General features: G+C 59.5%; 49 protein-coding genes, 1 tRNA gene, 1 other RNA gene and 1 riboswitch (1 of these 52 cut by a window edge). Of the genes, 26 read left to right on the forward strand and 25 right to left on the reverse strand.

Annotation, left to right across the window (positions count from 1 at the left end):
* The first annotated feature begins 118 nt into the window (after positions 1 to 118).
* Together PIB16_RS00005 and recQ are read left to right on the forward strand one after the other, a co-directional pair.
* Positions 119 to 195: transfer RNA gene (locus PIB16_RS00005), tRNA-Met, on the forward strand.
* 203 nt (positions 196 to 398) lie between these two features.
* Complete coding sequence (gene recQ / locus PIB16_RS00010; protein ID WP_078053952.1) at positions 399 to 2207, forward strand: DNA helicase RecQ; 1809 nt, start codon at positions 399 to 401, stop codon at positions 2205 to 2207.
* Between the two features lie 54 nt (positions 2208 to 2261).
* On the opposite strand, the gene PIB16_RS00015 is transcribed toward recQ, so the two are convergent.
* Positions 2262 to 3494 carry an ROK family transcriptional regulator gene (locus PIB16_RS00015; RefSeq protein ID WP_065656364.1) on the reverse strand — a complete coding sequence of 411 codons (1233 nt, stop codon included), beginning with the start codon at positions 3492 to 3494 and terminating at the stop codon, positions 2262 to 2264.
* A 264-nt stretch (positions 3495 to 3758) separates the two neighbouring features.
* On the opposite strand from PIB16_RS00015, the gene PIB16_RS00020 reads away from it, so the two are divergent.
* The 8 genes from PIB16_RS00020 to nrdF all read left to right on the forward strand — a co-directional run bounded on the left by PIB16_RS00020 (position 3759) and on the right by nrdF (position 11904).
* On the forward strand, positions 3759 to 4781 hold the full coding sequence (locus PIB16_RS00020; RefSeq protein ID WP_003524279.1) for a sugar ABC transporter substrate-binding protein: 1023 nt from the start codon (positions 3759 to 3761) through the stop codon (positions 4779 to 4781).
* Between the two features lie 223 nt (positions 4782 to 5004).
* Entirely contained in the window at positions 5005 to 6087 is a 1083-nt protein-coding gene (locus PIB16_RS00025) for an ABC transporter permease (RefSeq protein ID WP_065656365.1), read from the forward strand.
* Positions 6087 to 6869, forward strand: a complete 783-nt coding sequence (locus tag PIB16_RS00030) for an ATP-binding cassette domain-containing protein (protein WP_003524281.1) — start codon at positions 6087 to 6089, stop codon at positions 6867 to 6869. Before PIB16_RS00025 ends, PIB16_RS00030 begins: the two co-directional genes overlap by 1 nt.
* Entirely contained in the window at positions 6866 to 7495 is a 630-nt protein-coding gene (locus PIB16_RS00035) for a nucleoside triphosphate hydrolase (RefSeq protein ID WP_271044753.1), read from the forward strand. Before PIB16_RS00030 ends, PIB16_RS00035 begins: the two co-directional genes overlap by 4 nt.
* Positions 7496 to 7627: 132 nt before the next feature.
* Positions 7628 to 7851: riboswitch (cobalamin riboswitch) on the forward strand.
* Between the two features lie 255 nt (positions 7852 to 8106).
* Entirely contained in the window at positions 8107 to 8328 is a 222-nt protein-coding gene (gene nrdH / locus PIB16_RS00040; RefSeq protein WP_003524283.1) for a glutaredoxin-like protein NrdH, read from the forward strand.
* Between the two features lie 12 nt (positions 8329 to 8340).
* Positions 8341 to 8739, forward strand: coding sequence for a class Ib ribonucleoside-diphosphate reductase assembly flavoprotein NrdI (nrdI, locus tag PIB16_RS00045; RefSeq protein WP_003507140.1), 399 nt, complete (start codon positions 8341 to 8343; stop codon positions 8737 to 8739).
* Positions 8727 to 10913, forward strand: a complete 2187-nt coding sequence (gene nrdE, locus PIB16_RS00050; RefSeq protein ID WP_271044754.1) for a class 1b ribonucleoside-diphosphate reductase subunit alpha — start codon at positions 8727 to 8729, stop codon at positions 10911 to 10913. The genes nrdI and nrdE overlap by 13 nt, the downstream gene beginning before the upstream one ends.
* Positions 10914 to 10929: 16 nt before the next feature.
* Positions 10930 to 11904: a class 1b ribonucleoside-diphosphate reductase subunit beta gene (nrdF, locus tag PIB16_RS00055; RefSeq protein WP_271044755.1), complete on the forward strand. Its 975-nt coding sequence runs from the start codon at positions 10930 to 10932 to the stop codon at positions 11902 to 11904.
* 27 nt (positions 11905 to 11931) lie between these two features.
* Here nrdF and PIB16_RS00060 read toward each other — a convergent pair whose 3' ends face one another.
* Complete coding sequence (locus tag PIB16_RS00060; RefSeq protein ID WP_271044756.1) at positions 11932 to 13035, reverse strand: alpha/beta hydrolase; 1104 nt, start codon at positions 13033 to 13035, stop codon at positions 11932 to 11934.
* 152 nt (positions 13036 to 13187) lie between these two features.
* Between PIB16_RS00060 and recF the strand changes: the two genes are divergently transcribed.
* The 3 genes from recF to PIB16_RS00075 are packed head-to-tail and all read left to right on the forward strand — an operon-like array spanning position 13188 to position 15578.
* Positions 13188 to 14315, forward strand: coding sequence for a DNA replication/repair protein RecF (gene recF, locus PIB16_RS00065; protein ID WP_271044757.1), 1128 nt, complete (start codon positions 13188 to 13190; stop codon positions 14313 to 14315).
* 22 nt (positions 14316 to 14337) lie between these two features.
* The gene (locus PIB16_RS00070; RefSeq protein ID WP_104679199.1) at positions 14338 to 15105 is read left to right on the forward strand and encodes a molybdopterin-synthase adenylyltransferase MoeB; all 768 of its coding nucleotides are present in this window, start codon (positions 14338 to 14340) and stop codon (positions 15103 to 15105) included.
* Positions 15102 to 15578: a GNAT family N-acetyltransferase gene (locus PIB16_RS00075; RefSeq protein WP_271044758.1), complete on the forward strand. Its 477-nt coding sequence runs from the start codon at positions 15102 to 15104 to the stop codon at positions 15576 to 15578. The genes PIB16_RS00070 and PIB16_RS00075 overlap by 4 nt, the downstream gene beginning before the upstream one ends.
* 6 nt (positions 15579 to 15584) lie before the next feature.
* Here PIB16_RS00075 and PIB16_RS00080 read toward each other — a convergent pair whose 3' ends face one another.
* Complete coding sequence (locus PIB16_RS00080; RefSeq protein WP_065656371.1) at positions 15585 to 16589, reverse strand: 2-hydroxyacid dehydrogenase; 1005 nt, start codon at positions 16587 to 16589, stop codon at positions 15585 to 15587.
* Positions 16590 to 16769: 180 nt separating this feature from the next.
* Here PIB16_RS00080 and PIB16_RS00085 point away from each other — a divergent pair, with 180 nt between their 5' ends.
* The gene (locus PIB16_RS00085; protein WP_026363850.1) at positions 16770 to 17303 is read left to right on the forward strand and encodes an SH3 domain-containing protein; all 534 of its coding nucleotides are present in this window, start codon (positions 16770 to 16772) and stop codon (positions 17301 to 17303) included.
* Here the strand turns inward: PIB16_RS00085 and PIB16_RS00090 are convergent.
* A complete protein-coding gene (locus PIB16_RS00090) occupies positions 17296 to 18288 on the reverse strand; it encodes an adenosine kinase (protein WP_065656372.1) in 993 nt (330 codons plus the stop codon). The two genes, PIB16_RS00085 and PIB16_RS00090, sit on opposite strands and share 8 nt — an antisense overlap.
* 477 nt (positions 18289 to 18765) lie before the next feature.
* Here PIB16_RS00090 and PIB16_RS00095 point away from each other — a divergent pair, with 477 nt between their 5' ends.
* On the forward strand, positions 18766 to 19710 hold the full coding sequence (locus tag PIB16_RS00095; protein WP_065656373.1) for an AEC family transporter: 945 nt from the start codon (positions 18766 to 18768) through the stop codon (positions 19708 to 19710).
* Between the two features lie 15 nt (positions 19711 to 19725).
* Here PIB16_RS00095 and PIB16_RS00100 read toward each other — a convergent pair whose 3' ends face one another.
* The 9 genes from PIB16_RS00100 to rimP form a co-directional block, all read right to left on the reverse strand.
* Positions 19726 to 20742 (reverse strand): class I SAM-dependent methyltransferase, encoded by a 1017-nt coding sequence (locus PIB16_RS00100; RefSeq protein WP_271044759.1) that lies wholly within the window; start codon positions 20740 to 20742, stop codon positions 19726 to 19728.
* Between the two features lie 75 nt (positions 20743 to 20817).
* Positions 20818 to 22965, reverse strand: a complete 2148-nt coding sequence (gene pnp / locus PIB16_RS00105) for a polyribonucleotide nucleotidyltransferase (protein ID WP_271044760.1) — start codon at positions 22963 to 22965, stop codon at positions 20818 to 20820.
* Positions 22966 to 23243: 278 nt separating this feature from the next.
* The gene (gene rpsO / locus PIB16_RS00110) at positions 23244 to 23513 is read right to left on the reverse strand and encodes a 30S ribosomal protein S15 (protein WP_004439050.1); all 270 of its coding nucleotides are present in this window, start codon (positions 23511 to 23513) and stop codon (positions 23244 to 23246) included.
* 163 nt (positions 23514 to 23676) lie between these two features.
* Entirely contained in the window at positions 23677 to 24624 is a 948-nt protein-coding gene (gene truB, locus PIB16_RS00115; RefSeq protein WP_271044761.1) for a tRNA pseudouridine(55) synthase TruB, read from the reverse strand.
* A 3-nt stretch (positions 24625 to 24627) separates the two neighbouring features.
* Entirely contained in the window at positions 24628 to 25044 is a 417-nt protein-coding gene (gene rbfA, locus PIB16_RS00120) for a 30S ribosome-binding factor RbfA (protein ID WP_271044762.1), read from the reverse strand.
* 134 nt (positions 25045 to 25178) lie between these two features.
* Positions 25179 to 27917: a translation initiation factor IF-2 gene (gene infB / locus PIB16_RS00125; RefSeq protein ID WP_271044763.1), complete on the reverse strand. Its 2739-nt coding sequence runs from the start codon at positions 27915 to 27917 to the stop codon at positions 25179 to 25181.
* A gap of 102 nt (positions 27918 to 28019) precedes the next feature.
* Entirely contained in the window at positions 28020 to 28721 is a 702-nt protein-coding gene (locus tag PIB16_RS00130) for an RNA-binding protein (RefSeq protein WP_065656379.1), read from the reverse strand.
* Positions 28718 to 30334 carry a transcription termination factor NusA gene (gene nusA, locus PIB16_RS00135; protein WP_003524306.1) on the reverse strand — a complete coding sequence of 539 codons (1617 nt, stop codon included), beginning with the start codon at positions 30332 to 30334 and terminating at the stop codon, positions 28718 to 28720. The genes PIB16_RS00130 and nusA overlap by 4 nt, the downstream gene beginning before the upstream one ends.
* 64 nt (positions 30335 to 30398) lie before the next feature.
* A complete protein-coding gene (gene rimP / locus PIB16_RS00140) occupies positions 30399 to 30995 on the reverse strand; it encodes a ribosome maturation factor RimP (RefSeq protein WP_271044764.1) in 597 nt (198 codons plus the stop codon).
* A 287-nt stretch (positions 30996 to 31282) separates the two neighbouring features.
* Here rimP and PIB16_RS00145 point away from each other — a divergent pair, with 287 nt between their 5' ends.
* Positions 31283 to 32911, forward strand: coding sequence for an MFS transporter (locus tag PIB16_RS00145; protein WP_271044765.1), 1629 nt, complete (start codon positions 31283 to 31285; stop codon positions 32909 to 32911).
* Between the two features lie 163 nt (positions 32912 to 33074).
* On the opposite strand, the gene PIB16_RS00150 is transcribed toward PIB16_RS00145, so the two are convergent.
* Entirely contained in the window at positions 33075 to 34340 is a 1266-nt protein-coding gene (locus tag PIB16_RS00150; RefSeq protein WP_271044766.1) for a lytic murein transglycosylase, read from the reverse strand.
* A 38-nt stretch (positions 34341 to 34378) separates the two neighbouring features.
* Positions 34379 to 34984, reverse strand: a complete 606-nt coding sequence (gene recR, locus PIB16_RS00155; protein WP_003524309.1) for a recombination mediator RecR — start codon at positions 34982 to 34984, stop codon at positions 34379 to 34381.
* A 37-nt stretch (positions 34985 to 35021) separates the two neighbouring features.
* Between recR and PIB16_RS00160 the strand changes: the two genes are divergently transcribed.
* Positions 35022 to 35657 (forward strand): MOSC domain-containing protein, encoded by a 636-nt coding sequence (locus PIB16_RS00160; RefSeq protein ID WP_271044767.1) that lies wholly within the window; start codon positions 35022 to 35024, stop codon positions 35655 to 35657.
* A 57-nt stretch (positions 35658 to 35714) separates the two neighbouring features.
* Here PIB16_RS00160 and PIB16_RS00165 read toward each other — a convergent pair whose 3' ends face one another.
* The 3 genes from PIB16_RS00165 to ffs all read right to left on the reverse strand — a co-directional run bounded on the left by PIB16_RS00165 (position 35715) and on the right by ffs (position 38113).
* Positions 35715 to 36038, reverse strand: coding sequence for a YbaB/EbfC family nucleoid-associated protein (locus PIB16_RS00165; protein WP_003507179.1), 324 nt, complete (start codon positions 36036 to 36038; stop codon positions 35715 to 35717).
* A 24-nt stretch (positions 36039 to 36062) separates the two neighbouring features.
* Positions 36063 to 37937, reverse strand: coding sequence for a DNA polymerase III subunit gamma/tau (locus PIB16_RS00170; RefSeq protein ID WP_065654788.1), 1875 nt, complete (start codon positions 37935 to 37937; stop codon positions 36063 to 36065).
* 79 nt (positions 37938 to 38016) lie between these two features.
* Positions 38017 to 38113, reverse strand: an RNA gene (gene ffs, locus PIB16_RS00175) — signal recognition particle sRNA small type.
* A gap of 65 nt (positions 38114 to 38178) precedes the next feature.
* Here ffs and PIB16_RS00180 point away from each other — a divergent pair.
* Together PIB16_RS00180 and nudC are read left to right on the forward strand one after the other, a co-directional pair.
* Positions 38179 to 38607 (forward strand): HIT domain-containing protein, encoded by a 429-nt coding sequence (locus tag PIB16_RS00180; RefSeq protein WP_065654787.1) that lies wholly within the window; start codon positions 38179 to 38181, stop codon positions 38605 to 38607.
* A complete protein-coding gene (gene nudC / locus PIB16_RS00185) occupies positions 38607 to 39569 on the forward strand; it encodes an NAD(+) diphosphatase (protein ID WP_149742729.1) in 963 nt (320 codons plus the stop codon). The genes PIB16_RS00180 and nudC overlap by 1 nt, the downstream gene beginning before the upstream one ends.
* Before the next feature lie 15 nt (positions 39570 to 39584).
* Here the strand turns inward: nudC and PIB16_RS00190 are convergent, their stop codons facing one another.
* Both PIB16_RS00190 and PIB16_RS00195 read right to left on the reverse strand, forming a co-directional pair.
* A complete protein-coding gene (locus tag PIB16_RS00190; protein ID WP_003524315.1) occupies positions 39585 to 40448 on the reverse strand; it encodes a prephenate dehydratase in 864 nt (287 codons plus the stop codon).
* An 11-nt stretch (positions 40449 to 40459) separates the two neighbouring features.
* Entirely contained in the window at positions 40460 to 41215 is a 756-nt protein-coding gene (locus PIB16_RS00195; protein WP_271044768.1) for a 3-deoxy-manno-octulosonate cytidylyltransferase, read from the reverse strand.
* Between the two features lie 149 nt (positions 41216 to 41364).
* Between PIB16_RS00195 and PIB16_RS00200 the strand changes: the two genes are divergently transcribed.
* The gene (locus PIB16_RS00200) at positions 41365 to 41940 is read left to right on the forward strand and encodes a c-type cytochrome (protein WP_065654785.1); all 576 of its coding nucleotides are present in this window, start codon (positions 41365 to 41367) and stop codon (positions 41938 to 41940) included.
* A gap of 96 nt (positions 41941 to 42036) precedes the next feature.
* On the opposite strand, the gene PIB16_RS00205 is transcribed toward PIB16_RS00200, so the two are convergent.
* From PIB16_RS00205 to PIB16_RS00215, 3 genes are all read right to left on the reverse strand, one after another.
* Positions 42037 to 42765, reverse strand: a complete 729-nt coding sequence (locus PIB16_RS00205; RefSeq protein WP_149742730.1) for a sugar transferase — start codon at positions 42763 to 42765, stop codon at positions 42037 to 42039.
* A gap of 289 nt (positions 42766 to 43054) precedes the next feature.
* Positions 43055 to 45349 carry a transglycosylase domain-containing protein gene (locus tag PIB16_RS00210; protein WP_271044769.1) on the reverse strand — a complete coding sequence of 765 codons (2295 nt, stop codon included), beginning with the start codon at positions 45347 to 45349 and terminating at the stop codon, positions 43055 to 43057.
* A 147-nt stretch (positions 45350 to 45496) separates the two neighbouring features.
* Positions 45497 to 45955, reverse strand: coding sequence for a YbaK/EbsC family protein (locus PIB16_RS00215; protein ID WP_125145093.1), 459 nt, complete (start codon positions 45953 to 45955; stop codon positions 45497 to 45499).
* 470 nt (positions 45956 to 46425) lie between these two features.
* Between PIB16_RS00215 and PIB16_RS00220 the strand changes: the two genes are divergently transcribed.
* Complete coding sequence (locus PIB16_RS00220; RefSeq protein WP_003492998.1) at positions 46426 to 46635, forward strand: cold-shock protein; 210 nt, start codon at positions 46426 to 46428, stop codon at positions 46633 to 46635.
* 402 nt (positions 46636 to 47037) lie between these two features.
* On the opposite strand, the gene PIB16_RS00225 is transcribed toward PIB16_RS00220, so the two are convergent.
* Positions 47038 to 48429 carry a dipeptidase gene (locus tag PIB16_RS00225; RefSeq protein WP_078051457.1) on the reverse strand — a complete coding sequence of 464 codons (1392 nt, stop codon included), beginning with the start codon at positions 48427 to 48429 and terminating at the stop codon, positions 47038 to 47040.
* 166 nt (positions 48430 to 48595) lie between these two features.
* Positions 48596 to 49030, reverse strand: coding sequence for a MarR family winged helix-turn-helix transcriptional regulator (locus PIB16_RS00230; protein WP_065654780.1), 435 nt, complete (start codon positions 49028 to 49030; stop codon positions 48596 to 48598).
* A gap of 414 nt (positions 49031 to 49444) precedes the next feature.
* On the opposite strand from PIB16_RS00230, the gene polA reads away from it, so the two are divergent.
* The 5 genes from polA to PIB16_RS00255 all read left to right on the forward strand — a co-directional run.
* Positions 49445 to 52444, forward strand: a complete 3000-nt coding sequence (gene polA, locus PIB16_RS00235) for a DNA polymerase I (RefSeq protein WP_271044963.1) — start codon at positions 49445 to 49447, stop codon at positions 52442 to 52444.
* Between the two features lie 75 nt (positions 52445 to 52519).
* Complete coding sequence (locus PIB16_RS00240) at positions 52520 to 53239, forward strand: DUF1868 domain-containing protein (protein ID WP_174043763.1); 720 nt, start codon at positions 52520 to 52522, stop codon at positions 53237 to 53239.
* 192 nt (positions 53240 to 53431) lie between these two features.
* A complete protein-coding gene (rpmF, locus tag PIB16_RS00245) occupies positions 53432 to 53617 on the forward strand; it encodes a 50S ribosomal protein L32 (RefSeq protein WP_003507205.1) in 186 nt (61 codons plus the stop codon).
* A gap of 187 nt (positions 53618 to 53804) precedes the next feature.
* On the forward strand, positions 53805 to 55607 hold the full coding sequence (locus tag PIB16_RS00250; RefSeq protein WP_271044770.1) for a sensor histidine kinase: 1803 nt from the start codon (positions 53805 to 53807) through the stop codon (positions 55605 to 55607).
* Positions 55604 to 56866 carry the 5' portion of a sigma-54-dependent transcriptional regulator gene (locus tag PIB16_RS00255; protein ID WP_065654777.1) on the forward strand. Its footprint extends 84 nt past the window's final position, so 1263 of the gene's 1347 nt are visible here — the first part of the coding sequence; the start codon lies at positions 55604 to 55606; the stop codon falls past the right edge of the window. The genes PIB16_RS00250 and PIB16_RS00255 overlap by 4 nt, the downstream gene beginning before the upstream one ends.

Here is a 56866-nt window from a genome sequence, read left to right on the forward strand (position 1 = left end):
GTAGGTCGCTGCCAGGTCTGCAAAACGCAACTCAAAATCTTCTCAATCACTAAAGGGCAAAAAAGCCCAAATCAAAAGGCCGCAAATGCGGCCTTTATGCTATAATAAAACCAGTCAACGCGGGGTGGAGCAGCCCGGTAGCTCGTCAGGCTCATAACCTGAAGGCCGCAGGTTCAAATCCTGCCCCCGCAACCAATATCAAAACAAAACCCCGTGCGCCCGCGACGGGGTTTTTTGTGTTTCGGGACTTATGAAATTGTGCCGTCAGGGAGAAACTAGGCCGCTGATCACAAAGCCAATCCCACAATCTCCTTCCATGAACAAAGCCATCTTCGCCATTGCCATCGATCAGAAAACGGTGATGATGCGCCATCATTCCATTTCGGATAAAAAATGCCGTGACCGCTGATCCCTTGCATATCCTCAAGACCGTCTATGGATACGATGCGTTTCGTGGAAGGCAGGCCGATATCATTCGGCATGTGGTGGCGGGAAACAATGCCTTCGTTTTGATGCCGACGGGCGGTGGGAAGTCGCTTTGTTACCAGATCCCGGCGCTTGCTCGTAATGGCATGGGGTTGATCGTTTCGCCGCTCATCGCATTGATGGTCGATCAGGTTGCAGCCCTGCGTCAGGCCGGCGTGCGGGCCGAAGCTCTCAATTCCGATCTTTCTCCGGAAGAGCGGCGCGCGCTTTGGCGGGACATGCGGGCCGGCAAGGTCGATATTCTTTACGCCGCGCCGGAAACCCTGCTCAAGCCTGATGTCCTCGATGCGCTGCAATCCATCGACCTGTCGCTGATCGCGGTCGATGAGGCCCATTGTCTCTCTCAATGGGGACATGATTTCCGGCCGCCCTACCGCCAGCTAGACACGCTGATCGAGCGTTTTCCCGATACGCCGCGCATGGCGCTGACGGCGACGGCCGACGAGCCCACGCGCGCCGAAATTCTCGGCCACCTGGGGATTGAAGAGCACGATGCCTTCATCGCCGGGTTCGACCGGCCCAATATCCGCTATGCGATCATGGAAAAGGATAATCCGCGCGCGCAGCTGAAGCGCTTTTTGAAGGATCGCGACAGTGAGAGCGGTATCGTCTATTGCCTTTCCAAACGCAAGGTGGACGAAACGGCCGCATGGCTGCGGGAGGAGGGTCGCGATGCGCTACCCTATCACGCTGGCATGGACAAGGCTGCCCGCGAGGAGAACCAGACCCGTTTCCAGCACGGCGAGGCGGTCATCATTGTCGCGACCGTCGCTTTCGGCATGGGCATAGACAAGCCGGATGTGCGCTTCGTGGTTCATATCGACCTGCCTGGCAGCATCGAGGCCTATTATCAGGAAACGGGCCGAGCCGGTCGCGATGGTCTGCCGTCGGACGTGCTCATGCTGTACGGCTACGAAGATATTGCCCTGCGCAATCGTTTCATCGAAGAATCTGATGCCGCGGATCAGCGCAAATATATGGAGCGCCAGAAGCTCGATGCGCTGCTTGGCCTCGCAGAAACGGCGAGTTGCCGCCGGCAGGTTCTGCTCTCCTATTTCGGCGACCGGTGTGAGCCCTGCGGCAATTGCGATACCTGCGCCGAGCCGCCGGACCTGTTTGATGGGGCCATCGCCGCTCAGAAACTTCTGTCCTGTATTTATCGCACGGGTGAACGTTTTGGCCAGGCCTATGTCATCCGCGTATTGCTGGGTGTCGAGGACGAGCGGATTTGCCGCTTCGGACATGATCAAATCACCACCTACGGGATAGGCAAGGAGCATGACAACCGCACATGGCGCGCCATTTTGCGTCAGCTGGTTGCGTTACGCATGATTGAAGTGGATCTGTCCGGACATGGCGGCCTTTCCATCTCCGAGGATGGACGGCGATTCCTGCGCGAAAAACCGGCATTGATGCTGAGGATCCCATCCGCTCCCCGTTCCGCACGGCAGCAGACGCCCCGCAACACGGCATCGACGGTCTTGCCGGAATCCGATCGCAGTCTTTTTGAGGCGCTGCGTGCGAAGCGTATGGAAATTGCCCGGGCACAGAACGTTCCGCCCTATGTGATTTTCCACGACAAGACCCTCATAGAACTTGCGGCGGCAAAACCGGCCTCGGCGCAGGAAATGGCTGGGATTCCCGGCGTCGGAGATACCAAGCTCGAGCGATACGGACCTGCCTTTCTGGCGGCGATCATGCAGCACGCCGCTGGCGAATGACCGGCAGATCCAAATTAATAGCCGAGTAATAAAACCGCAGAGCGTTGCGAAGGCTCAGCCGGTCGTGTCCTTGAACAGAACGTTCTGATCGATGAGATAGCGCGAAAACAGGGGCAGGCTCGCGCCGCCGATTGCCCGCGCCTGGCTACCAACCGCGCCTTCGATGATGTCAGGCACCGTGACACCCTGCAGATCGTGGTGTTTAAGGGCAAGGCGGGTGGCGGCGACGATTCTGGTTCTGACCCAGTCGGGAAAACCGCCATCGATGATGACGCTCGAAAAATCGATGATGGAGGCGGCGGCAATGACGGCCTGCGCCAGCGCCGCGGCGGTTTTCCTGATCCAGCTTTCCAGCGGCTCGCCGAAATCGATCCACTCGTCCGGAGAAAACCACAGGGGGCGCGGATCGATGCCCTTTTCGCGCAGCATGTTTTCCAGAACGAAGATCGACGCGATTTTCAGGAGCTGGACGGTATTGCCGTCCTGCCCCTGCACCGGCAGGGGGCCGATGGCGCCGGCCGTTCCCGTCTTTCCGGAAAATAGCGCCGAATTCAAAACAACGCCGCCGCCTATGAAGGAGCCGATGAAGACGTAAAGAAAATCCGGATAGTGCTGGCCTGCGCCAAAAACCAGTTCGGCGCCGCAGGCGCTGGTCGCGTCGTTCTGCAGAAAAACCGGATAGCTGACGTTTTCGGCAATTTCCGACCGGATATCGACGCCCCGCCATCTCTCCATTTCGATCTGTGGAGCGCCCACTTCCTGCGCCCAGTTCCACAATTCGAATGGAGCGGCGATGCCGACACCGGCAATTTTCTCCCGCTCGGCAGGGGAAAGCTTCGATTCAAGTTCCGTTATGCCGTCGATTACGAAAGGTAGTATCCATTCCGGAAGAGGGTAGGGGTAGGTTCTGCGCAGCTTGAGCCTGATCCGGCCGACAAAATCCATCAGCACGAGATCGACGCTGCGTCGGCCGATCTTCACACCGAAAGAAAAGACGGCGTCGGGATTAAGCCGCATCGGCGTCGATGGCTGGCCGACTTTGCCACGCAGTCTTTCACCGCGAATGAGAAGCCCGTCCTTTTCAAGCGAGCGCATGATGACCGAGACGGTCTGCGCTGAAAGGCCGCAAAGTCTTGATATCTCCGCTTTTGACAGTCCGCCGTGACGGCGAACGAGAGACAGCACGAGCCGCTCATTATAAGCGCGCACTCCGATCTGGTTGGCGCCGCCGCTTATATCCATGGTGGTGGGCGACGCCGGCGGCGCCGTCTCGACAGATTGTCTCATAGTGTCATCCTCCCGCCCGCCCTATCCGCCGTGACCGATACAGCAGGCTTTATGGCAATCTTGCTATCGCAACGTTAAACGACGTGGCGATATTCCTCCCTGCCGCATATCAGAATGCCATAGGGAATTAATAATTCAACCGGATTTATTTATTGACAGGCGTTTCCTTTGGTGGTTCCATCTGAGCCAACGGTCATCGATCTCGGAGGAGACGGGATCGTCGGGTAACCGTCACGGTGCTCAAATATCCATTGGGAGGATCTCATGAAGACCACTGTTTCCGCTCTTCTGGGCGCGCTTGCGCTTGGCGTTTCTTTCGCTTCCGTTGCGTCAGCGGCCGATACTTCGGTTTGCCTCATCACCAAAACCGATACCAATCCCTTTTTCGTCAAGATGAAAGAAGGCGCGACCGCCAAGGCTAAAGAACTTGGCGTGACGCTGAAATCCTATGCCGGCAAGATCGACGGCGATTCCGAAAGCCAGGTAGCGGCCATCGAGACCTGCATTGCCGATGGCGCCAAGGGTATCCTGATCACCGCATCGGACACCAAGGGTATCGTTCCGGCCGTTCAGAAGGCGCGTGATGCCGGTCTTCTGGTCATTGCGCTCGATACGCCGCTGGAACCCGTCGATGCCGCCGATTCCACCTTCGCCACGGACAATCTTCTGGCTGGTGAGCTGATCGGCAAATGGGCTGCCGGCAGCCTCGGCGACAAGGCAAAAGATGCGAAAATCGCCTTCCTTAACCTTACCCCCTCCCAGCCGACGGTGGATGTGCTGCGCAACCAGGGCTTCATGAAGGGCTTTGGCATTGACGTGAAGGACATCAACAAGATCGGCGATGAAAACGATCCGCGTATCGTCGGCCATGATGTCACCAATGGTAACGAAGAAGGCGGCCGCGCGGCGATGGAAAATCTGCTGCAGAAGGACCCGACCATCAACGTCGTCCATACCATCAATGAACCTGCGGCTGCCGGCGCTTATGAGGCGTTGAAGGCGGTCGGCCGTGAAAAGGATGTTCTGATCGTTTCCGTCGATGGCGGTTGCCCGGGCGTCAAGAACGTCGCGGAAGGCGTGATCGGCGCGACCTCGCAGCAATATCCGCTGCTGATGGCGGCGCTTGGCGTGGAAGCCGTCAAGAAGTTTGCCGACACCGGTGAAAAGCCGAAGCCGACTGAAGGCAAGAACTTCGTCGATACCGGCGTGACGCTGGTAACCGACAAGCCGGTCAAGGGCCTCGACTCCATCGATACGAAGGAAGGTCTCAACAAGTGCTGGGGCTGATGCCTCGCCGTTGAAACCCGCGGGGGCATTCGTGCCCCCGCCCTTGGACGAGAATGATTCAGGCACGATCCGGGGGATCGGACAAAGGAACAAACGAGCGCGTCAGGCGTCCTGCGGGGATAGCATAGGCCGCTTCACAACACTTTGAAATCTATGCATCATTCTCTTTGGAGATAGGCCCGGTGTCAGGGCTGGTGCGATAGAGCGATCGGGAGGAAAATCCATGAGCGATCAGCCGGTGCGGGCTCAGCCGCATAATGAATTTGAAAAAGTGCTTTCGGGAAGTTCGACGCAGGTCGCTGCTTTCGATACGCACGACAAGAGTGTGCTGGAAAAACTGCAGCACTTTCTCCACTCCAGCCCGGCGGCCGTTCCGCTTATCGTTCTGGTGCTGTCGCTGATTGTTTTCGGCCTGCTTCTCGGCGGCAAGTTTTTCTCGGCCTTCACGCTGACCCTTATTCTGCAGCAGGTCGCCATCGTCGGTATTGTCGGCGCGGCGCAGTCGCTGGTCATCCTGACGGCGGGCATCGATCTGTCGGTCGGTGCGATTATGGTCCTGTCTTCCGTTGTCATGGGACAGTTCACCTTCCGTTACGGCTTGCCGGCGGAACTTTCCATTCTCTGTGGCCTTGCCGTCGGCGCATTTTGCGGCTTCATCAACGGCATTCTGGTCTCGCGCATGCGCCTGCCGCCCTTCATCGTCACGCTAGGCATGTGGCAGATCGTATTGGCGACCAACTTCCTCTATTCCGCAAACGAAACTATCCGCGCCCAGGATATCGCCCAGCAGGCGCCGATCCTGCAATTCTTCGGCGCCAATATCCGGGTCGGCGGCGCGGTCTTCACCTATGGCGTCATCGCAATGGTCCTGCTCGTCGCCCTGCTCTGGTATGTGCTGAACCGCACCGCCTGGGGTCGCCATCTTTATGCTGTCGGTGACGATCCGGATGCCGCCGAACTTGCCGGTGTCAACGTCAAGCGCATGCTGACCACCGTTTACACGCTGTCGGGTCTCATCTGCGCCTTCGCCGGCTGGGCCTTGATCGGCCGCATCGGCTCGGTTTCGCCGACAGCCGGTCAATTCGCCAATATCGAATCCATCACTGCGGTGGTTATCGGCGGCCTTTCGCTGTTCGGTGGACGTGGCTCCATCATGGGCATGATCTTCGGCGCCCTGATCGTCGGCGTCTTTTCGCTCGGCCTCAGGCTTATCGGAACAGACCCGCAATGGACCTATCTGTTGATCGGCGTCCTCATCATCATGGCTGTCGCAATCGACCAGTGGATCAGAAAGGTAGCAGGCTGATGGCAAAAGAACCCATTCTCACAGCACGCAATCTCGTCAAGCGCTATGGTCGTGTGACCGCCCTCGACCATGCCGATTTCGATCTCTATCCGGGCGAAATCCTGGCGGTGATCGGCGATAACGGCGCTGGCAAATCTTCTCTCATCAAGGCGATTTCCGGTGCGGTGACACCCGATGAAGGGGAAATCCGGCTGGAAGGCCAGCCCGTGCAGTTCCGCTCGCCGATAGAGGCGCGCAAGGCTGGCATAGAGACGGTCTATCAGAACCTCGCGTTGTCGCCGGCGCTTTCCATAGCCGACAATATGTTTCTCGGCCGCGAAATCCGTAAACCCGGCATTCAGGGCAGCCTCTTCCGCGCCCTTGACCGCCCGGCCATGGAAAAATTCGCCCGGGAGAAACTGTCGGAACTCGGCCTGATGACGATCCAGAACATCAATCAGGCGGTGGAAACCCTCTCCGGGGGTCAGCGTCAGGGTGTGGCGGTGGCGCGTGCAGCCGCCTTCGGCTCCAAGGTCGTTATCCTCGACGAGCCGACGGCAGCACTCGGCGTGAAGGAAAGCCGGCGTGTTCTGGAGCTTATTCTGGACGTGCGTTCGCGCGGCCTGCCGATCGTCCTCATCTCGCACAACATGCCGCATGTCTTCGAGGTTGCGGATCGCATCCATATCCACCGGCTCGGCAAGCGCCTGTGCGTTATCAATCCGAAGGACTACTCCATGTCCGACGCCGTCGCCTTCATGACCGGCGCCAAGGAAGCGCCGAAGGAAACGCTTGCCGCATGACGCTGAAGCTTGAAACCATCGCCGAAGACGTTCTTCGGCGGGCAGAAGGTAGATCCCGTTTTATCGTCGCTATTGCCGGTCCCCCTGGGGCCGGCAAATCCACGCTGGCGGATGCCCTTTGTGATGCTTTGCTGGCACGGGGCGAAACGGCCGCCGTGCTGCCCATGGACGGCTTCCATATGGACAATGGCATCCTTGAAGGGCGCGGGCTGCTGCCGCGAAAGGGCGCACCCGAAACCTTCGACGTGCGCGGTTTCCTCGATATCGTCTCCGCCGTCCGCAGGGGCGGGCAGGAGGTGCTTGTTCCGGTTTTCGACCGTTCCCGTGAAATCGCCATAGCGTCCGCCCGGGCGATTGCGCCGGAAACACGCTTTATCCTTGCTGAAGGCAATTATCTGCTGCTGGACGAGGCGCCGTGGACAACTCTTTCCAAAAGCTTCGACCTCACCGTTTTTGTAGGGCCGTCCGTCGACGTGCTTGAGGAGAGGCTACGGAAAAGGTGGCAGGGCTATGGTCTCGACGAGGCTGCGATCCACGCCAAACTTTTCGAAAACGATCTTCCGAACGGAAAAAGGGTGATCGAAAACGCCCGTCCCGCCGATATTCATATCGACATCTGGGAATAGACTAACGCATTTTCTGTTTGAGCGTCGGCGCGCTCGTGCCGTTAAGCCTTTGTTGACCATGTGTTGAATCTTTTTGATCCACAGGGTGGGGCTTTTGTGTGTCTATTCATTGACGCGAAAATTTCCTCATATACTATATGTGGTGTTCGAGGTTCTTCCGATTCGCAAGGGTTGGGAGCTAAGACGGGAATTCGGTGCGTAACGCCATCATGGTGGAGCAAGGCCGAAACTGCCCCCGCAACTGTAAGCGGTGAGCATCGTTCCGATTTGGGTCACTGGAGCCGAAAGCTTCGGGAAGGCCGGAATAGATGTTGTGACCCGCAAGTCAGGAGACCTGCCTTGAGCGCAAACGTCCACGGGCGGGGTGTCCGGAGGAAGGTGTATGACGCAAATGATTTGCGTGCGCCCTTTTCTGCCCCCTCCAGAACAAGCTTCGGGGTGAAGTCATGCCAGTGCATTTGTTTGAGTTGCTGCGCTCGTCGGCGTAGAGAGCGATTTTACGCGGCTAGAGCCGCGCACGCCCACCTTAATGACAGATCCATCGCCGCCCGATTGCGATTGCAATCGGCAATGTTGAGCCGTGTCCGAAACCGGCTTCGAGAGAGGAAATTATGACCGTCACCGTTTACAGCAAGCCCGCCTGCGTCCAGTGCACCGCCACCTATCGTGCGCTCGACCGCATCGGCGTCCCCTATGAGATTGTCGATATTTCCGAAGATGCGGATGCGCTCGATCATGTCCGCGGTCTCGGCTACATGCAGGTGCCCGTCGTTGTTGCCGGTGAGCGCCATTGGGCGGGTTTCCGGCCGGATATGATCGGCTCGATCAGCTGAGGCGGCGGGGCGATGGGCCTGATCGTCTATTATTCCAGCCGCTCTGAAAACACCCATCGTTTCCTTCTGAAACTGGGACGGCGTCTGTTTCGCCTGCCGCTCGGCGCGGAGGACGACGTACCGCATGTGTCGGAGCCCTATGTGCTGGTCACACCCACCTATGGGGGGGGTGGCACCAAAGGGGCCGTGCCGAAACCGGTCATCCGGTTTTTGAACGAGCCCTCCAACCGAAATCTCATTCGCGGCGTCATCGCGGCGGGAAACACGAATTTTGGCGCAGCTTTCGCATCCGCCGGAGATATCGTCTCGCGCAAATGCGCCGTGCCGTTTCTCTATCGCTTCGAGCTTCTCGGCACGGAGGAAGATGTCGCCAACGTCAAACATGGATTGGAACGATTTTGGACACGCTGACCTCAAGCGCGCTGCGCAAGGACGCCAAACAGCCGGCAGCCACAACCCAGAAACCGCTCGATGCGGCTCTGGACTACCATGCGCTGAACGCGATGCTGAACCTTTACGACGAGAACGGAAAGATCCAGCTCGACAAGGATCGCCTGGCCGCTCGGCAATATTTCCTCCAGCACGTCAACCAGAACACCGTGTTTTTCCATAACCTTCGGGAAAAGCTAGATTATCTGGTGACGGAGGGATATTACGAGCAGGAGGTGCTGGACCAGTATTCCTTCAATTTCGTCCGCGACCTCTATGACGAGGCCTATGCCCGGAAATTCCGCTTTCCGACCTTTCTCGGCGCCTTCAAATATTACACCTCCTACACGCTGAAGACATTCGACGGAAAACGTTATCTGGAGCGTTACGAGGATCGCGTCTGCTTGGTGGCGCTGGCCCTTGCGCGCGGTGATGAGCAGCTTGCCCGCAATCTGGTCGATGAAATCATTTCAGGCCGCTTCCAGCCGGCAACGCCGACATTCCTAAACGCCGGCAAGAAGAGCCGCGGTGAGCTGGTCTCATGTTTTCTGCTGCGTGTGGAAGACAATATGGAAAGCATCGGCCGCTCCATCAATTCGGCCCTGCAGCTTTCCAAGCGCGGCGGCGGCGTGGCGCTGTCCTTGACCAATATTCGCGAATTCGGAGCACCGATCAAACAGATCGAAAACCAGTCGTCCGGCGTTATTCCCGTCATGAAGCTGCTGGAAGACAGTTTTTCCTACGCCAACCAGCTTGGTGCGCGTCAGGGTGCCGGCGCGGTCTATCTGCATGCTCACCATCCGGATATCATGCGCTTCCTCGATACCAAGCGCGAAAATGCCGACGAAAAAATCCGCATCAAGACCCTGTCGCTCGGCGTAGTGATCCCCGACATCACCTTCGAACTCGCCCGCAACAACGAGGATATGTATCTGTTCTCGCCCTATGATGTGGAGCGGGTCTATGGCGTGCCGTTGACCGAGATTTCGGTCACCGAAAAATATCATGAAATGGTTGCCGATAGCCGCATCCGCAAGAAGAAGATCAAGGCGCGTGAATTCTTCCAGGTGATCGCCGAAATCCAGTTCGAGAGCGGTTATCCCTACATCATGTTCGAGGACACGGTGAACCGCGCCAATCCGATCGCCGGCCGCATCAGCATGAGCAATCTCTGCTCGGAAATCCTGCAGGTCAGCGAAGCGAGCGAGTTCAACGCCGATCTATCCTACAGCCATATGGGCAAGGATATTTCCTGCAATCTCGGCTCGCTCAACATTGCATCAGCAATGGATTCGGCGGATTTCGGCAAGACCATAGAGACCTCCATCCGGGCGCTGACGGCCGTGTCGGACATGAGCCACATTTCCTCCGTTCCTTCGGTGGAAAAGGGCAATGATGCCAGCCACGCCATCGGGCTAGGCCAGATGAACCTGCACGGCTATCTGGCGCGCGAACGCATCTTCTACGGCTCCGAAGAAGGCGTTGATTTCACCAATATCTATTTCTACACCGTCACCTATCACGCCATCCGCGCCAGCAACCGGCTGGCGGTGGAAAGGGGCCAGAGCTTCAAGGGCTTTGAGAACTCCAAATATGCCTCGGGTGAATATTTCGACAAATATACCGACCGGGAATGGTTGCCTGCGACGGAAAAGGTCCGTGAGCTGTTCGAAAAAGCCGGTATCGCCATTCCAACGCAGGAGGACTGGAAGGCTTTGAAGCAGGACGTGATGGCATCGGGTCTCTATAACCAGAACCTTCAGGCCGTACCGCCCACCGGTTCGATCTCCTATATCAACCACTCCACTTCCTCCATTCATCCGATCGTCTCGAAGATCGAAATCCGCAAAGAAGGCAAGATCGGCCGCGTTTATTACCCGGCTTCTTATCTCTCGAACGACAATCTCGAATATTATCAGGACGCCTATGAAATCGGCCCGGAAAAGATCATAGACACCTATGCAGCCGCGACCCAGCATGTCGATCAGGGCCTGTCGCTGACGCTGTTCTTCCGCGATACGGCAACGACGCGCGATATCAACCGGGCGCAGATCTACGCCTGGAAAAAGGGCATCAAGACCATCTACTACATCCGTTTGCGCCAAATGGCGCTGGAAGGCACGCAGGTTCAGGGCTGCGTTTCCTGCACGCTCTGAATTGAGGGACAAGACAATGAACATCGCCGTAAAACCCGTGTCCCGCATTCGTGCGGTCAACTGGAACCGCATCGAGGACGACAAGGATCTCGAAGTCTGGAACCGCCTGACCTCGAATTTCTGGCTGCCGGAAAAGGTGCCGCTCTCCAATGACATCCCCTCCTGGGGAACGCTGAAGCCGGAAGAAAAGAAACTGACAATCCGTGTCTTCACTGGCCTGACCTTGCTCGACACCATCCAGAACGGTATCGGCGCCGTGCGCCTGATGGAGGATTCGGCAACGCCGCATGAGGAGGCGGTGCTTTCCAACATCTCCTTCATGGAGGCGGTGCACGCTCGCTCCTATTCATCGATCTTCTCGACGCTCTGCCTCACGCCTGACGTTGACGACGCCTATCGCTGGTCTGAGGAAAACGAATTCCTGCAGCGTAAATCCGCACTCATCATGCGGGAATATGACAGCGGCGATCCGCTGAAGAAAAAAATCGCCAGCGTTTTTCTGGAAAGTTTCCTGTTCTATTCCGGCTTCTATCTCCCGATGTTCTGGTCAAGCCGCGCCAAGCTCACCAACACGGCGGACCTGATCCGCCTCATCATCCGCGATGAGGCCGTGCATGGCTATTATATCGGCTACAAGTTCCAGCGGGCGCTGGAGCGTCTCAGTGAAACACAGAGACAGGAGATCAAGGATTTCGCCTTCGATCTCCTGCTCGAACTTTACGACAATGAGGCGAAATATACCGAAGACCTTTATGACGGCGTCGGCCTGACGGAGGACGTCAAGCAGTTCCTGCATTACAACGCCAACAAGGCCCTGATGAATCTGGGTTATGAGGCGCTGTTTCCGGCCGAGGCCTGCCGGGTCAACCCCGCGATCCTCTCGGCGCTTTCTCCGAATGCCGACGAAAACCACGACTTCTTTTCCGGTTCCGGCTCGTCTTATGTCATCGGCAAGGCGGTTGCGACCGAAGACGAAGACTGGGATTTCTGAAACCGGTTCGTCGGCAGAACCCGCAAACTATTGCGGGTTCACCACCTGGCTCGCAAGGCGGAAGGGGCTGGCGACGGTGGCGCCGATCGCATCGAAAACGAAGGCTCCCGCACTGTTGATATCACCACCGCGCCTGCTTGCCTCAAGTTGCGGCACCATGGAGGCCAGCGCCGCATAGCGGTCGTGGTTGAGCGGGTCCGACGCCTCCAGATTGGAGATGTCGACGAATTGCACGCCCTCCTTGAGAGCGGCTTCCTGCACTTGGCGGTCGGTCACATCCAGCGCACCGATACGGGTGACGTCGGCGCCAAGGATGGAAGAGGCTTTCAGCGCACGGTCATCCTTGGAAACGAGAACGGTGAGCGGCGGGCTGAGCCGGCCGACAACCTCGATCTGCTTGCGGAAGACATCGGCGTCAATATCGGGCGCAGCCAGCACCACCTGCAGCTTGGCGATGACATCGTTCCTGCCCTGGAAACGCAATTGCCGCAGCGCCTCCATGACCAGCCAGCCGCCCATGCTGTGCCCGAACACGACGACGCTCTTCTTCGGGGTTTGCCGGGTGAGATCTATCAACATTGCGGCGAGCGCATCGCGGGAAAAGGTCGCCGATTCCTTGTCGGCCACATAACCGGCGACAGATGCCTGCGACGGCCAGGAAAAGACCAGCGGCACGCCGTTCATATTGGCATCTGCCGCCATCTGCGCCGCGCGGAACAGAGCTTCCTGATAGCTGTAATTATAGCCGTGTACAAAAAGTGCGATCTGCTTGCCGGAGCGGGCTATGTCGCCAAGATCGGCATTAAAGCGCGTCTTCGTCAGCATATCGGCCCTGGTGACGACGAAATCCTTTTTCGGGTCGGGCTTGCCGCTGGCCCATTCGATTTTCCCGCTTTTATGGGTGGGCGGAATGGAAATATCGAAACTGGCGTAGTTCGGCTCCATCGCCCGCTCCGTGCCGAAGCCCTTTTTTGCGTCCGTGTTTTTCTCTCGCGTGCTCGCCACGAAGGCGGTCACGATTTTCGTGTCGCGGGTCCTGGTGTTGACGGCCTCCAGCACATCCGCCCCCGGTCGGCCTGCGCAGGAGGAGAGAAGACCGAGAGTGAGAAAGAGAGAAAAGATCAGGCGCATGAATGGGCTACCGGTGATGAGGACCGGTTCATAAATAACCGGCGACTAAAAAAGTTGCTACTGAAGAATGAATTGCACTCTAGCGGCTGTCTTCGGTGCGGACGGACGTTCCCCACCTTGCTATCCGTCCCTCTTCGTTTTAGGCCGTACACATGACGAACAAGGTGTCGCTTTTACGGCTGAAACTCACAGACTTCCGCAATTATGCGGCGGCTGCGCTCACGCTCGATGAACGCCATGTTGTGCTGACGGGCGACAACGGTTCCGGCAAGACCAATCTTCTGGAGGCCGTCTCCTTTCTTTCACCCGGAAGGGGCCTGCGCCGCGCCACCCTGTCTGACGTGACGCGAGTAGGAGCCGAAGCCACCGGCTTCTCGATCTTTGCCGATGTCAAGGGTATGGATGGCGAAGTTGCCATCGGTACGGGAATTGAAGGCGATGGCGAGGTGGTGTCGCGTCGCCTGAGACTGAATGGCACGCCGGTGAAATCCGTCGATGAACTGACCGACCATCTGCGGGTATTGTGGCTGACGCCCGCGATGGACGGCCTCTTTACCGGCTCGTCCTCGGACCGCCGGCGTTTCCTCGACCGGCTGGTGCTGTCGCTCGATCCCGCCCATGGAAGGCGGGCAAGCGATTTCGAAAAGGCCATGCGCGGCCGCAACAGGCTGCTTTCGGAAGGCCGCTTCGATCCGGTCTGGCTGGACGGCATCGAAAAGCAGATGGCCGAACTCGGCATTTCCATGGCGGTCGCGCGTTATGAGATGCTCGGCCTCTTGAAGAGCCTCATCGAGGGGCGGGCCGGCAATGCCGCTTTTCCCTCGGCGGCGCTTTCTCTCTTCGGTTTCATGGACGATGGGCTCAATCGTCCCGCCGTCGATCTGGAGGATGAATACAGGCTTATGTTGCGCGATGGCCGGTATCGTGACGCCGCTGCCGGCCGCACACTGGATGGGCCGCACCGCGTCGATCTCTTCGTGCGCCATGCGGAAAAAGACATGGAGGCCGAACGCTGTTCAACCGGGGAACAGAAGGCGCTGCTGGTGGGGCTGGTGCTTGCGCATGCGCAGCTGACCGCCAATATGACTGGCCATGCGCCGGTTCTGCTGCTGGACGAGATCGCCGCCCATCTGGATGAGGGCAGGCGGGCGGCTCTGTTCGATCTCATTCATGCCCTTGGCGGCCAGAGTTTTATGACCGGAACGGATAGGGCGATGTTCTCCGCCCTCGGCGACAGGGCGCAATTCTTCAATGTTTCCCATGGGAGCATCACGGCATGACGGCTAAAAGATGGAGGGCGACATGGACCCGCTGAGCCCGGAAGAAATCGAACGCTACAAGCGCCATATCCTGTTGCCGGAAATCGGCGGCGTGGGCCAGCAGCGGCTGAAGGCGGCGCGTGTGCTGGTCATCGGCGCCGGTGGTCTCGGCGCTCCTGTCCTGCATTATCTTGCCGCCGCCGGTGTCGGCACGCTCGGCATGATCGATGACGATGTGGTTTCCCTGTCCAATCTGCAGCGACAGGTGATCCACGATACCGGTACGATTGGGGAGCTGAAGACGGAGAGCGCGCGCAAGGCCATCGCCCGGCTCAATCCGCATGTCCGCACGCTTGTTTATGAAGAGCGCTTTTCGCAGGTCTGGGCGCATGACCATCTGCCATCCTTCGATCTCCTGATCGACGGCTCGGACAATTTCGATACGCGTTATACCGCCGCCGATGCGGCGGAGGCTGCGAAAAGACCGTTGGTAACGGGAGCTGTCGGCCGTTTCGATGGTTCGGTGACGGTGCTGAAACCCTATGAGACGAATGCCGAGGGTGCTCTGTTGCCCGGCTATCGCGACCTGTTTCCGGAACCGCCGCCGCAGGGCCTCATTCCCAATTGCGCGGAAACAGGCATTGTCGGCGCGCTGACTGGGGTTATCGGCACGCTTATGGCCATGGAGGCGATCAAGGTTATCACCGGTGCCGGCGAGCCGCTGATCGGCCGTCTGCTCCTCTATGACGCCTTGTCGGCCCGTTTCGAAACCGTGCGATACAAGCGGCGGGCAACTGGGAAGAAACCATGATCGAGATCGCTAAGATCGGGGAAGAATTCAATCGCTGGCAGGAATTGCTGGCACTTATCATGTCCTCCTTCGCCTATATGGATGGCGTCATCGATCCGCCGTCGTCGGCTCATCGCCTGACGCTTGAAAATCTGGCGGAGAAGGCAAGGGTGGAGATCGCTTTCGTGGCGCTTGATGGCGATGAGATTGTCGGCTGCCTGTTTTGCCGGCCGGAGCCGCCCGCCTGTCTTTATGTCGGCAAACTCTGTGTTTCCCCGAAAGCGCAGGGAAAGGGTATAGGCAGGATGCTTCTGGAGCAGGCCGAAGCGCTGGCCCGCGAATTGGCGTTACCGGCGCTGCGGCTGGAAACCCGTATCGAGCTTATCGCCAATCATACCAAATTCGCCGCCTGGGGTTTCGTCAAGACCGCCGAAAACGCCCATGCCGGCTATAACCGCACGACCTCTATCGAAATGACCAAATTCCTCCGCTGAACCAGCTCAGTTCCGCCCCGGCAGCACCCGGTTTGGCGGACGGTGGCCGTCGAACAGCGTGCGGATGTTGATGATGACCTTATCGCCCATTTCGATACGGCCCTCAATCGTCGCAGAGCCCATATGCGGAAGCAGCACGACCTTGCCTTCCTTGGCGAGCTTGATGAGCTTGGGGTTCACCGCAGGCTCATTCTCATAGACATCGAGACCGGCGCCGGCGATTTTGCCTTCGCGCAGGCACTGGATCATCGCCGCCTCGTCGATGATATCGCCGCGTGCGGTATTGACGATGTAGCTGGTCGGCTGCATCAGCGCCAGCCGCCGCGCTGAAATCAGGTGATAGGTTGCGGGCGTCGAAGGGCAATTGACGGAGACGATATCCACCCGTGCCAGCATCTGGTCAAGGCTGTCCCAATAGGTCGCCTCAAGCTCCGCTTCCGTCGCTGGATTGACGCGTTTGCGGTTGTGATAATGAATGGAAAGGCCGAAGGCCTTGGCGCGCCGCGCCACCGCCGTTCCGATGCGGCCCATGCCGACAATGCCGATGCGCTTGCCGGAAATGCGCCGCCCGAGCATCCAGGTCGGCGACCAGCCCAGCCATTCGTCCGCGCCATTGGCGAGCACCCTTGTACCTTCGATCATACGGCGCGGCACGGCGAGCACCAGCGCCATGGTGATATCGGCGCTGTCCTCGGTCAGTACATTGGGCGTATTGGTGACGGTAATGCCCTTTCGGGCCGCCGCATCCACATCCACATGGTCGATGCCGTTGGAAAAGCTGGCGATCAGCTTCAGTTGCGGCCCTGCCTGCTCGATCATCGCGGCGGTGATGCGGTCGGTGACGGTCGGCACGAGCACGTCCACCCTTCGCATGGCGGCGACAAGCTCCGCCTCGCTGCGCGGGGTATCGTCGATATTCAGTTCGGCATCGAAGAGTTCGCGCATTCTGGTTTCAACGACGTCAGGCAATTTGCGGGTGATATAGACTGTCGGTCTCTTCTTGTGGGTCATCGTTTGCCGCTGCCTTGTTCAGAAGTCATTAACCAGAAAGAGCGATAATTTCTTTCAATCAGGGCGTTTCTACCAGACCCACCGGCGAAGACAAACAAAACTCGCTGAAGCTTGAGGCATGTGGAAACGAGCCTCCTTAAATATCATCCGGTTTGCAGAAGGCGGGAAACGGAAATGGGCATGCGCAGTGTGGTTTCTATCGTTTGCATTGCATTGTCTCTGGGCCTCCTCGGTGCGGCAACCGACGCCATGGCGCAGGGTGCCGCCAAAGGCGCAAGCGGCCTGCCGCTCCCGCGTTTTGTCAGCCTGAAATCCAAGCGCGTCAACATGCGCATCGGACCGAGCACGGATTATGCCGTGTCATGGATGTATCTGAAATCGGGAATGCCGGTGGAAATCATTCAGGAATATGAAAACTGGCGGCGCATCCGCGATGCCGACGGCACGGAAGGCTGGGTCAACCAGGCTCTGCTTTCCGGTGAGCGCACGGCCGTTGCTGCTCCTTGGATGCGTGGCAAGGGTAAGGAAGTTTATGTGAACATGCGCCGTGAGGCGCAGTCAGGCGCTTCCGTCGTTGCTCGGCTTGAGCCGGGCGTCGTCTTCAGGATCGGTGAATGCAATGGCGACTGGTGCCGCGCCGAGGCCGGCCAGGCCTCGGGCTGGGTTTCGCAGGGCGAAATCTGGGGTGCTTACCCCGGTGAAGCCTTTAAATAAGGCCGTGCTTCTCGCCAAGCGCCTTGAGCGATGACATCGGGCGCGGGCCAACCTGCTGAATGACGGCGGCAGCGGCAAGGCAGCCGAGCTTGCCGCAATCTTCGAGCGACCGGTCCTGCGTATAACCGAACAGGAAGCCCGCAGCGAAAAGATCGCCGGCGCCCGTGGTGTCCACCACATCATGCACCGGATAGGCTTCAACCTTCACACGTTCCGTGCCGCGCAGGATGACGGCGCCTTCCTCGCTCATCGTCACCGCTGCGATCTTGCAGTCGGCTGCGATTTTGGTCAGCGCAAGCTCGAAATCGTCGGTTTCGTAAAGCGAAAGCGCTTCCTGCTTGTTGGCGAAAACAATGTCCACAGTACCGGAACGCATCAGGTCGAGGAATTCGTCGCGATAGCGGCCAACGCAGAAGCTGTCGGAAAGCGTCATGGAGACTTCGCGGCCGTTTTCATGGGCAATGCGGGCGCATTCGCGAATGGCGTCCTTGGCGCGCGGCGGGTCCCAAAGGTAACCCTCGAAGTAGGTGACTTTCGTATCCGCCACCACGTCTTCTTCCACGTCTTCAGGACCGAGATCGACGCAGGCGCCGAGATAGGTGTTCATCGAACGCTCACCATCTTCGGTCACGAAGATCATCGAACGCGCAGTCGGCGGGAAGGTGCCTTCCGGCTTGGTTTCGAAATAGACGCCCTGCGCGCGGATATCGTGCTGGAAGATTTCGCCGAGCTGGTCTTGTGCCACCTTGCCGAAATAGGCGGCCTTGCCGCCGAAATTGGCCACACCCGCCGCCGTGTTACCAGCGCTGCCGCCGGAGGCTTCGAGAGCCGGTCCCATCAGCGAGTAAAGCAACTCGGCCCGTTCCGCATCGATGAGGTTCATCGCGCCTTTGGTAATGGCATTGTCGTTGAGGAAGCGATCGTCGCAGCGGGAAATGATGTCGACGATGGCATTGCCGACAGTCAGTACGTCGAATTTCGTCATAGGCCCTATCCGTTTCGCACGGGGTGTGCGTATTTTTCGAAAGGTCTTAAACATTTCTGGCGGCAAGAAAAGCCCAAACAGAAAATATGCCGTTCTCCGCGAGGAGCGAAAACGCGTCATCTGCCTGTAATGTGGTTAAGCTATTTCATTTGTCAGAGCAAAAGGTGTGTGAATGCATACCGGAATGGAAGACATCATGGTCTTCTTGCTCAACCGTTATCTCCGCCACGGATGTACTGGCGGCATATAACGGACATAAAAGGCGGGGGAGACCCCGCTTTTTCTTTTTGGGCAACGTTCGGCCTTGCGAATTTTACGGGCCAAGACGCGCTTTCTGCCCAAAGCGGCTCACGAGTTTTGTCTTTCTTGGACGCGATGTGGCGAAAACAAAGAGTGGGAGCGTTTTCGCGATTCCATTCCCGTGGAAAAGGCTCTAAAGCGGAGTATCTCCCGCAAAGCCGCGAAAGCTTTCCCTCCATGTCTGCCGTTGCCGCGAATGTCGCCCCGATTTTCATTCTCATCCTGATCGGCTGGCTCACCGTCAAGGCTGGTCTGTTCAGGGCCGATGCCGGCGATATCCTCAGCGATTTCGTGTTCAAGATCGCCGTGCCGACCTTGATCTTCCGCACACTTGCGGAAGCGAATTTTCACGGTGCTTCGCCCTTCCGGCTCTGGATCACCTATTTCGCTGGCGTGGCCATCACCTGGACGGTCGGGCATATCGTCACCCGTTATGTCTTCAAGCAGGATGTCCGCATCGCCGTTATCGCCGGCATTTCCTCGGCCTTTGCGAACAATATCTTCATCGGCCTGCCGCTGGTCGGGCGGTCCGTGGGGGATGAGGGGCTGGTCGCTCTCTCCATCCTGCTCGCCATCCATCTACCTGTGATGATGATCGCGGGTACGATCCTGATGGAAAACGCCACGCACAAGGCGGTCGGCGGGGAAAAGCGAAGCATGGCGGCGGTGTTCAAGCAAGTGGGCCGCAATCTCGTCACCAATCCGCTGGTGATCGGCCTTGTCATCGGGCTTTCGACCAATGTTTCCGGCGTGGCGCTGACGCCCATCCTGAAAACCGTGGTCGATCAGATCGCCTCCATGGCGGGGCCGGCAGCACTTATTTCGCTCGGCATGGCGCTGACGAAATATACCATCCGAGGCAATATGGGCATTGCCGTCACCATGACGGTGTTCAAGCTGCTGCTGCTGCCCGCCTGCGTTTGGGCAATGGGTCATGCGCTCGGTCTCAGCCGGGAATGGACTGCGGCGCTCGTGCTTACCTCTTCGGTGCCGACTGGGGTCAATGCCTGGCTTATCGCAAACCGCTTCGGCATCGGCCACAGCGTGGCCGCTTCCACCATCAGCATTTCCACAGCGACCGGCGTTCTCTCCGTGTCGCTATGGGCATGGCTGCTGAGTTGATTTCTGCCGAGTTGATTATTTCTGGGCGCTCAGAATCTTGAAGCGGGCATTGCGGCACACCTCAGTGCTGGTGCGGAATTCCGCCGCGAGCACCGGCTCATAGGGCATGCCGCGATTGGCGACCATCAGCAGCTTGCCGCCGCTGCGCAGCGCGCCGGCGGCAGCCTTGATGAAGGCCTGGCCGAGGGCAGGTTCTGCTGCCTGCCCCGCCGCATGGAAAGGCGGGTTCATGATGATGAGGTCGTATTTTTCCTTCGGCGGCTCGTTTGCCAGGTCCTGCCAGAAGAAGCGCGCCGTCAGCCTCGGATTGTTTTCGAGAAGATTGGTTTTGGCGAATTCCAGCGCATTCCAGTCCGCCTCGAACAGATCGATACGGGCCGTGCGCGGCGATTTCTCGGCCAGCATGACGGAGAGATAACCCCAGCCGGCACCGAAATCGGCGGCATTGCCGTCAAAATCTGTGGGCAGGCGCGATGCGAGCAGTTCCGAGCCGTCGTCCACGCGGTCATGGGAGAACATGCCGGGCAGGGCGGTGAAGCGGCCTTCGACCGTCACCGGCTTCTGGGCGAGCTTCGACACGGCAGACGCAATATCGTCCGGCCGTTTGAACCAGAGGGCGACGCCGTGATACTTCGGCGTGGATTCCGCCTCGATGCCAAGCTTTGCCAGCGTCTTGCGCAGCGTCACGATGCCGTCTTCCTTCGATCCGGCCGCGACGATCAGGCCTCCGGCCTTCACGCGTGACAGCGCTTCGGCGACGCGGTTTTCATTCTCGCCGCGATGTTTGCCGCAAAGCAGCAGCGCCGCATCGTAATTCTCGCCCGAAATATCCGGTGTCACTTCCGCACCCTGAGCCTGCAGAGCACGATAAAGCGGCCGTAGATGCTGAACCGCGACGATCTCCGCGTCAAAACCGTCAAGCCGGGGACCGGCTTCCGCTCCCAGAAACAGAACGCGTTCGCCCTCTTTCGGCATGGAAAGCATGTCCGAGGCAAAGGGATGGAAAAGGGTTTTCACGGCGTCACGGCTCATGGGAGCATCCTTAAGGTCGAATAGAAAAAAGGCGCGGGCAAAACCCGCGCCTCGATAGGGTCTGGCGGCGCGGCCTTATTCGGCAGCGGCTTCGCCGTCTTCCTTCTTCTTGTCGGCAGCGACTTCCTTGCCGGTTGCCTGGTCGACAACCTTCATGGACAGGCGAACCTTGCCACGCTCGTCGAAGCCCATCAGCTTCACCCAGACCTTGTCGCCTTCCTTGACGACGTCAGAGGTCTTGGCGACGCGCTCGGAAGCGAGCTGCGAGATATGGACGAGGCCGTCACGGGCACCGAAGAAGTTGACGAAAGCGCCGAAGTCAGCGGTCTTCACAACCGTGCCTTCGTAAATCTGGCCGACTTCCGGTTCCGCAACGATGGAGTGGATCCACTTGCGGGCCGCTTCGATTTCCTTGCCGGAAGAAGAAGCGATCTTAACGGTGCCGTCGTCTTCGATGTTGATCTTGGCACCGGTCTTTTCGACGATTTCGCGAATGACCTTGCCGCCGGAACCGATGACTTCACGGATCTTGTCGACCGGAATGTTCATCACTTCGATGCGCGGTGCGAATTCGCCGAGCTGGCTGCGGCTCTCGGTGATGGCATTGGCCATTTCGCCGAGGATGTGCTTGCGGCCACCCTGTGCCTGCTCCAGAGCGATCTTCATGATCTCTTCGGTGATACCGGCGATCTTGATGTCCATCTGCAGCGAGGTGATGCCGTCGGCCGTACCCGCAACCTTGAAGTCCATGTCGCCGAGGTGATCTTCGTCACCGAGAATATCGGAGAGAACCGCAAAGCGCTCGCCTTCGAGGATGAGGCCCATGGCGATACCGGCAACCGGCTTGGCCAGCGGAACGCCGGCGTCCATCAGTGCGAGCGATGTGCCGCAAACCGTTGCCATCGACGAGGAGCCGTTGGACTCGGTGATTTCGGAAACGACGCGCAGCGTGTAGGGGAACTGTTCCGCAGTCGGCAGCATCGGGCGAATAGCGCGCCATGCGAGCTTGCCGTGACCGATTTCGCGACGGCCCGGGGAACCCATGCGGCCTGTTTCGCCGACAGAGTAGGGCGGGAAGTTGTAATGCAGCAGGAAGCGTTCCTTGTACATGCCGGTGAGGCTGTCGACATACTGTTCGTCTTCGCCGGTGCCGAGGGTCGCGACAACGATCGCCTGGGTTTCACCGCGGGTGAACAGCGCCGAACCGTGGGTGCGCGGCAGCAGGCCGACTTCCGAGGTGATCGGACGAACGGTCGACAGGTCGCGGCCATCGATACGGCTCTTGGTGTCGAGAACGTTCCAGCGAACGATTTTTGCCTGAAGGTGCTTGAAGACAGCGCCGATTTCTTCCGGCGTGTACTTGGCTTCGCCTTCTTCCGGCAGGAAGTGGGCCTTCACCTTTGCCTTAACGGCGTCGACGGCGGCGTAGCGGGCTGCCTTTTCGGTGATCTTGTAGGCATCGCGCAGTTCGGCTTCGGCGAGCGCCAGCATTTCGTTTTCAAGCGCGGAGAAATCTTCCGGTTCGAATTCGCGCGGTTCCTTGGCGGCAACTTCGGCGAGCTTGATGATCGCGTCGATAACCGGCTGGAAGCCGCGATGACCGAACATGACGGCACCGAGCATGATTTCTTCGTTGAGTTCCTTGGCCTCGGACTCAACCATCAAAACGGCGTCCTGCGTACCGGCAACGACGAGGTCGAGAACAGACTCGTCCATTTCGTCCAGATGCGGGTTAAGAACATACTCACCGTTGATGTAGCCAACGCGCGCGCCGCCAACCGGTCCCATGAAGGGAACGCCAGAGAGCGTCAGCGCTGCGGAAGCCGCAACCATCGACAGGACGTCCGGGTTGTTTTCCAGATCGTGCTGGATGACGGTGACGACGACCTGCGTGTCGTTCTTGTAGCCTTCCGGGAAAAGCGGGCGGATCGGACGGTCGATCAGGCGCGAAACCAGCGTTTCGTTTTCGCTCGGACGGCCTTCGCGCTTGAAGTAACCACCGGGGATCTTGCCGGCTGCGTAGGTCTTTTCCTGATAGTTGACTGTCAGCGGGAAGAAGTCCTGGCCGGGCTTCGGAGACTTTGCGGAAACCACGGTCGCGAGAACCATCGTCTCGCCGTAGGTTGCGATGACGGCGCCGTCAGCCTGACGGGCAACCTTGCCGGTCTCGAGCTTCAGCGGGCGGCCTGCCCATTCGATTTCCACGGAGTGTTGATTGAACATATCTTGTCCTTGGTTGTGGCTGCCGCTCCGGCATCGTGCCGGCGGAAGCAGCGCTGTGACTCAATCACGGGCAAGACAGCGGGAGGCTTCGAAAAGCAAGCATCCGGCAATCCTGCCCCATGACAGGTCTGCGGTTGAAAAAGGCGGCGCCGGCCCATCCGGGTCACCCTTATCGTCCGGGGGCCACATCAGCGGCGAACGCCCGGAAATTCATGCGGCCTCAAAAGACCGGATATAAAAACCGGCGGGCATCGTTGCGAAACCCGCCGGATAAGTTATTAGCGGCGAATGCCGAGAGCACCGATCAGCTTGGTGTAACGGGCTTCGTCCTTCTTCTTCAGATAGTCGAGAAGCGAACGACGGCTCGAAACCAGCGTCAGAAGGCCACGACGGGAGTGGTTGTCCTTCTTGTGGTCCTTGAAGTGACCGGTCAGGTTGTTGATCCGCTCGGTCAGGATTGCGACCTGAACTTCCGGCGAACCGGTGTCGCCTTCCTTCGTGGCATATTCCTTGATGAGGGCGGCTTTGCGCTCTGCAGTAATCGACATCGGACGATCCTTTCTGTTTTAAGGAAAAATGGGACGCCTAAAGCCGGGATGTCGTCCAGCTCTGGCCATTCAGCAGCATAGGCAAAGCCCAAGCTGGCGCTGCCTATAAACTATTCCGGGTGCAATTGAAAGAGGCGATTGACAGCCCCTCTCGAGCCTTGACTTAGCCGAAAACACGCTTCGGCCGGAATTCGCCTTCGCCGATTTCGCCGATGGCGACGAGCTTGCCATGCGCGGTGGCATAGGCTTCCGGATGGTTGGCCGGTGCATCGCGCCCGCGCAGCAGGATGGGGTTGCCCATCTTCAGCCGGTGCGCCTGGTCATCGTTGATGATGAGGCGGGGAAGGGCGGAAAGCGCCTCGGCCGTGTCGATCAGGAAGGCATCCAGCGCCTCCAGTCGCTCGTCGCGATCCTCCACGGCTTCCAGTGCCCTCAAGGTTTCGAGCGGCACCATCATGTCTTCGCCGAAGGGGGCGACCATGGTGCGGCGCAGTTCCGAAATATGGCCTAAACAGCCGAGATCGCGGCCCATGTCGCGCGCCAGCGCCCGCACATAAGTACCCTTGCCGCATTCCACTTCGAAATGCGCGGTATCGGCGTCCGGACAGGCAAGCAGCGTCAGGCGATGGATTTCCACCTCGCGCGCGGGAATTTCCACCGTCTCGCCGTCGCGCGCCAGATCGTAGGCGCGCTCTCCAGCGATCTTGATGGCCGAAAATTGCGGCGGCGTCTGCATGATAACGCCGGTATAATTAGGCAGAAGATCGCGGATTGCCTGTTCGTCCGGGCGCTGCTCGGAGGAATCGACCACCTCGCCTTCAAGATCGTCAGTCGAGCGTTGCTCGCCCCAGGTGACGGTAAACTCGTAGATTTTCCGGCCGTCCATCACGTAGGGCACGGTTTTGGTGGCATCGCCAAGCGCGATCGGCAGCATTCCGGAAGCGAGCGGATCGAGCGTGCCGGCATGGCCGGCCTTCTGGGCGTTGAACAGCCATTTGATCTTGGAAACGGCCTCGGTTGAGCCGAAATCCAGCGGCTTGTCGAGAATGAGCCAACCGGAAATCGGGCGGCCCTTGGGTTTGCGGTTCTGCTGTTTGCGTGGTTTGGACATGCTTCAGTTCTGTTCGTCGTCTTTTTCGTTCGAAGGTCCAAGATCGCGCTGTACTTCGGGCGAGCGCAGAAGCGCGTCGATCTTCTGGTAATTGTCGAAACTCGTATCATCGCGGAAACGTAGTTCCGGCATGTATTTCATCTGCCGAAGCTGCGGGCCGAGACGGCCGCGCATGTATTTTGCATGGCGGTTGAGCGCGGTGATGATATCGGTGTGGTCGGCAACGCCGAGCGGCGTCACGTAGGCGGTGGCGATCTTCAGATCGGGCGACATGCGCACTTCCGAAATGGAAATGACGGTGCTTTCGATCAGATCGTCGCGGACTTCACCGCGCTGGAGAATCTGGGTCAGTGCGGCGCGCACCTGTTCGCCGACGCGCAGCATGCGTTGCGAAGGGGCCGATGATGTAGCTTTTGCCATTGGTTATGCCTCAAACGGAGCGAGCGCCGGTAAGCCGGCGCCCGACAGTAAATTCCTGTTTTGCGGCGAGAACGCTCTTTGTTCTAATCGCATTTCCGGACGGAAAACCGGGGTCCACTTTTCCTGGGAATGCTTTAGAGCGTTCTCGTGATGTGTTCGACGCGGAAGCACTCGATGGTGTCGCCGGCGCGGATGTCTTCGTAGTTTTCGAAGGCCATACCGCATTCCTGACCGACCGGTACTTCTGCCACTTCGTCCTTGAAGCGCTTGAGGGTCTTGAGCTTGCCTTCGTGGATGACGACGTTGTCGCGTACCAGACGCACACCCGCACCACGCTCCACCTTGCCTTCGACGACGCGGCAACCCGCGACCTTGCCGACCTTGGTGATGTTGAACACCTCGAGGATTTCCGCGTTGCCGAGGAAGGTCTCGCGACGCTCCGGCGAAAGCAGGCCCGACATCGCTGCCTTCACGTCATCCACCAGATCGTAGATGATGTTGTAGTAGCGGATCTCGATGCCGGCGCGTTCGGAAGCCGTACGTGCCTGTGCGTTGGCGCGAACGTTGAAGCCGATGATCGCGGCGTTGGATGCCTCGGCAAGCGAGATATCCGATTCCGTGATGGCGCCAGCGCCCGAGTGAACGATACGAGCGCGGACTTCGTCGGTGCCGAGCTTGTCGAGCGAAGCGATAATGGCTTCGACCGAACCCTGCACGTCTGCCTTGATGACCAGCGGGAATTCCTTCATTCCCGAAGTCTGCAGCTGGCTCATCATCTGTTCCAGCGAACCGCGCTGGCCGGTCTGACGTGCGACAGCCTTGTCGCGTGCCAGACGCTGGCGGTACTCGGAAATCTCGCGAGCACGGCTTTCGTTTTCGACAACCGCGAAACGGTCACCTGCAGATGGCGTGCCGGAAAGACCGAGAATCTCGACAGGCATGGCCGGACCGGCTTCCTTGACGTGTTCGCCCTTGTCGTTGACGAGGGCGCGCACACGGCCCCACTGATCGCCGGCGACGATGATCTGACCAGGCTTCAGCGTACCCTTCTGCACGAGAACTGTAGCGACGGCACCACGGCCGCGGTCCAGTTCCGCTTCGATGACGGTACCTTCTGCGGTACGGTTCGGGTCTGCCTTGAGGTCGAGAATTTCCGCCTGCAGCAGGATCGCTTCAAGCAGTTTGTCGAGACCGAGCTGTTTCTTGGCGGAAACTTCCACGTCAAGCACTTCACCGCCCATGGATTCCACGAAGACTTCGTGCTGCAGAAGCTGCTGGCGAACCTTTTCGGGGTTTGCCTCGTGCTTGTCGATCTTGTTGATCGCAACGACGATCGGAACACCGGCTGCCTTGGCATGGTTGATGGACTCGATTGTCTGCGGCATCACGCTGTCGTCAGCGGCGACCACCAGAACGGCGATATCCGTCGCCTGCGCACCGCGGGCACGCATGGCCGTAAAGGCGGCGTGGCCGGGGGTATCGATGAAGGTGATCTTCTGGCCGTTCTTTTCGACCTGATACGCACCGATATGCTGGGTGATGCCACCGGCTTCGCCCGCAACCACATTCGCCTGACGAATGGCGTCGAGCAGCGAGGTCTTGCCGTGGTCGACGTGGCCCATGATCGTGACAACCGGCGGACGCGGCAGCATTTCGCCTTCGTCGTCTGCCTGGTTGAAGATGCCTTCTTCCACGTCGGATTCAGAAACGCGCTTGACGGTGTGGCCGAATTCGACGGCGATCAGTTCCGCCAGATCGGCGTCGATCACGTCGCCCGGCTTCATCATCTGGCCTTCCTTCATCAGGAACTTGATGACGTCGACGGCGCGTTCGGACATGCGCTGCGACAGTTCCTGAATGGTGATGGTTTCCGGCAGGATCACTTCGCGCATGACCTTTTCACGGGTCTCCTGCATCTGGCTGCGGCGGAATTTCTCCTGGCGGCGGCGCATGGATGCCATGGAGCGTCCGCGCGGCGTGCCGTCTTCATCCAGATTGGACGAGGTGACGGTCAGCTTGCCGCGACGGCGTTCTTCTTCCGTCTTCAGGCGTGCAGCCGGCTTTGCCGGTGCAGGCGCGGCGACCTTGCCACGAACCGGCAGGTTGCCACGGCGTGCACCGCGATCGTCCTCGTCGTCGCCATCGGTACGACGTCCGCGCGGAGCAGCGGTTTCGGGAGTTGCGCGAGAAGGGGCGGCAGCGGAGGGCTGAGGACGAGCCTCGGCGCGCGGCGCCGGCTGGGCGGCGGCAGCCGGCTTTTCATCGACCGGTTCCGACTTTGCTTCCACGGCGGGCTGGCTCGCGGCCAGCTTGGCGGCTGCGGCCTCTTCGACGGCACGGCGTGCGGCCTCTTCCTTTTCGGCGGCGATGCGGCGCTCTTCTTCCACCTTGCGGCGCGCTTCGTCTTCGGCGCGCTGCTTGGCTTCGATCACGTCGCGGGCCTGTGCTTCCATCAGCGCGCGGCGGCGGGCTTCCATCTCGCCTGCCGAAAGGTCGTGCAGGACGTTGCCGCGCGGACGCTCAGGCTGGCGCTGCTGCGGTGCGGACGCGCCGGGACGCTGCTGCGGCTGGGAGGAACCCGGACGCTGCTGCTGGCCGCTGGGCTGGTGGATGCGCTGCTGCGGCGCCTGCGGACGCGGTGCTGCCGCGGGGGCAGGAGCGGCCGGCTTCGGAGCGGGCGCTGCAACCGAATGAACCTGCTTCTCGTCTTCAGGACGCATGGGGCGGCGCTTGCGTGTTTCCACGACAACCGCGTTCGTGCGACCTCGACCCATATCCTGCCGCACGGTGCCCTGATTCATCCCGCCCGGCTTGAGGGTGAGAGTCTTCTTAGGCTGTGCGTTAAGTGTCTTGTCGTCGTTGTTGTCGGTCATTCCGTTCCCGTTCCTTCGGACGAGAACCGGATGACGTTCATCAGGTCTCGTCGTTCAATTGCTGCATCGGAACGCGGCGACCGTTCATATCGGGCAACCGCGTCATTGTTCTGTCCGGGCAGCGTCGCGTTCCGCCTGAGATTGGCCGCCAAGGCGGTACCGCTCAAGCATCGTTGCGCGCTTCACTACACCCTCACCCGCCTGCCCTGCAAGCGCGCAGGCATGGATAAAAGCATTCTGGCCCATCAACTCGTCCATTTCGGCGCCGCTGAAGAGCCGGAAGGACGGAATTTCATTGCCGGCATCGCTGCCGAGCGCCCAGGCCTTGCGGGCCTGGTCCAGTTTTCTCACGCCGTCTGCCGCAGCATCGGTCGCGTGGAACACGGCAATCGCATTCCCCGAACGGACGGCGGCGTCGACTTTCATCGCGCCGCTGATGAACTGGCCCGCCTTGCGCGCCATGTTCATCATGCCTGCAAGCTGCTGCGCCATCAGCCGGTCGAGAAGAGCAAGAAGCTCCGGCCCGGCTTTGACGTCGCGTTTGAGAGCCCGTGCGAAGAGCTTCTTCGCGATGGCTTTCTCGATCAGGGCGCGCTCGGGTGTTACCCAGCAACCGCGCCCCGGCAATTGGCGTTTCAGGTCCGGAACGACGTTGCCGTCCGGGCCTGCGACGAAGCGGATCAGCTCATCCGGCGATCCGCTCTGCCGTGTCACAATGCACATACGTCCGTTGACGTCGCCCTTGATCCGCCCGTCATCGTCAGTCTCGGGCAGATCGTCCGGCTCATGCGCCTGCGATGTCATTCCTGCTCGGCGGTATCCGCCTCCTCGGCAGCTTCCGCATCGGCTTCCTGTTCGGAAGCGAGCTCTTCGGCGGTGATCCAGCCTGCCAGAAGACGGGCCTGCACCACCATGTTCTCGGCTTCGACGCGCGAAACATCGAGCTTGGAGAAGATGCCTTCGAACTTCTTGGTCTCGCCATCCTTGCGCTCGCTCCAGCCAACGAGATCGTCCGCTGCACAGCCGGCAAAATCCTCGATGGTCTTGATGCCGTCTTCGCCGAGCGCAACCATCATCTGCGAGGTCAGGCCGTCGATCTGGCGCAGCTCGTCGGAAACGCCGAGCTCCTTGCGCTTGGCGTCCATTTCGGCTTCCAGGCGCTCCAGATATTCGCGGGCGCGGGTCTGGATTTCATCGGCGGTGTCTTCATCGAAACCGTCGATCGAGGAAATTTCGTCGAGATCGACATAGGCCAGTTCTTCGACTTGCGCGAAGCCTTCGGAGGCCAGAACCTGACCGACCATCTCGTCGACGTCGAGCGCTTCCATGAACAGGGCCGTGCGCTCGTTGAATTCCTTCTGGCGGCGCTCGGATTCTTCCTGTTCGGTCATGATGTCGATATCCCAGCCGGTCAGCTGCGATGCCAGACGCACGTTCTGGCCGCGACGGCCGATGGCGAGCGACAGCTGCTCATCCGGAACCACCACTTCGATGCGCTCGGATTCTTCATCCAGAACGACCTTGGCGACTTCCGCCGGCTGCAGGGCGTTGACGATGAAGGAGGCCGGTTCCTGGCTCCACGGAATGATATCGATCTTTTCGCCCTGGAGTTCGCCGACAACGGCCTGAACGCGCGAACCGCGCATACCGACGCAGGCGCCGACCGGATCGATCGACGAGTCGTTGGAGATGACGGCGATCTTGGCGCGCGAACCGGGGTCACGGGCAACCGACTTGATCTGGATGATGCCGTCGTAGATTTCCGGAACTTCCATGGTGAAGAGCTTCACCATGAACTGCGGATGGGTACGCGACAGGAAAATCTGCGGGCCACGCTGTTCGCGGCGAACGTCGTAGACGTAAGCGCGCACGCGGTCGCCGTAACGCATGTTTTCCCGCGGGATCATCTCGTCACGACGGATGATGCCTTCGCCACGGCCGAGATCGACGATGACATTGCCATATTCAACGCGCTTGACGGTGCCGTTGACGATTTCGCCGATGCGGTCCTTGAACTCGTCATACTGGCGGTCACGCTCGGCTTCGCGCACCTTCTGCACGATGACCTGCTTGGCGGACTGGGCGGCGATACGGCCGAAATCCATCGGCGGCAGCGGGTCGGCAATGAAGTCGCCGAGCTTGGCATCCGGGTTGCGGTCGCGGGCAAGCTCCAGCGGGATCTGGGTCGAATAATCCTCGGCGGCCTCGACAACTTCCAGAAGACGCTGCAGGCGGATTTCGCCGGTCTTGGAGTTGATGTCGGCGCGGATGTTGGTTTCCGAACCATAGCGCGAGCGGGCGGCTTTCTGGATAGCGTCGGCCATTGCGGCAAGCACGATTTCGCGGTCGATGACCTTTTCGCGCGCCACAGCATCGGCGATCTGCAGAAGCTCAAGCCGGTTAGCACTCACTGCCATTTTTCTATCTCCGTAAGTCGCATGATTGCGGGGTTCGCCCTTGTTTCCGGGCTTTACGTTGGAATTAGTCTTCGTCTGCTTCGTTTTCGTCGTTCTGGTTTGCGGCGGCGGCCTTGGCCGCCTTGTCTGCCCGCAGCGCATCACGAATAAGATCGTCCGTCAGAATGAGCTTCGCATCCGAAAGCGCGCTGAACGGAATGATGACTGCCGGTTCCTCGCCATAGGCGATCTGGTCGCGTTCCAGCTTGAAGCCGTCCGCATTGACCTCGACGATCTTGCCGCGAAACCGCTTGCGGTTCTCGACCAGAATGGAGGTTTCGACCTTCACCAGATGACCCTGCCAGCGGGTGAAATCCGATTTGCGAACCATCGGCCGGTCGATGCCGGGCGAGGAAACTTCGAGATGATACGCTTTATCGACCGGATCTTCCACATCAAGAACCGGTGAAATCGCCATGGAGACGGCTTCGCAGTCCTCGACGGTCATGGTGCCGTCTTCGCGCTCGGCCATGATCTGAAGCGTCATGCCGTTCTGGTTGGAGAGCCGCACGCGCACCAGAAGATATCCCATACCCGTCAAAACAGGCTCGATGATCTCGGCGATACGCTGGTCGATGCCCGTTTCGGTTATCAGTCGCGGTTCATGTGCGGTGTCTGCCATCTGGCCTTCCGGTCTTTGATGTTCACCGGGCCTTCTGCCCGTCGTTTCCGGTTCGCCTAACGAAAAAGAGCGGAGCCTCGCGGCCCCACTCTTCATCAAGCGATCAAGAATTTCAGGGGTCATATAGACCCATCGGGGCGGGATTGCAAGGTTTTAGCGGGCTCTTCCGCTTTGGGTACCGCTTCCGTCACATTTTCACCCTTACCATGTCGGAAAGGCTGGCATGATCGCCGGCACTGTCTATAGTTGCCGTTTGACAAATCGCAGTTGCATCAAGTGGACAGAGCGTGCCTGACCGTAAATCGCCACTCGCGCCTTTAAGGCATTTGACTTACAGACGAATCTGGATCGCCAGCCTTGCCTCGAATTTCGGCGGACTGATCCAGGCGGTGGGCGCCGCGTGGATGATGACCTCGCTTTCGAGTTCCGAAAACATGATCGCGCTGGTGCAGGCCTCCACCTCTTTGCCGATCATGCTGTTCTCGCTGATTTCAGGCGCGCTGGCCGATAGTTTCGACCGCCGCCGCATCATGATTTCGGCGCAGCTTCTGATGCTGACGGCCTCCGTGTTGCTGACGGTCTTTGCCTGGTCCGGCTGGCTCACGCCGTGGCTTCTGCTCTTCTTCACCTTCATGATCGGCTGCGGCACCGCGCTCAACAATCCTTCCTGGCAGGCCTCCGTCGGCGAAATGGTGCCTCGCGAGGATCTGCCAGCCGCCGTGACGCTGAACAGCGTTGGCTTCAACATCACCCGCAGCGTCGGCCCGGCCATCGGCGGCATCATCGTCGCGGCCGCCGGCGCCGCTGCCGCATTTTTCGTGAATGCGCTGAGTTATTTCACGCTGATCTACGCCCTGTTTCGCTGGCAGCCGCCCAAATATGCCTCGACCCTGCCGCGGGAGCAGCTTCTGGCCGCCATTTCGTCCGGCATGCGTTATGTGGCGATGTCGCCCAATATCGGCAAGGTGCTGGTGCGGGGCTTCCTTTTCGGCCTTTCCGCCAGCGCCATCCTTGCCTTGATGCCCATCGTCGCCCGCGATCTGGTCGAAGGCGGCCCTCTGACCTACGGCGTCATGCTGGGTGCATTCGGCGTCGGTGCCATTGGCGGTGCCCTGATCAGCGCCAGATTGCGCGAGGTGCTGTCCAGCGAATGGATCGTGCGCGTCGCATTTCTAGGCTTCGCCTTCAGCGCTGGCGTAACGGCGGTGAGCACCAGCGCGATCGTCACGTCGCTGGTGCTCACCGTTGCCGGTGCCTGCTGGGTTCTGGCGCTATCGCTCTTCAACACCATCGTCCAGCTCTCCACCCCGCGCTGGGTGGTTGGCCGGGCGCTCTCGCTCTACCAGACGCTCACCTTCGGCGGCATTGCGGTCGGTAGCTGGCTGTGGGGCGAGCTGGCGGAAGATTACGGCATTTCCTATTCGCTGCTCTGTTCGTGCGTGCTGATGTTGCTTGGCGTCGTCGTCGGTCTCAAGCTCGCCATGCCGGCCTTTGCTTCGCTCAACCTCGATCCGCTCAACCGCTTCGTGGAACCGCCGCTGAGGCTGGATATCAAGCCGCGCAGCGGCCCGATCGCCATCCTCATCGACTATGAAATCCATGACGAGGATCTCGGCGAATTCCTGCCGCTGATGGCCGAGCGTCGCCGTATCCGCATCCGGGACGGTGCCCGCAACTGGAACCTGATGCGCGATCTGGAAAACCCCGACATCTGGACCGAAAGTTACCATGTGCCGACATGGGTGGAATATGTCCGCCACAACCACCGCCGCACCCAGGCGGATGCGGAGGCCTGGGACCGGCTACTGGAGCTTCACCGCGGCAAGACGCGGCCAAGGGTGCACCGGATGATCGAGCGGCAGACCATTCCGCCGACCGACGATATCTTTCACAAGCCCCATACCGACCAGCATTGAGAGGCGATGGTTAAGTGAGTGCGATGCCCTTCCCACACACTTCCCGTCATCCTCGGGCCTGTCCCGAGGATCCAAACACCTATCGTTAAATCAATCGGTTGCAGATGCTCGGGACAGACCCGAGCATGACGGAGGAGAGGTTTTCACACGTCGCCAGCAACCGCTACTTCAGCTTCGTCTTCAGCGTGGCGTCTGGAAAACACGTTGGGGCCAAGCCGTTTTTAGCCTGCCAATCGCCGAGTGAGCGACGCGTCTTGAAACCGGCCAGCCCGTCCGCCTTGCCGACATCGTAGCCCTTGGCCACGAGCGCCTTCTGCATGGCGAGAACATCGGAGCGCAGCATCGACCCGACATTGCCCCATTCACCCTTGAACGGGCCCGCCCCATGGGCGATGCGGTCGGCGAGATTGCCAATGAAGAGCGCGTAGAGATCGGAATTATTATATTCCTTGATGACGTAGAAATTCGGTGTCACCACAAATTCCGGCCCGTGCCGCCCGGCCGGCACCAGCATCATGCCATCGGCGGATAGGTCATTGGCCGGGAAAGCTTTTCCGGAAATGCGGGTAATGCCCATCTTCGCCCAGTCGGCCACCGGCCGGGCAAGATCAGGGCCTTCCTGCGCGCAGGAGACATTGGCCGGGATCGCAACTTCGAAACCCCAGTCGCGATTGCGCTGCCAGCCGCGCTGGGAAAGATAGTTCGCTATGGATGCCAGCGCATCCGGCACGGAGTTCCAGATATCGCGATGGCCGTCGCCGTCGAAATCCACGGCATATTTGAGATAGCTCGACGGCATGAATTGCGGCTGGCCGAGCGCGCCGGCCCAGGAGCCCATCATGCGCGAAGCTGCGATATCGCCGCTTTCGACGATCTTCAGCGCATCGATCAGCTCGGCGCGGAACATCTCCTTGCGGGTTGACATATAGGCTTTCGTGGCCAGAACATCGACCACGGAATGCGGCAATTTTGCCCGGCCGAAGCCGGATTCGCGGCCCCAGATCGCAACGATGATATCGCCGGGCACGCCATATTTCGCCTCGATCCTGCGCAGCGTCGCCGCATGGGTGGCGGCAAGCGAGCGGCCGGTGCCGGCCAGCCCCTGCAGCCGTTTTTCCGAGAAATAGGCGCCCGGCGAGGAGAATTCCGCCTGACTCTGGCTCTGTTCCTTCGGCGGCTTCTGACCGGGAATGAGGAGATCAGGCAGGTTCCAGCTGATGGACAGACCGCTGAGCGTAGCTTCAAGCGTCTTTTGCGAAATGCCGGCCTTGCGGGCTTCCGGCCAGATTTCCTTTTTCAGCCAGGTATTAAATTCAGCGTCATATCGGGCTGCCGCTGCTCCTGTCGGTGCCGATTGCGCCAAGGACGGCGTGGCTGAAAAAACGGAAAGAAGTGCAGCCAGTGCCTTCAGGGCAAAATGGTTTCGCATTCGGTCTCCTCTTTGAATAACGGGGAGGGAGGGTGACTTCAGATCGTCGTGCGCGCCCGAAGCGCCGCCGTCAATGTGCCTTCGTCGAGATAATCGAGCTCACCGCCCACCGGCACGCCATGCGCAAGCCGGGTGATCTTGATGTCCAGACCGGAAAGGCGGTCGGTGATGTAGTGGGCGGTTGCCTGCCCCTCCACCGTCGCATTGACGGCGATGATAAGCTCGCGGATACCGCCGGCGCTGACACGGTCGATCAGGCCCTTGATATTCAAATCCTCCGGCCCGACGCCGTCGAGCGGCGACAGCGTGCCGCCCAGCACGTGATAGGCGGTGTTCATCGCACCCGTCCGCTCCAGCGCCCAAAGATCCGACACGTCTTCCACCACGATGATGACCGACTGGTCGCGCCGGTCGTCAGTGCAGACGGTGCAGGGATCGATCGTATCGACATTGCCGCAGCAGGAGCAGATCTTCACCTTGTCATAGGCCTCGCCCATGGCATGACCCAGCGGCCCGAGAAGCTGTTCCTTCTTCTTGATCAGATGCAACGCCGCCCGCCGCGCCGAACGGGGCCCAAGCCCCGGCACTTTTGCCAGAAGCTGGATCAGTTTTTCGATTTCGGGACCGGTGACTCGTTTTGCCATGAGCGCTTTCTACTGCATAAATCGGGAAACGGGAATCATGAAGCGCAAAGGGCAGTCCATGAAAATCAGGGCGGTATGCCGGGGCGAGGCAAAAAGCCTGCCGGGAAAGACGGCGAAGACGGGAATCTTCAAACATGCCGTGCAGGGCCCGGTCATGGTGGATGCCGAAGGTATCGTCAGCGACGCCGTCTGCAATCGCAAACATCACGGCGGTCCGGATCAGGCGATTTACGTCATGGGGTCCGTCGATCTCGATTTCTGGTCACGCACGCTGGGTTTTGTCGTCGAACCCGGATTTTTCGGCGAAAACCTCGTGCTGGAGGGGGTGGACAGCGCGAAACTCCATGTCGGCGACAGGTTCTCGGCCAGCGAAGTCGTGCTGGAGGTAACCGCCGCCCGCATTCCCTGCGCCACCCTGTCGGCCCGCATCGGCGATCCGGACTTCGCGCCGCGCTTCCGGCAGGCGGGCCAGCCGGGTTTTTATTGCCGGGTGCTGAGGGGTGGAATGCTCGCCGCCGGGGAGGATATTGCCTTCGCACCCTATCAGGGAACGAAACTGCCGATACCGACTATTCTCCAGCGCTTCCGCCCCATGCAGCTCGATATGACTGAACGCGCAGCCTATCTCGAAACGCCGCTTGCAAGCCGGTTCCGCGCGATGCTGGAAGCCTAGACCCTTTTCAGACGCGAGGACGGCGTGCATCACGCCATCCTCTTCGATCGGATTATATCAGAATGGGAACTTCATGCCGGGCGGCAGCGGCAGGCCGGCGGTCAGGCCCGCCATCTTTTCCTGCGCCTGCGCTTCGCCCTTTTCCTTGGCGTCCTTGTGAGCAGCCACGATCAGGTCTTCGAGGATTTCCACCTCGTCTTCCTTGAACAGCGAAGGATCGATTTTCAGGCCGCGCATTTCCCCCTTGCCGTTGAGAATGACGGTCACGAGGCCGCCGCCAGCCCTGCCTTCGACTTCAAGGGCGGCGATTTCTTCCTGCACCTTTTCCATCTTGGACTGCATTTCCTTGACCTTGCCCATCATGCCCATGATGTCACGCATGTGCCAATCTCCTGTTCTTTTTGTTTAAAACTCGATGTCGTCGCCGGGAAGGATGTCGCCTTCGCTCGATTCGGCAACCGACGGCGGCGCGATTTCTTCCGCCTCATCCTGTGCGGCGGCACGGATGCGCACGTCGGTGATCTTTGCGCCGGGAAACTGCGCCAGAATGGCGGCAACGTCAGGATCCTGACGCGCATCGACAAGACGGGCATCCCGGGCGTTGCCTTCGGCCTCGACAAGGGTTGGCTCGCCCTGTTCCTTGCTGAGGCTGATGATCCAGTGGATACCGGTCCATTCCTTGAGCTTGACGCCGAGTTCGCCGGGAAGCGATCCGGGCGCGCCTTCGCCGAGGCGCATATCAAGCCGGCCGGGTTCCAGCCGCACCAGCCGCACAAAGTTGCGCACCTTCGCCCGCATGACGGGATCGCGGTTCTTCTGGCACAGATCGGCAATATCCTGCACCGAAGTAACGGGAACCTTCGGCTCCGGCCGTTCTTCGGTTTTCGGTGCCGCGACCTGCATCTCCTGCGGGCGGCTATCCGGAACGGCGCGCAGCACGGCGGAGGTCTGCGGCGTCGCCTGGCGCTGGGCGGGAAGATCGACAGGTCTTCCCGCGGCCACGGCCTGTCCCGACGAATAGGCGCGCGCACCGCCGCCATTGCCGCCACCCGAAGGTCCGCCATTGGCGTAACCGCCGTCACCCGTCGAAAGCTCCGCCAAGCGCCGCGCGGCATCTTCAGGTGCGGGCAGATTGGCGGCGTGCGAAAGCCGGATCAGCACCATTTCGGCCGCACCCGCCGGGCGCGAAGCATTTTCTGTTTCCGGAATGCCCTTCAGCAGCATCTGCCAGATGCGCGAAAGCGCGGTTACCGCAATCGTCTCGGCAAATTCCGCGCCCCGCACGCGCTCGATCTCGGAAAGCGAGGGATCTTCCGCTGCGTCAGGCACATATTTCATGCGGGTGACGAGATGGGTGAAATCGGCAAGATCGTTCAATACGACAACGGGGTTTGCGCCTGCCTCATATTGCCCGTTGAACTCCGAAAGGGCGGCTGCGACATCGCCTTTGACGACATGCTGAAAAAGATCGACGATGCGCGCCCGGTCGGCAAGGCCGAGCATGCCCCGCACCGCTTCGGCTTCCACGCGCCCGCCGCCATGGGCAATGGCCTGATCGAGCAGGGAAAGGCCGTCACGAGCGGAGCCTTCGGCAGCGCGGGCGATCATCGAAAGCGCCTGCGGGTCGGCCTCGAAACCTTCCTTGCCGGCAATGGCGGTGAACAGGCCGACCAGATCGGCGGCGCTGATGCGACGCAGATCGAAGCGCTGGCACCGCGACAGAACGGTGATAGGAACCTTGCGGATTTCGGTGGTTGCGAAGATGAATTTCACATGCTCCGGCGGCTCTTCCAAGGTCTTAAGAAGACCGTTGAAAGCCTGCGTCGAGAGCATGTGCACTTCGTCGATGATATAGACCTTGTAGCGCGCCGAAACCGGGCGGTAACGCACCTGTTCGATGATCTCGCGAATATCGTCGATACCGGTATGGGAGGCGGCGTCCATCTCGATCACGTCGACATGCCGGCCTTCCATGATCGCCTGGCAATGTTCACCGGGAATGCGCAGGTCGATGGTCGGCTTGTCGATGGTGTCGGTCTTGTAGTTCAGCGCGCGGGCGAGAATGCGGGCCGTGGTCGTCTTGCCCACGCCGCGAACGCCGGTCAGCATATAGGCCTGCGCGATACGCCCCGTCTCGAAGGCATTGGTCAGCGTGCGGACCATCGGCTCCTGGCCGACCATCAGATCGGAAAAATCCTTGGGGCGATATTTGCGCGCCAGTACCCGGTAGCCGGTCCCGACCTGGGATTCGCTGGATGTGGTGGGTACGGTGTCGCTCATTGCCTCGCCAGTTTGTTTTGCCAGTTGTCTTGGGGCGCTGAACTGGCCCGGCGAAAGCTGAGCACGTCTTTTAAAAAAGGTGGGAGGCTGGCACGGCGACCCGTGCCGGGCTCGTTAGGGCTGCTTCCTTCCGGACCTGACCCGGTTGGCGAGTGGCTCGTCCACCACCAACCTCCCGGGGCCACATATCGGCAATATCGAAAGCAAATGCAAGCCAAGCCTTCAAAAAACTGCTATCACAATGAAAACAAACATGGAGGACACCTTGGAGACATTCCGGCTGGACGACAGACTGGCGCGCGACAGCGTGCTTGTAACACGTTTGGGTCTTTGTGAGCTGCGCTTGCAAAACGACAACCGCTGGCCCTGGCTGGTGCTGGTGCCGCAGCGAGACGGCGTCAGTGAATTGTTCGATCTCACCCCGCTTGATCAGGCCGTGCTGACATTCGAGACCAATCTCGTCGCGTCTGCCTTGAAAGAAATCACCGGAGCCACCAAGATCAATGTCGGTGCTTTGGGCAATATCGTCCGGCAGCTTCATGTCCACATTATCGCCCGCAATGAAGGCGACACCTGCTGGCCGGGTCCTATCTGGGGTCACGGAACGCCTGTGCCCTATGCCGCGGGCGAAAAGGAAAGTTTGATGAAAAAAATCTCCGGCGCGCTCTGATGATTTCCATGAAAATTTTTGAAACCACTGCCCCCCATCCCGAAGCAAGCCTGCTGACAGCCTTTTCCAAGAACGCCCTAGACCGTTTTGCTGAAAAGCGGACGGAAGAGTGCGTTGCCGATGCGCTGAAAGTAGACGGCACCCATATTTTTGCCTTTTCGGGCAACCGACTTGTCCTGAAGCATGACGAACAGGTCATCGACCCCCTGTTTTCCGCCTATGAGCTGGCCGAATTGCAGCCGGATTTCGACAATGCCGTGCTTCTCGGATATCGCGAAACCGGCGAGCCGAGAATTGCGGTGCCGGTTGCTGTTGCCGAAGACCAACTGGCGAGCCACTACAAGCTTGCCGACGCCCGCACGCTTTATCGCGACCATCTTCTCGATGAGGAATTGCTGAGCGAGGTTGCCCAGGCCGTCAGCCTTACCCACTGGAACGCCGACAATCGGTTTTGTGGAAAGTGCGGCGGCACCATGGAGCCGCGTATCGGCGGCTACAAGCGTATCTGCGCCGCCTGCAATCACACCATTTTTCCCCGCACCGATCCCGTCGTCATCATGATGACGATCGATATCGAGCGCGATCTTTGCCTGCTTGGCCGTGGTGCGCATTTTGCACCGGGCATGTATTCGTGCCTTGCCGGTTTTGTGGAGCCGGGGGAAACCATCGAGCAGGCCGTCCGCCGCGAAACGCATGAGGAATCCGGCGTCGAAATCGGCCGCGTACGGTATCACGCCTCCCAGCCCTGGCCGATGCCGCATACGCTGATGATCGGCTGTTATGCCGAGGCACTGTCTTTCGATATTGCCCGCGATGAGATCGAACTGGAGGATTGCCGCTGGTTCACACGGGCGGAAGTCGCCAAGATGCTGGAGACGGCAACGGGCGAGGGCTTTTCCGCGCCTCCCGGCGGCGCAATAGCGCACCGTTTGATGCGCGACTGGGTGGAATGGACGAAATAATCGCGTTCGGCAGGCTCAACCCTGGTTGAGCTTGCCGCGCATCGCATGGCCCTTGTAGACGCCGAGAATGCGAACTTTTTCGGAGAAAAAGCGCAACTCGTCCAGCGCATGCCGCACCGGCTCGTCATCGGGATGGCCTTCAATATCGGCATAAAACTGCGTCGCCACGAATTTGCCGCCGAGCTGGTAGCTTTCGAGCTTCGTCATGTTGATGCCGTTCGTCGCAAAGCCGCCCATGGCCTTGTAGAGCGCGGCCGGAATGTTACGGACGTTGAAGACAAAGGTGGTGACGACGATTTCGTCGCTCGACTGACGCTTGGCCCAGTTTTCATCGCGGGAAAGCACCACGAAACGCGTGACGTTGTTTTCCGAATCCTCGACGTTTTCAGCGAGAATATCGAGGCCGTAGAGATTGGCGGCAAGGCGCGGCGCAAGTGCCGCCATGCTGCGGTCGCCCTTTTCGGACACCAGTCTCGCGGAACCCGCCGTATCGCCGGCGATGACGGGCTTCCAGCCGTTCGAACGGATGATTTTCCGGCACTGACCAAGCGCGTGAATGTGGCTGTGGACGGTGCGGATCTCGTCCTTCTTCACGCCCGGCATCACCATCAACTGGAAGCGGATCGGCATGAAATATTCGCCGATGATGTGCAGGCGCGATTCAGGTAGCAGGTGATGAATATCCGCAACGCGGCCGGCCAGCGTGTTCTCTATCGGGATCATGCCGAGATCGGCTTCGCCATTTTCAATGGCGTTGAAGGCATCCTCGAATGTCGGGCACGGCAAAGGCTCCATATCCGGGAACATGTCGCGGCAGGCCATATCGGAATTCGCGCCGAATTCGCCCTGGAAGGCAATGCGATTTGTGCTCAAGGTCATGGGACTGTCCGTTAGAGGGTTCTGCTTGCGAGAATTTTGCGGGCTTTTTCCAGATCGTGCGGCGTGTCCACGCCGAGCGGTACGGAACTGACGATTTCGACGTCGATGCGCATCCCCGCTTCCAGCGCGCGCAGCTGTTCCAGCCGCTCGCGTTTTTCCAGCGGCGAGGGCGGCAGGCTCACGAATGTCTCCAGCGCGGCGCGGCGATAAGTATAAAGTCCGATGTGATGATAAAGCGGGCCATCGCCATAAGGGGCGGTGGTGCGGGTAAAATAAAGCGCGCGCAATCGCGATTCGGAAAGCGGGCTGCCCACCACTTTTACCACGTTCGGATTGGTTTTTTCTTCCTCGTCGGTGATTTCGACCGTCAGTGTCGCAATATCGACGGCGGCATTTTCCAGCGGACGCAGCGAAGCGCGGATCGTCTCCGCTTCGATGGTCGGAAGATCGCCCTGGACATTGATGACATATTCCGCCTTGCCATAGGGATCGGCCTTTTGCAGCGCTTCGAAAATGCGGTCCGAGCCGGACTGGTGGTCATCGCGGGTCATCATCACGTCGAAACCGGCATCTTTGACGGCCGAAAACACCTGTTCGTCATCGACGGCGACAACGATTCGCTCCGCGCCGGCCTCGCGTGCGCGCAGCGCCACCTGCACGATCATCGGCTTGCCGCCGATGTCGGCGAGCGGCTTGCCCGGCAGGCGCGTGGATGCCATCCGCGCCGGTATGAGGACGACAGCTTTCTCGAAATCCCGATTCTTCATCCGACACCCTTCAAATCCCGCCCGAAAAGTGTCAAAACGTCACGGTGTGGGGAGCATTATTCAAGTTGCGCAGGCTGTGCAAAAGCCATAGCTTTCGAGCAATTTCAAGATGCCCGTTATATCAAGCGGATGCGAGGGAGCGCATATAGATGAATTCTTATGTAAATATGGGCGTTGGGGCGTTGCTTGGCACGGTTTTCGTCCTGATGTCGGTGTCGATTGCGTCTGAGGGCATTTTCCATGCGCCTGCGCCCGAAAAGGAAGGTTACGCCATTGCTGCGGCAGAGGGTGGCGGCGAAGCAGCCGGCGGAGAAACCGCTGCCGCGGCGACGCCGATTGCGCAATTGCTTGCGAGCGCCGATGCCGCCAAGGGCGAGACGGTCTTCAAGAAGTGTACGAGCTGTCATACCGGAGAGAGTGGTGGTGCAAACAAGGTCGGCCCCAATCTCTTCGATATCGTCAACCGGCCGATCGCCAGCCATGAAGGTTTCAGCTACTCCGCAGGGATGAAGGATTTCTCCAAGGGCGGTTCCGTGCATTGGGATTACGATCATCTCAGCTTCTTCCTCGAAGCTCCCAAGAAACACGTTCCCGGCACGGCCATGGGCTTTGCGGGCGTGAAGAAGGAGACGGAACGCGCCGATCTCATCGCTTATCTGCGGACGCTGTCGGCAAACCCGGCACCGCTTCCGGACCCCGCTGCGGCTCCCGCGCCGACAAACTGATCGTTACGATGGTTTCATGAAAAAAGCCCGGCATCGCTGCCGGGCTTTTTATTTTTGCAGCAGCCGATTGCGGCTGCGGCAATGGCGCCTGAAAAATCAGAACCCCTTGCCGCCGCGCAACTCGGAAATCACCGTTCCGACCATGATCTTGATATCCAGCCAGAGCGAAAAATTGTCGACGTAATAAAGATCGGAGACGATTCGGGCCCGCGCCTTGTCGCTGCGATCCGTCGGGCCACGCAATCCCCGCATCTGGGCAAGGCCGGTAATGCCCGGCCGCACCCGGTGCCGCATGTGGTAGTGCGGCACCAGCTCCTCATAAAGACGGCCGGCCGCCAGCATGCCGATGGCATGGCAGCGGGGCCCGACCAGCGACATATCGCCTTTCAGTACATTCAGAAGCTGCGGTAGTTCGTCGATATTCGTGCGGCGAAGAACCGCGCCGATCCTGGTTATTCTGGGGTCGTTCTTCACCGTCTGCGCCACGCCGGTAGCGTCGCAAAGATCGGTCCTCATGGAGCGGAATTTATAGACACGGATTTTCCGCCCGTTCATGCCCCAGCGGACCTGCGAAAACAGGACCGGTCCCTTGCTGTCGAGTTTGACCATCACTGCCACGGTGAGCAGCACCGGTGCGAGTGCGACAAGGGCGATGGACGCCCCTGCAATGTCCATCGTTCTTTTGAGCGCGAACTGGCCGCGCAGGAATGCGGAGACGGTTTTTTCCGAAGAGGAAGGTTGCGTTTCCGGCGATTCGAAAGTTGTGGCTGCGGAATAGGAGGCACCGTAAAAAACGGCATGCGATGAGCCTTTAGTACCCAGCATAATATAAAGCCCTGAAAAGTTATTTTGATAGAAGAAAATTAATTTATATGAACGATTAATAATTCATTTACCGTAAAAAGTCATCCGAAATGTAACCGCCCCGGTGCAAATGGCAATCTACGGTTAATGCAACTGCACGCAGATGTTGCAGGGCCGACATCCTCTCCGCCCGTGGCTGCGGAGACGGCCTGTCCCATGGAACCAAAACCTGCAAAATCGGGAATTTTCGTGCCGCGCTGGCGAAACGCCAGCGGCCCTGAGCCAAGCGCCTTTCGACCACTCTAAGCCGTCAGTTTCCCATCAGAATATCGAGCAGGGTCGTCTGCTTCGGTCCGGATGGCGCCTGACCGCCGATATCGGCGGGTGGTACAGGCCCGTTGCCGGCTGAATAGCCGGGTTCGATATCGCGGGAAGGGATATTTGCCGGCGGCATCGGTGCACCGGGCTGATTCGGATTCGGCGCAACCGGGGCTTCGGGATAGGCGCGCGTATCCACCGCTCCGCCACCGAGCGCATTGGAAATGATATCGCCGATGGAGGAGGGCGCGCTTTCCGGCGCCGGCTGCTGCATTTCTCCAAGCGGCGGTACGCCGCCTGCGCCAAGCCCGAAGAGCGGCGAGGGCGAGAGCCCCGAATGGGCGGCGGTCATGAAATCTTTCCAGGCCTTTGCGGGAAGCCCGCCGCCGGTGACCTTTTTCATCGACGTGCCGTCGTCATTGCCGAACCAGACGCCGGTGGTCAGGTTGCTTGTATAGCCGACAAAAAGGGCGTCGCGGAAGGATTGCGTCGTGCCGGATTTTCCTGCCGCCTGCCAGCCCTGCAGCCGAGCCGCCTTGCCGGTGCCTTCGGTGATGACGCGCGACAGCATGCTGTTCATGGTCGCGGCGATCTCTTCGCTTAGAACGCGCGGCGGGTTGTCGTATTTGTTTTCGTAAAGCACCTTGCCATCCGCATCGGTGATGCGTTTGACGATATGCGGCGTCGCCTTGTAGCCGCCATTCATGAAGGGGGCGTAGGAGGCGGTCAGCTCCATCAGCGACACTTCCGAGGTGCCGAGCGCGATGGAGGCATTGTTCTGCAGCTCGGATTCGATGCCCATGCGATGCGCCACCTGGGTCACACGATCCGGACCCACTTCCATCACCAGCTGCGCGGCAATGGTGTTCAGCGAATTGGCAAGCGCGGTGGCGAGCGTCACTTCGCCTCGATATTTCTTCTCGTAATTTTCCGGGGTCCAGTTGCCGATACGAACAGGCGCGTCGTTACGAACGGTATAGGGCGTGAGCCCGGATTCGAGCGCGGCGACGTAAACGAAGGGCTTGAATGCGGAGCCGGGTTGCCGTTTTGCCTTGGCGGCGCGGTTGAACTGGCTTTCGGCATAATCCGCCCCGCCCACCACGGCCCGGATCGCGCCCGTGCCATCGATGGAAACCAGCGCCGCCTGCGAAGCGCCCTGCTTCTTGCCATCGCCCTGCAGCACGTGGGTTAGCGCCTTTTCGGCGTCGCGCTCGAGATTGGGATCGATGGTCGTGTCGACCACGATGTCCTGCTTGACCTCGCCAACGAGGTTGCGCACTTCCTCCAGCACCATATCGGCGGCGTAATGTTCGGCGCCAGACCAGAACCGTTTCGCCTTGGTCGGCGGCTGCGACATGGCGGTCTTGATTTCATCGTCGGTGATGAAGCCGACATCGCGCATGGATTGCAGCACGACCTGCGCCCGCTCTTCCGCCGCCTGCGGATCGCGTGCCGGCGAAAGGCGCGAGGGCGCTTTAAGAAGCCCGGCGAGCATGGCCGCCTCGCCCAGATTGACGTCGCGCGCGGATTTGTTGAAGTAGCGCCGCGAGGCCGCCTCGACGCCATAGGCGTTGGAGCCGAAATAGACGCGATTGAGATACATCGCGAGAATCTGGTCCTTGGTGAATTTATGCTCCAGCCAGAAGGACAGCAGCACTTCCTGAACTTTGCGTTCCAGCGTGCGATCCGGCGAGAGGAACAGGTTTTTCGCGAGCTGCTGCGTCAGCGTCGAGCCGCCCTGCACGGTTCGTCCCGTCAGCACATTCGTGACGATGGCGCGTCCCAGACCGAGCGGATCGACCCCGAAATGCGAATAAAACCGCCGGTCCTCAATGGCCATGACGGCCTGCGGAATATAGGGCGACATATCTTCCAGCGCGAGCGCCTCGCCGCCGGTGGTGCCGCGATTGGCCAGCACGCTGCCATTCACCGAAACGATCTTCACATTCGGCGGGCGTTCGGGAATGGACCAGCTGCTGGCGCTCGGCATGCGCGCGCCGTAATAGAGAACGAGACCTGCAACACCGATGCCGCCCCAGATGCCGAGTACGATGCACCAATAGACGAGGGAGCGAATGAAGCCCGTCGCGCCGCGGCCGGAGCTGCGGGTGCGCTTTTCTTTTTTCCTGGATTTGGTGCGGCCGGATGTTCGCTTCGGTTTTCCGGCTTGCTGCTTTGTGGTTCCGCTGATGCGCTCACTGGCGTCGAGGCGCAGGTCATCACCGGACTCGTGGAAATCCCCGAAGGAGGGTTCTACCCGTTCGCGTGATTTACCCTTGCCTGCCATCCAGCCGAAGTCGCTCCTATTCGCGAAACCGCGCGCATCCCGTTCAGGTTTTCAGGCTTCTATGCCTGCGCGATCCTTAATCCAGGATGAAGAGTTTAAATGCGGCAATTTAAGGCGGGGTTAAGTCCTGTCCGGATCAAATCGGCGTCATTGGCAGACGTCGACCCATTCCGCTCCCGTCAATTCGGCCATCACCTCCGGCGAAATCTTCACCGCCGCATTGGTGGCGCCGGCCGCGGGAACCACCTCATGATAGTTTTTCAGGGAGACATCGCAAAACACCGGAAGCAGGGAGGGCAGGCCGAAAGGGCACACGCCGCCGATGGGATGGCTGGTTACCGCCACCACCTCTTCCGGTCCGAGCATGCGCGGCTTTGCGCCGAAATGATCGCGGAATTTGCGGTTGTCGAGCCGCTTCGTGCCGGCGGCGACGACGAGAAGAATGGTTTCACCCGCTTTCAGGCAAATGGTTTTCGCAATCTGGTCGGGGTCGACACCATGCGCTTCAGCGGCCAGCGCAACCGTCGCCGAACTCGTTTCGGTTTCGATCACGGCGACCTCGGGCGACTTTTCGGTGAAAAAGGCTCTGACGGATTCGATAGACATGCGTATTTATTAGGCGTTACGCGGAGAAGCTTCAAGTCACCCCGAAACAGCTATGCATTTAGCGCAATGCTGCGCTGCGATGAAACGTCTGTTTTTTAAGCGGCGATCCTGTATCTTCAAATCATCGAAGCGACGCACTCCTCCTCCCAGCGTCGCCCGATTGGACTGACAATACTCCTCCTCCCAATTGTCAGTCAGTTTCAAGAACCCGGCGCACCTCCTCCCGCGCCGGGTTTTTGCTTTTTGGCGTTCCTGTTGTCTGTCTCGCTGCTGAACCCTGACAAGATGGTCGTGTTCAAAGAAACTTGACTTTCAGCCCCTTCCAACCTAGGTACTTCGCCATCGATATTTGTTTGACGACCAGAGCTTCGGCGTCTTTTTAGACGCTCACGACGATCTTTTCCTTCAAATTCGACCCAAGTCCGCACTGCTCGCAGTGCAAATACAATTGCCAACGGAAGGAAATCGTTATGGCGACTGGTACAGTAAAGTGGTTCAACGCAACCAAGGGCTACGGCTTCATTCAGCCTGACGACGGTTCGCAGGACGTATTCGTTCACATCTCCGCTGTTGAGCGCGCTGGTCTGACCGCCCTCAACGACGGCCAGAAGCTCTCCTACGAGCTGATGCAGGATCGCCGCTCGGGCAAGATGTCCGCAGGCAACCTCGTTGCTGCCTGATAAGCGCTTTGGCCCGAAAGGGTCATTCGTATGAATGGAAAGGCCGGATTTTTCCGGCCTTTTTCTTTTGCAGGAAGGGGCTGAACCGGTTGCCCTTGAAAAAGCCGGGTCACATACCAATATAGGGTTCAACAGTGCTTCGGACCGGAACTGCCGGGAATGGCGCTTTTAAAAGTGCCGCTGCTGTTGTGTTAACCAAAGATTAACCAAAGCAGCCGATCCTGAGCCGGAAGCAGCGTCGATATCTTTGACGCGCTCTGGAGCATCAGGCCGTTTGAACGCTTTGACCACGGATGTACTGGCATTGACGGAAAACGGATGGAAAGGTCGGGCTTGCCCGGCCTTTTTGTTTATGTGACGAGGAGGTGCCGAATATTCGGCACCTCCTCCTTATTTTCAGGATTATTTCGCCGCGAGCGCGTCGAGAATACGGACCCAGGAGCGAATGCCCTTGTGGAAGGACTGCAGGTCGTATTTTTCATTCGGCGAATGAATACGGTCATCGGTAAGTCCGAAGCCGACAAGCAGCGAATCCATTCCCAGCATCTTCTGGAAATCGCCGACGATCGGGATCGAGCCTCCCATGCCGATGACGACGGCAGGTTTCGGCCACTCTTCCGAAAGCGCGTTTTTGGCTTTGGTCAGCACGGGCGAATCGTAGGACAGCTGGATGGCGGGTGAGCCGCCATGTTCGTGGAACTCCACGGAGCAATCGGCGGGAATCTTCGAGCGCACATAGGCCCGGAAGCTTTCACGAATGGCCGCAGGGTCCTGCTCGCCGACGAGGCGGAAAGACACCTTGGCGGAGGCCTTGGCGGCGATCACGGTCTTGAAACCATCGCCGGTATAGCCGCCGATAATGCCGTTGACTTCCGCCGTCGGCCGCGCCCAGGTCTGCTCCAGCACGGAGCGGCCCTTTTCACCCGAGGGAACCGAAAGGCCGACTTCGCCAAGGAAGGCTTCGGCCGTGCGGCCCAGCGTTTCCCAAGAGGCCTTTATGTTGGCGGGGGTTTCTTCCACGCCGTCATAAAAGCCGGAAAGCGTCACCCGGCCGGTCTCGTCATGCAGGCCGGCGAGAATGTCGGTGAGGATGTGAATGGGGTTTGCCGCCGCCCCACCGAACAGACCGGAATGCAGATCGCGGTCGGCTGCGGTGATGACGACTTCTTCGCCGACCAGGCCGCGAAGGGCTGCGGCAATGGCGGGTGTATCCCGGTCCCACATGCCGGTATCGCAGACCAGCGCATAATCGGCCTTCAGTTCTTCCGCATTGGCTTCGAGGAAAGGCTTCAGCGACGGCGAGCCGGATTCTTCTTCGCCTTCAAAGAGAATGGTGACGCGCACCGGCAGGCCGCCATTGACAGCCTTGTACGCCCGGCATGCCTCCACGAAGGTCATCAGCTGGCCCTTGTCGTCCGCCGTTCCGCGTCCGGTAATCACCTGCCGGCCGGCGCCGATATCCTTGACCGCGGGTTCGAACGGATCGTTTTCCCAAAGCTCGAGCGGATCGACTGGCTGGACGTCATAATGGCCGTAGAAAAGCACATGCGGCGCGTCCTTGGTGGCCGCATCGTGATGCGCCACGACCATGGGGTGGCCGGCGGTATCGCGCACGGAGGCCGTAAAGCCGAGCGCCGAAAGCGTTCTGACCAGCCACTCCGCCGCCTTGCGGCATTCCGCCTTGTAAGCGGGGTCCGTCGAAATCGACGGAATGCGTACGAGCTCGAACAGTCGCTCAAGGCTGGAGGTGAGATTGTTGTCGGCGGTGGAAAGAATGGGGGAAACGTCTGTCATCGCTGATCCTGTCATGTCTGTCGTGACCCGGCGATAAGACGAAACATCCGGGCATCGCGCATCGCGGGAAACAAGGGGGCCGGCGCGTCGTGAATCGGCAAACGTGCGGCCGGCGGAACGATAGAGCAGTTCAGGGAAAGTGCGAAGCGGTTTCGGGATGTAAATGCTATTTCGCTTTTTTGGCGCTTTCGATCGCCCGGCGCATATATTCCAGCAGAAGCTGCCTCTCGAAACGCCGGAAATCCTGGAGCAGCGCGTCTTCGGTGGCTTCGGAGGCGGCAATGGCGTTGGCTTCCAGATCCCTGCCGCGCTGGGTCAGTTCGATGATCTGGGCACGGCGGTCGCTGGGATGGGATTTGCGGACGATCAGCCCGTCGCGCTCCATGCGTGAGAGCGTATTGGCGAGTGTCGCCTGTTCGACATCGATTCTATCCAGCAATTGCCGCTGGGTCAGGCCGTCCTCATGCCAGAGTTCGATGAGGATGGGGAATTGTCCGGGCGAGAAACCCAGGGCGGCGGCTCTTTTCTGCAGCGCCATGGTGAATTCCCGCGCCATTTTCGAAGCGAGATAGATTGCCGATTCGTCCCGGGAAAAACCCATTTTTCCGCCCATAAAGCACCACGGCCGGCTCAGCCCGGCAAGTCGATAGCGCGATATATATCGCATGATATGTTTAGGCCAGCCTAAACAGGGCGCAAAATAAAACCGCCACGGCCGGGAGGGGTCGGCCATGGCGGTCATATTGGAGGACAAAGGCCCGGAGAGGGGGAAAGGCCTTTGTCCGGTCTGACGCGGCGGGGGACGAGCCAGCTATCAGACTACGGCGTGATCAGGCGCCGTCCCTTATGAAATGTGTCTGCAAATGCGGCTTTTCAAGGGAAGGGCGGATTACAAATCGGTAACGTTCAGGTGAATTTTGCAGGCCTGTGGTACCGCCTCATTCCCCGCTCTTTACGGTGCGTTGTGCGAAGTTTCGGTAGACGTCAAAACGGCCCCGCGCTATCCATGCTACCCATGAAAAAAGGCGATCATCTCTTCCTCGTTGACGGTTCCGGTTTCATTTTCCGGGCCTTCCATGCAATCCCGCCGCTGAACCGCAAGTCGGACGGGCTGCCGGTCAACGCCGTCTCCGGTTTCTGCAACATGTTGTGGAAGCTGCTGAAGGATGCGCGCAATACCGATGTCGGCGTGACGCCGACCCATTTTGCGGTGATTTTCGACTATTCGTCGAAGACCTTCCGCAACGAGCTTTATGATCTCTACAAGGCCAACCGCACCGCGCCGCCAGAAGATCTGGTGCCGCAATTCGGCCTGATCCGTGAAGCGACGCGCGCCTTCAACCTTCCCTGCATCGAGACGGAAGGCTTCGAGGCGGACGATATCATCGCCACCTATGCCCGGCAGGCCGAGGCGATCGGCGCCGATGTCACCATCATCTCTTCCGATAAGGATCTGATGCAGCTCGTTACGGCCAATGTACACATGTACGACGCCATGAAGGACAAGCAGATCGGCATTCCGGATGTTGTCGAAAAGTGGGGCGTAGGCCCTGAAAAGATGATCGACCTGCAGGCGATGACCGGCGACTCGACCGATAATGTGCCCGGCATTCCCGGTATCGGCCCGAAGACGGCGGCGCAATTGCTGGAGGAATACGGCGATCTCGATACGCTGCTGGCGCGGGCGGGCGAAATCAAGCAGCAGAAGCGCCGGGAAAATATCATCGCCAATGCGGAGCTTGCCCGCCTTTCCAGGCAGCTCGTGGCGCTCAGAACCGATGTGCCGCTGGATCAGTCTCTCGAAGCGCTGGTGCTCGAACCGCAGAACGGCCCGAAACTGATCGCCTTCCTGAAGGCGATGGAGTTCACGACGCTGACACGCCGGGTTGCCGAGGCAACCGAAACCGACGCTTCCGCCATCGACCCTGCCAATGTGCCGGTGCAATGGGGTGCCGATGCCCATGGTCCCGATCTCGATGCGCCGGCCGCTGCCGTGAAGGCTGGCGAAGTGGCCGCTGATGCGACGGGCGCTGCGGCTTCGCCTGCCGCGCCGGCAAGGAAAGTAACGGGGGAGGGCAGCGCGCCCGCTGATCTCGCCACAGCGCGACAGGCGCTTTTTTCCGCCGCCAAGATCGATACGACCGCCTATCTGACGATCAGGGACCTTGCGACGCTCGACCGCTGGATCGCGGCGGCCCGGGAGACAGGCATCGTCGCCTTCGATACGGAAACGACCTCGCTCGACCCGATGCAGGCGGAACTTGTCGGTTTTTCTCTGGCCATTGCCGATAACGGCAAGGATGCCACGGGCACCGATATCCGGGCCGCTTATGTTCCATTGACGCACAAGACCGGTTCCGGCGGCGATCTCTTCAGCGATGGCATCAAACTGGCCGAAGGGCAGGTGCCATTTGCCGAGGCGCTGGAGCGTCTGAAGGACCTCCTTGAGGACGAAGCCGTTCTGAAGGTCGCGCAAAACCTGAAATATGATTATCTGCTGATGAAACGCCACGGCGTCGTCATGCAGAGCTTCGACGACACGATGCTGATTTCTTATGTCCTCGAGGCCGGCAAGGCCACGCATGGCATGGATTCGCTGTCCGAACGCTGGCTCGGCCACACGCCGATCGCCTATAAGGACGTGGCGGGATCGGGCAAGTCGAGCGTCACCTTCGATTTTGTCGATATCGACAAGGCGACCGCTTATGCTGCGGAAGATGCAGATGTCACCCTGCGGCTCTGGATGGCGCTGAAGCCGAGGCTTGTCTCGGAACGGCTGACCAAGGTTTACGAGCGGCTGGAGCGCCCCCTCGTGCCGGTTCTGGCACATATGGAAGAGCGCGGCATCGCCGTCGACCGGCAGATTCTCTCGCGTCTTTCCGGTGAACTCGCCCAGAAGGCCGCGTCCTTCGAAGAGGAAATTTACGAGCTGGCGGGCGAGCGCTTCAACATCGGATCGCCAAAGCAGCTCGGCGATATCCTGTTTGGCAAGATGGGCCTGCCGGGCGGTTCCAAAACCAAGACCGGGCAATGGTCGACATCAGCGCAGGTTCTCGAAGATCTCGCGGCGGAAGGCGTCGAACTGCCGCGCAAGATCGTCGACTGGCGGCAGCTGACGAAACTGAAATCGACCTATACGGATGCACTGCCCGGATATATCCATCCCGAGACGAAACGGGTGCATACGTCCTATGCGCTCGCCTCCACCACCACGGGGCGTCTGTCCTCCTCGGAGCCGAACCTTCAGAACATCCCGGTTCGCACCGCCGAAGGCCGCAAGATCCGCACGGCCTTCATCACCACGCCAGGACACAAGCTTCTGTCGGCTGATTACAGCCAGATCGAGTTGCGCGTGCTTGCCCATGTCGCCGATATCCCGCAGCTTAGAAACGCCTTCGAAAACGGCATCGACATTCATGCCATGACCGCTTCGGAAATGTTCGGTGTGCCTGTCGAAGGCATGCCGTCGGAAGTGCGCCGCCGCGCCAAGGCCATCAACTTCGGCATCATCTACGGCATTTCCGCCTTTGGCCTCGCCAACCAGCTCAGCATCGCCCGCTCTGAAGCCGGCGACTATATCAAGAAATATTTCGAGCGTTTTCCCGGAATTCGCGATTACATGGAGGCGACCAAAGCCTTCGCCCGCGAAAACGGCTATGTCGAAACGATTTTCGGCCGCCGCGCGCATTATCCGGAAATTCGCTCTTCCAATCCTTCGGTAAAAGCCTTCAACGAACGCGCGGCCATCAACGCGCCGATTCAGGGCTCGGCCGCCGATATCATCCGCCGGGCAATGGTCCGCATCGAGCCTGCGCTGGAGGCCGAAAAGCTTTCCGCCCGCATGCTTTTGCAGGTGCACGACGAACTCATCTTCGAAGTCGAGGAAGCGGAAATCGAAAAGACCTTGCCGGTCGTCGTCTCCGTTATGGAAAACGCGGCCATGCCCGCAATTTCCATGAGGGTGCCGCTCAAGGTGGATGCCCGTGCCGCTGACAATTGGGATGAGGCGCATTGATCGGTCACTGACCGGCGGATGTCATTGCTTTGTCGCGTGCGGGGACTAGGGGAAACGTCTAAAAAGGAGTTTCCCATGCACGCCCCGCTCGTCTCCAAAGATCTCGGCTATATTTCCGCCGCCAACCACGATCAGCCGCCGCGCCATCTCGGCAGCCGCTTCAACGCGGATGGCGAGTTTCTGCCCGACTCGGGCAACACGGTCGTCTGCCATCTTGTCGAGGGATCGCAGACTGAAAAGGCGATCATTGCGACCCGCCAGCGTTTTCTGGATATGGCCGAGGCGCCACAGCTCGCCTTCACCCCTATTTCCAGCCTGCACATGACGGTATTCCAGGGTGTCAACGATTTGCGGCGCATGTTTCCCTATTGGCCAAGCGACATGCCGCTCGATGCGTCGGTCGATGCGATGACGGACTACTATCACGACCGTCTTTCCGCCTTTCCAGCTTTGCCGGCCTTCAACATGCAGATTACGGGCCTGCGCCCGGTGGGACTGGTGATGAAGGGCGCAACCGCCGAGGACGATCGGATCGTGGCTCTCTGGCGGGATACATTCGCCGATTTCTTCGGCTACCGACATCCTGATCATGACACTTACGAATTTCACATCACCCTGTCCTACATCATCCGCTGGTTCGAGCCGGAGTGCCTGCCGCGCTGGCAGGCGATGCTCGACGCGGAACTGGAAAAGCTGCGCGCCGCAGCGCCGGTCATAGAGATGCGGCCGCCAGCTTTCTGTGAATTTAAGGACATGAACCACTTCAGGGAGCTTATCGTTTTCGATAAGCTGTGAGCCGTGATATGCGATGCCTGAGGGCAGCTCGCCGCGCTGATTCCGTTGAATCGGAAAAAATGCGCGTCAGGGCTGGTCAAAGCCCGTTTGGGCATGTATAAGCGCGCCAAATTTCCGATATCGAGACATCCGACATTCGGCCTTTGGTTCTGGCCGGTTCCGTTGTTTCGCCGCTTAAGTGGAGTAACAAAAATGGCTGTACCAAAAAGAAAAACAAGCCCGTCCAAGCGCGGTATGCGCCGCTCGGCTGACGGTCTCAAGTCTGCGACCTACGTTGAAGACAAGAACTCCGGCGAACTGCGCCGTCCGCACCATATCGATCTGAAGACCGGTATGTATCGCGGCCGTCAGGTTCTGACGCCGAAGGAAAGCGCATAAGCTTTTCTGAAATCATCTTTGCAAAAAACCGGTCCTCGTGGCCGGTTTTTTGTTTTCAGGACCGTCCACCTGCCTTTTCCGCTCACTTGGAAAATTCGGCCACTCCTCCTACACTCTTTCAGGGAGAGCAGGTTTCGATGCCTGCAACAGGAGGGGAGCTTCGGTGAAATATCGCTGGATTTTATTGATGCTTCTCAGCCTCGGTCTTGGTTACGGCGCCGTGACGAGAGGTGGCGGCATCATAGCGGAAAGCTATTTCGGCGAAATGTCCGAGCAGGGCCGCACGACGCTGCGGCTGGCCGTCTCTGCTCTCGGCGGGCTTTTGAACCGTTACGAGCCGCTGCCGGCCCTGATTGCGGATCATGACGACATTGAGGAGCTGGTCGCACATCCCAAGGATACCGAACTGCGCCAGCGCGCCAATATCTACCTCAAATCCATCAACACCCTGCTGGAATCCTCCGATATCTACATCATCACGCTGGATGGGGAGACCATCGCCGCCAGCAACTATGATGGTCCAACGAGTTTCGTCGGTGAGAATTTCAGCTACCGTCCCTATTTTCAGGATGCTGCCAAAGGCTTCCAGTCACGCTTCTTCGCGCTTGGCACCACCTCCCACAAGCGCGGTTATTATTTTTCAGCGCCCATTCTCTTCAACGAGGAGATCAAGGGCGTCATCGTCTTCAAGGTTGATATTGAAGGCATAGAAGCGTCATTCGGCGATGGTGAGAACCGAATTCTGGTATCGGACCCGGAAGGCATCATCTTCATGACCGGAACGCCGCAATGGCTTTATTCCGGCCTGATGCCGCTGACACCCGAAAGGCTGGCGCGAACCGAGGCTTCCCGCCGCTACGCCAATGCCACCCTTAAGGAATTGCCCCTGAAAAACGGCAATTTCGGTTCGCATCAGCTGATGACCATCAGCCAGGATGACGGTGAAAGGGAATATATGGTCCTGTCGCAGCCGATGCCGGACGCGGGCTGGACAGTCAGCGTGCTGATGGACACGGGTTCGCTCCGAACGCAGGTGAAGACGGCTATGATAGCCATCATCCTCTGCCTCTGCCTGGCGGCCGCCCTCATCGCCGCCATGCTGCAGAGGCGTCGTCGTCTGCGGGAGCGCCTGACCCATCAGGCGGAGGCGCAGGCGGAGCTGGAACGCCGGGTGGAGGAGCGCACGGCCGATCTGGCGCGGGTCAATCAGGAGATCGAGCACGAAATCGCCGAACGCCGCCAGACGGAAAAACAATTGCGCAAGATGCAGAACGATCTGGTGCAGGCGGGCAAGCTAGCAGCGCTCGGGCAGATGTCGGCAGCGTTGTCGCATGAGTTCAACCAGCCGCTTGCAGCCGCCAAGAATTACGCTGAAAACGCCTCGCTTCTCGTGGAGCGGGGACGGCTGGAGGAGGTGACGGAAAACCTCAGGCGCATTTCGGGCCTTATCGACCGTATGGCCTCCATCAGCAAGCATCTCAGGAATTTCGCCCGCAAGCCCAATGAAAAAATGGCCGCGGTAAGTCTTGAAGCCGTCCTTCGCGATACGCTTGAAATCGTCGGTGCACGGCTGAAGGCCGCCGATGCGGTGCTGGATGTGGATCTCGGCCGGGTGCCGCTTGCCGTGAAGGCCGGCCCGGTGCGGCTGCAGCAGGTGCTCGTCAACATCATCTCCAATGCTGCCGATGCGGTGGAGGGGCGGGAGGATCGCCGCATTGCGCTGCGTGCCGTGCAGCATGGCCAGTCGGTGTCGATTTTCATTCGTGATCGCGGTCCGGGCGTGCCGGCGGCAATTTCAGAACGCATTTTCGATCCTTTCTTCACCACCAAGGGCGTGGGACGCGGCCTCGGTCTTGGCCTGTCCATCTCCTATAACATCATCAAGGACTTTGGCGGCCAGCTCCGTGTCAGAAACCATGACGAGGGCGGGGCTGAGTTCGATATCGAATTGCCGGCCGCCGCCTGGCGCGTGGAGGCTGCTGCGGAATGACCATGTCGCGGGTTCTGTTGATCGATGACGAGGAAGAATTGCGCTTTTCCACCGCGCAGGCGCTGGAGCTTTCCGGTTTTGCCGTCACCATGCTCGCAAGCGCGGAACATGCGCTCGAACTCATCGGCTACAGCTTCGACGGCGTCGTGGTCAGCGATATCAGGATGCCCGGCATGGATGGCATGACGCTGCTGCAGAAGGTGCGGGAGCTCGATCCTGAAATACCTGTCATCCTGATGACGGGCCACGGCGATGTGCAGCTCGCGGTCAACGCCATGCGCAACGGCGCGTATGATTTCATCGAAAAGCCGTTCACGCCGCAATATCTCGCCGGTATCATCAAAAGGGCGAATGATCGGCGGGCGCTGGTACTGGAAAACCGCCGCCTCAAGGCGGTGGCGGGCAAGCATGACGATCTCGAAACGCGTCTGCCCGGCAGAACCCAGATCATGGTCGATCTGCGGTATCGTATCCGCGCCATCGGCGCGACGGACGCCGATACGCTGATCGTCGGTGATACGGGCGCGGGCAAGGAGGTGGTGGCGCGGGCGCTGCACGATATCAGCGCCAGAGCCAACCGGCCCTTCGTGGCGATCAATTGCGCCGCCCTTCCGCAGACACTGATTGAAAGTGAACTATTCGGCCATGAGGCCGGTGCGTTTCCGGGAGCGCTGCGCCCACGCTACGGCAAGTTCGAACATGCTCGCGGCGGCACCATATTGCTGGATGAGATCGGATCCATGCCCTTCGAATTGCAGGGCCGCTTCCTGCGTGTCTTGCAGGAACGGGTGATTACCCGTCTCGGCTCGAATGAAACGGTCGAACTCGATGTCCGTTTCATCGCCACCAGCAAGGTCGATCTGGAACAGGAAGTCGCGGCTGGCCGGTTCCGCGCCGATCTTCTTTATCGGCTCAACGTGGCGACACTTCTCGTGCCATCGCTCTCGCAGCGCAGCGCAGATATACCGCTACTTTTCCTGCATCTCGTGCGGGAAGCCGCTGCCCGTTACGGGCGGGAAGACACTGACGTGCCGCAAAGTCTGCTTTCGGCCGTCTCCCTGCGTGAATGGCCGGGCAATGTTCGTGAATTGCGCAATGCCGCAGACCGCTTCGTTCTCGGTCTGGAAAGCGATGTTTCCGAAGCCTCGCTGCCGTTTCAGGATGACGGAAAAGCGGCCCTTTCCGCACGGGTCGCGGCTTACGAAAAAAGCCTGATCGCACATGCGATCGCCGCACATGGCGGAAATCTGAAATCCGTT

The sequence above is a fragment of the Agrobacterium sp. ST15.13.015 genome (genome assembly GCF_027871645.1).
GTDB lineage: Bacteria > Pseudomonadota > Alphaproteobacteria > Rhizobiales > Rhizobiaceae > Agrobacterium > Agrobacterium leguminum.

Bases quoted from the DNA above. Each gene is read 5' to 3' on its own strand.
- PIB16_RS00020 (WP_003524279.1), top strand. From the start codon at position 3,759: ATGAAGACCACTGTTTCCGCTCTTCTGGGCGCGCTTGCGCTTGGCGTT.
- PIB16_RS00075 (WP_271044758.1), top strand. From the start codon at position 15,102: ATGATCGAGATCGCTAAGATCGGGGAAGAATTCAATCGCTGGCAGGAA.
- PIB16_RS00030 (WP_003524281.1), top strand. From the start codon at position 6,087: ATGGCAAAAGAACCCATTCTCACAGCACGCAATCTCGTCAAGCGCTAT.
- PIB16_RS00015 (WP_065656364.1), bottom strand. From the start codon at position 3,494: ATGAGACAATCTGTCGAGACGGCGCCGCCGGCGTCGCCCACCACCATG.
- infB (WP_271044763.1), bottom strand. From the start codon at position 27,917: ATGACCGACAACAACGACGACAAGACACTTAACGCACAGCCTAAGAAG.
- PIB16_RS00215 (WP_125145093.1), bottom strand. From the start codon at position 45,955: ATGTCTATCGAATCCGTCAGAGCCTTTTTCACCGAAAAGTCGCCCGAG.
- PIB16_RS00080 (WP_065656371.1), bottom strand. From the start codon at position 16,589: ATGACCCACAAGAAGAGACCGACAGTCTATATCACCCGCAAATTGCCT.
- PIB16_RS00085 (WP_026363850.1), top strand. From the start codon at position 16,770: ATGCGCAGTGTGGTTTCTATCGTTTGCATTGCATTGTCTCTGGGCCTC.
- rbfA (WP_271044762.1), bottom strand. From the start codon at position 25,044: ATGGCAAAAGCTACATCATCGGCCCCTTCGCAACGCATGCTGCGCGTC.
- PIB16_RS00220 (WP_003492998.1), top strand. From the start codon at position 46,426: ATGGCGACTGGTACAGTAAAGTGGTTCAACGCAACCAAGGGCTACGGC.
- nudC (WP_149742729.1), top strand. From the start codon at position 38,607: ATGATTTCCATGAAAATTTTTGAAACCACTGCCCCCCATCCCGAAGCA.
- PIB16_RS00200 (WP_065654785.1), top strand. From the start codon at position 41,365: ATGAATTCTTATGTAAATATGGGCGTTGGGGCGTTGCTTGGCACGGTT.
- PIB16_RS00035 (WP_271044753.1), top strand. From the start codon at position 6,866: ATGACGCTGAAGCTTGAAACCATCGCCGAAGACGTTCTTCGGCGGGCA.
- PIB16_RS00250 (WP_271044770.1), top strand. From the start codon at position 53,805: ATGCTTCTCAGCCTCGGTCTTGGTTACGGCGCCGTGACGAGAGGTGGC.
- PIB16_RS00025 (WP_065656365.1), top strand. From the start codon at position 5,005: ATGAGCGATCAGCCGGTGCGGGCTCAGCCGCATAATGAATTTGAAAAA.
- PIB16_RS00230 (WP_065654780.1), bottom strand. From the start codon at position 49,030: ATGGGTTTTTCCCGGGACGAATCGGCAATCTATCTCGCTTCGAAAATG.
- PIB16_RS00060 (WP_271044756.1), bottom strand. From the start codon at position 13,035: ATGCGCCTGATCTTTTCTCTCTTTCTCACTCTCGGTCTTCTCTCCTCC.
- nrdF (WP_271044755.1), top strand. From the start codon at position 10,930: ATGAACATCGCCGTAAAACCCGTGTCCCGCATTCGTGCGGTCAACTGG.
- nrdI (WP_003507140.1), top strand. From the start codon at position 8,341: ATGGGCCTGATCGTCTATTATTCCAGCCGCTCTGAAAACACCCATCGT.
- rpmF (WP_003507205.1), top strand. From the start codon at position 53,432: ATGGCTGTACCAAAAAGAAAAACAAGCCCGTCCAAGCGCGGTATGCGC.
- PIB16_RS00130 (WP_065656379.1), bottom strand. From the start codon at position 28,721: ATGACATCGCAGGCGCATGAGCCGGACGATCTGCCCGAGACTGACGAT.
- PIB16_RS00190 (WP_003524315.1), bottom strand. From the start codon at position 40,448: ATGACCTTGAGCACAAATCGCATTGCCTTCCAGGGCGAATTCGGCGCG.
- rimP (WP_271044764.1), bottom strand. From the start codon at position 30,995: ATGGCAGACACCGCACATGAACCGCGACTGATAACCGAAACGGGCATC.
- PIB16_RS00150 (WP_271044766.1), bottom strand. From the start codon at position 34,340: ATGCGAAACCATTTTGCCCTGAAGGCACTGGCTGCACTTCTTTCCGTT.
- nrdH (WP_003524283.1), top strand. From the start codon at position 8,107: ATGACCGTCACCGTTTACAGCAAGCCCGCCTGCGTCCAGTGCACCGCC.
- PIB16_RS00090 (WP_065656372.1), bottom strand. From the start codon at position 18,288: ATGACGAAATTCGACGTACTGACTGTCGGCAATGCCATCGTCGACATC.
- PIB16_RS00070 (WP_104679199.1), top strand. From the start codon at position 14,338: ATGGACCCGCTGAGCCCGGAAGAAATCGAACGCTACAAGCGCCATATC.
- PIB16_RS00165 (WP_003507179.1), bottom strand. From the start codon at position 36,038: ATGCGTGACATCATGGGCATGATGGGCAAGGTCAAGGAAATGCAGTCC.
- PIB16_RS00160 (WP_271044767.1), top strand. From the start codon at position 35,022: ATGAAGCGCAAAGGGCAGTCCATGAAAATCAGGGCGGTATGCCGGGGC.
- PIB16_RS00100 (WP_271044759.1), bottom strand. From the start codon at position 20,742: ATGAGCCGTGACGCCGTGAAAACCCTTTTCCATCCCTTTGCCTCGGAC.
- PIB16_RS00240 (WP_174043763.1), top strand. From the start codon at position 52,520: ATGCACGCCCCGCTCGTCTCCAAAGATCTCGGCTATATTTCCGCCGCC.
- PIB16_RS00170 (WP_065654788.1), bottom strand. From the start codon at position 37,937: ATGAGCGACACCGTACCCACCACATCCAGCGAATCCCAGGTCGGGACC.
- PIB16_RS00095 (WP_065656373.1), top strand. From the start codon at position 18,766: ATGTCTGCCGTTGCCGCGAATGTCGCCCCGATTTTCATTCTCATCCTG.
- nusA (WP_003524306.1), bottom strand. From the start codon at position 30,334: ATGGCAGTGAGTGCTAACCGGCTTGAGCTTCTGCAGATCGCCGATGCT.
- PIB16_RS00225 (WP_078051457.1), bottom strand. From the start codon at position 48,429: ATGACAGACGTTTCCCCCATTCTTTCCACCGCCGACAACAATCTCACC.
- truB (WP_271044761.1), bottom strand. From the start codon at position 24,624: ATGTCCAAACCACGCAAACAGCAGAACCGCAAACCCAAGGGCCGCCCG.
- polA (WP_271044963.1), top strand. From the start codon at position 49,445: ATGAAAAAAGGCGATCATCTCTTCCTCGTTGACGGTTCCGGTTTCATT.
- PIB16_RS00210 (WP_271044769.1), bottom strand. From the start codon at position 45,349: ATGGCAGGCAAGGGTAAATCACGCGAACGGGTAGAACCCTCCTTCGGG.
- PIB16_RS00180 (WP_065654787.1), top strand. From the start codon at position 38,179: ATGAAAACAAACATGGAGGACACCTTGGAGACATTCCGGCTGGACGAC.
- pnp (WP_271044760.1), bottom strand. From the start codon at position 22,965: ATGTTCAATCAACACTCCGTGGAAATCGAATGGGCAGGCCGCCCGCTG.
- PIB16_RS00195 (WP_271044768.1), bottom strand. From the start codon at position 41,215: ATGAAGAATCGGGATTTCGAGAAAGCTGTCGTCCTCATACCGGCGCGG.
- recF (WP_271044757.1), top strand. From the start codon at position 13,188: ATGACGAACAAGGTGTCGCTTTTACGGCTGAAACTCACAGACTTCCGC.
- recR (WP_003524309.1), bottom strand. From the start codon at position 34,984: ATGGCAAAACGAGTCACCGGTCCCGAAATCGAAAAACTGATCCAGCTT.
- PIB16_RS00205 (WP_149742730.1), bottom strand. From the start codon at position 42,765: ATGCTGGGTACTAAAGGCTCATCGCATGCCGTTTTTTACGGTGCCTCC.
- rpsO (WP_004439050.1), bottom strand. From the start codon at position 23,513: ATGTCGATTACTGCAGAGCGCAAAGCCGCCCTCATCAAGGAATATGCC.